Raw genomic sequence first — 52,610 nt, forward strand, 5'->3', positions numbered from 1 at the left:
CCTGTGGGTGCTGGCGGCCACCGGCTACGGGCGATTCTGCGTCGAGACCGGGCGGCTTTCCGAGGCGGAACCCTGGCTGCGTCGTGCCGGTGCCCGGGCGCAGGCCAACGGCTGGGAACTCGCCAGCGCCAGAACACAACTCGAGCGCGCCGCGGCGTCGTGGGCGCTCGGTGACCACCACACCACCGAACAGTTGGTGTCCGACGCCTACCCGGTGATCGCGCGTTACGCGCGGGCCCACGACGTGTCTCGCTGCTGGCTCTACTTGGGTCTGACCCGGTTGGCCGGCGGCGCACTACAGGCCGCCGACGAGTGCTGGGAGCACGCCGAACGGCACTGGCGCGAACTGGGCAAACCGTTGCATCTGCACCGGATCCTGTTGCAGCGCAGCTGGATAGCGATCTTCTGCGGGCGCTTCGACACCGCCGTCGAGCTCATCGCCCAGGCGCGGGAGTTGCTGGACTCCGCACCGCGCAGCAGCTGGCTGCAGTACGCGCTGCTCGACAACCATCTCGGAACGGTGTGGCGCGCGGATGCTTTGGCGGACCTGGGTTTCGACGGATCGGGCGATCCCGGTGAGTCGTTGCAGCAGAACGAGGCCCGTCACGCCGCATCGCTCGGTGTGCTACGCGGCGAGGTCGGCACGCCGCAGTATCAGCGGGCGATGACCAAGCTCCAACAGGCGGCCGAACTCAAGATACCGGCGGCGCTGGCCGTGGACTCGGTGCGCTATTCGATCTCCGACGCCGCCGCGAGAGCACGCTGGGCGACGCATGTTTCGGCACCCGTCCTGGCCGGTGCCTTCGCAGTCGCCTGGGAATGGGAAAACACCGAGCTGCTCAGTGAGTTGGTCGAGTATCACAGTGCGCGAGGCACTCTGAACACCGAACAACCGGTCCGGCAAGTCGTCGAATGGGAGTCGACCGCCGTCTCGCCGGCGTTCGTCGACGACGAATTGGCAACCACTGCATCGGGACCGTCGCCGCGAGAAGTCCGGTCGCTGAACAGGATCGGCCCGTTGCCTCCATTGCGGATGCACCCCGACGACGAGCCGATCATGAGTCACTATCGTGCACTGGCATTGCATCGGTACGGCCGTGAAGTCACCGCGGCCGAGCCGGCCTGGTCGACGTGGCCGTGACCGTCCCGACACTGGTCCTGCGGTATGCCGACATCGGCATCGCCACCTACGCCAGCCTGCGGGTGGTGGGCGAGCCGTCCAGAACGGTCAACTGGGTGGTCGAAGATCCAATCCTGTTGGCGGCGTTGGCGGAACTGGCCGATGCGCTTCCGGAACCGGTGGGTGCCGAGAGCCGGCGTGAGGCGATCGAGCGGGCACTGACACGCGGTCCGTTCGCGACACAAGAGGCCGAGCTGACAACCTCCTACATTCTGGGTGTGCTGCTGATCGGCGCTGCCGGCTGGCAGTTGCTCGCCGAGTGCATGGGCCAGTCTTCGGGCACGCGGCCGAGATTGTTCGTCTCGCCCAGTGCGCGGCTGGCCCGCGTCCCGTGGGGGCAACTCGCGCTGCCGAAGTCGGGTCCGAGCAACGAAGAGCTGGCTCGCGCGCGACACGACGCGATCACCGCCAGCGGCAGGCACGCCGCCCGAATCCCTTGGCAATTGGCTGATATCAGGGAACACACCGACGGTTACCGGTTGATGGAGCTGGTTGACGTGCTGCTGGCGGCGCCGCAGCACATAGTGCACGCACACCGCGCACCGGCCAGCTGGACTGCCCGGCAGGCCGGCCCGGTACTGCTGGTCCTGGACCCTCGGGTGCCGGGGCAGCGACCGGACTCGGCGCTGGGTTCGGTGCTGGGCAGACCATCCGAACAGACCCCGCTGGCTCGCCATTTCGCTGGGTTGATGCAGCGCCGCGCGGTGTTGCCGGAAGTGGACTCCGTCGTCTCGCTGTTCCGGCGGCAGGACGCCGATCGCGGATGGTTGGCCAAATTGCTTGCACGACAACCAAGCCGGTTGCTTTACCTGGGGCACGCGAGTTCGGCCGACGGCGAAGTCGGTCACGCCGACCGGGCTTCACTGCACCTCGCGTGTACCGCCCGCATCCCCGGGGACGCCGCGGCAGTCGGCGATCACCGACCGCTGACCGCGTCGGACCTGATGGCACTGCGCTTGCCGATGCCGCCCCGGGTTGCGCTGTTGGCCTGTGCATCCGGCGGTGACTACCAGTTCGACGAGGCAACGGGTCTGGTGGCAGCGATGATCCTGGGTGGCGCCCAGTTGGTGACCGCAACCCTGTGGTCATTACCCACCACGGCGGCGTACCGCCAATTCGGCCCGCCCACAGCCGGTTCCGTCGACCCGATGGCCGAGCTGGTCACGGCGGTCGACGACGCGCACGAAGAGGCCGACGTGGGATGCGCGGTGAATCGTTGGCAACGCGCCCAGATGCGGCGCTGGCGGGACGGCGATGTCACCGCCAGCCCGCTGTACTGGGGCGCGCTGGTCACCTTCGCCGTCGACGGCGCCCGATGACGTTCAGGCAAGCGCCAATCCGCCGGCGCGGACGGCCAATACGTCATCGGGCAGCGTGAGTTGCTCGCGGGCCTCGGGGTCGAAGGCCACCAGCACCAGCAATCCCGGCCGCAAACTCGGCAAGTCCCCGTCCTCGCCATGCACCAGCCGGCCGATGAAGGTGTCGCCGTGCACACTGGACACCTCGATCAGGATCTGGCGTTCCTCGGCGGCGCGCACCGTGCCCACCCCGACGGCCAGACCCCGACCGGCGTGCGGAAGCAACAGCTTGCGGAGGGCGCGGTAGATGGTGGTTGCGATCAGGGCGATCTCGGCGCCCAGGGCCGACATTTTCGTCTTGTTCATGCCAGCAGCTTCACCGGGCCGGCCGGCTACCGAACCCAACTTTGCGGGTACCGGGATTTTCGGCACTGCCCCTATCCTGTGGTCATGAGCGCCGATCCGCAGCTGCCGACTGCCTTGACCGGGCATCCGCGCCGCGCGGTCATCGACCAGGCCTGGCGCGCAATCGGTCCCGGGGTCGAGGTGCTCAGCAGCGACGACGGCGGTCCGCTCAGCAGGACGGTCAAACGCATCCTTGATCCGCTGGTGCTGCGGCTGCGCTCCAACCCGCAGTATTCGGCGCCGGTGGTGGCTGCCGACACGGCCGCCGCCATGCACGGCCTGATCGTCGACAGTGCCGACCAATTGCGTTTCGCCGCAGCCTGGTTCGAGGTACTGAAGCTGGAGCGACGCCGGTTGCGGATCCGCAGCGGCAACGCTCAGGAGCTGTACTTTCCGGTGTGCTTCGAGCTCGCGGTCACCAAAGGCGCACCCGCACCGCAAGATCGCGAAACCGCGGCCGCGGTATTGCACGACGTGCACCAGGGCCGGGACCGTACCGCGATCGAGGTGCTCAACGACTACGTTGCCGATCCGCGGGTGGTCGCCTCGTTGTCGGCGCAGTTGCAACGGAGTTGGCGTGACGTGCGGGCCGAAGCCGCCGTGCTGGAGCCGTTTCTGGCCGAGCTGGCCACCGTGCTGGGCCCGGCCAACACTCACAACGCAACCATGACGCGCCAGCGGGTGTGGTCGGCCATGATCGAGGACCCGGCCCCGTACCAGCTGGGTGCCCTGGCCCGCGTGTCGGACGTCGAGCTGCCCTGGTCCGTCGTCGAATTGGGATTGAGTTCGGTTGCGCCCCAACGGATCCCGCAAGTCGTCGGCGGCCCGGACAGCGACCGGCCGCTGGACCGCACCGTGGTGGACCGCGTTCGCGCGACGTTGCGGCGTTCACTGGACCGCGACGCGCTGCCCGACATCCCGTTGCTGTGCGCCGAAGAAGTGGACCGGGCCAGCGCGCCCTGGGGTCTGCTGTCCGAGGACAAGCAGGCCACGATGGTGGCCGGCATCGAGGTCGCCGTCGAACTGAAACCGTTGGACCGCACGGTGACCAGCCGCTACGCGCTGGCCGCCCAGATTCAGGCCAGGCTGCGCAAGGAGGCGTACGTGCTGCACGCCCGGCGATACCTGGCCGCTGGCGGGCCGATCCATCCACGGCAACGACAGGTGGTCGACGACCTGGCCGCATTCGCGCAGCCGTACCTCAGCCGCTTGTGGGCCCGGTTGCACGGCCGCGACGTGTGGCAGGAACCGTGCGATGACGTCGACGAGGTGCGTGCGTTGCTGGACGGAGTCGCCAGGTCGGTGAGCCTGGATCACCGGCAACGGATCAAGTCGATGCTGGAATTGCAGGTGGCGGGATGAGACTGGTCGCCGAGCTCGGTCAGCACCCGTCGCCGCTACTGGCCGTGCTGGAAGTCAGCGGCGCGGTGTTGTCCTGGCTGGTGGACGAGCCGGCTGCGGATGCCGCGATCGCCGTGACCGACCCGATCCAAGCGGATTGGCTGTGGCGCATCGTAGGTCCGCACGGCCACGCCGCGCTGCTCGCGACCGACGAACCTGCCGATCTCTCCGGCGTAGCCGTCGTGCCGGGTTCGCTGGAACCGTTGCGCCGACTGGCGATCGGGCACTGGCTGCGGCGGTGGTGGCCGGCCAGCCAGCGCGACGGCATCCCCCACCTCGACCAAACCCTGCTCGACGTCGAGGTCGCGCTGCTCACAGCCGCCGCGCAGGACTACTTCACCGAAGACACCCTGGACTCCGACGCCACCGGTCTGCTCGTTCCGCACGCGGCGGCATTGACCGCCTACCTCGGTGTGGACGATCCGCGGGTACGCAAGCTGGTGCGGGCCGGCTCCGAACTCGCCGACGAGATCGGACTGGACGGCACCGGATGGTCGGAACTGGCTGCGGCACTGGATGATTCGAGTCCGGTGGCGAGTATGCAGACCGGCCGTCAGGATGACTACGCGCTGGCGGCCGGCTCCGAAGCGCCGAGCCGGACCGGCACAGCGATCGGCCGCGGAGTCGTGTCGATCAACTGGGCGGCGGTGCCGCCGGGAATCTTCGACGCGGCCGAGGACACGGTCGAGTGGAGCGTGCAGGCGAGCGGTCCGACCGTCGTCGCCGTCGTGCGTGCGGCCGTCATCGGCCCCGAACCGGCGACCGATGTCACGGTCCGCATCGAGTCGGGGGATGTCGGCGGCGCCGGCGCGCTCGATGCGGGTGGCCGGGCCACCGTGCCGCTGTCGGACGCGCAGCGACAGGCGATGACGGAATCGGCGGCCTGGAACCACGATTGGCCGGTGACGTCGGTGGTCGTCGGTGCGCCGGTCGACGAGTCGCGCGAGGTCCGGGACCGAGTCCGCCGCTGGGTGCGGGCACGACTGGACCAGCCGCCGGCCGACGCATTCCTCGCCGAGATCCTGGCGGCCGAATCCTCTTACTGAGCGCGACCCACGTGCCTATGCTGAGCGAGTGCCCAACAAATATCGCGTCGTGCAATGGACCACCGGCAATGTCGGCAAGAGCTCGCTGCAGTCACTTGCGACCAATCCCCTGTTCGAAGTGGTGGGTTGCTACGCCTGGTCGGCGGACAAGGCCGGCCGGGACGCCGGTGAGCTGGTCGGCATCGAGCCGCTGGGGATAAGCGCCACCAACGACGTCGAGGAGTTGCTGGCCCTCAAACCGGACTGTGTGGTCTACAACCCGATGTGGATCGACGTCGACGAGCTGGTGCGGATCCTGTCGGCGGGTGTGAACGTGGTGACGACGGCATCGTTCATCACCGGGCACAACCTGGGCGCCGGGCGCGACCGGATCCTCGAAGCGTGCGAGAAGGGCGGCTCGACGATGTTCGGGTCCGGAGTGAGCCCGGGTTTCGCCGAGCTGTTGGCCATCGTGTCGGCGATGGTGTGCAACCGGGTCGACAAGGTCACCGTCAACGAGGCCGCCGACACCACGTTCTACGACTCACCCGACACCGAGAAGCCGGTCGGGTTCGGCCAGCCGATCGACAACCCCGACCTGCCGCAGATGGCAGAGAAGGGCACGGCGATCTTCGGGGAGGCGGTCCGGTTGGTCGCCGACGCGCTCGGTGTCGAACTGGACGAGGTGCGCTGCGTGGCCGAATTCGCCCAGACCACAGAAGATCTCGCGATGGAGTCCTGGACCATCGACGCCGGCTGCGTGGCCGGGGTCTATATCAGTTGGCAGGGGATCGTCGGCGGCAACACCGTCGTAGACCTGAACGTGCGCTGGCGCAAAGGGCAGACCCTGGAACCAGACTGGAAGATCGACCAGGATGGTTGGGTCATCCAGGTCGACGGCCAGCCCACGGTGACCACCAAGGTCGGCTTCCTGCCGCCGCCATACTTCCAGGCCACCACGCTTGCCGAGTTCATGACGCTCGGCCACATCATGACGGCCATGCCGGCGATCCACGCGATCCCCGCCGTGGTGGCCGCCGCACCCGGCATCGCGACCTACGCCGACCTGCCCCTGACGCTGCCGCGCGGCACGGTTCCCACCGGATGACCCGTATGAAGCGGTAGGCCAGCGGGTATGCCACACCCATGGCTAACAACAGGTTCAGCAACAGCGCCCAGTACTGGGGCGGCAGGGCCAAGGAAACCTTCGGCAGACTCAGCGGCAACAGACGCACCGAGTTCGAGGGAATCCTCGATCAAACGAAAGCGAACATCAAGGACACCGGGGTCCGGGTCAGGGACGCGTGGCGACAGCAACAGCGGCGAGGGTTTCGTCGGCACCCGCAGTCGGGTATTCGCTGAGGGTCCCCAACGCAAACCGACAGGAGTGAGGACGCGATGAGCGGCGAAGACAAGGTCAAGAACAAGATCGAAGACGTGGGCGGCAAGGCCAAGGAGGCCGTCGGTAGGGCTACCGGCGACCGGGACACCGAGAACGAGGGTCGATTCGACCAGGCCAAGTCGAGCCTCAAGGACGCCGGCGAGAAGATCAAGGACGCGTTCAAGAAGTAATCCTGCCGCTGAATTGTCCCGCGCGAGCGCCGGATCCGGTCCGTCTCGCGCGGGACAATTTTGTCCGAAACCCATTGCGGCGCCGAAATTCCCGCGGTTGAGTCACCGAATTCTGGTTATCCCTAGCGGATCGTCGAGAGAGGTTTGCACATGACTGTCATCGAATCAACTCGCCGCTTCGGGGCGGGCACCGCAGTGGCCGCGTTCCTCGGCGCCGCCACGCTGCTGGGCACGCCCGCGCCTGCCGCGTCGGCGGCACCCTGCCCCGATGTCGAGGTGGTGTTTGCCCGGGGCAGCGGCGAAGCGCCCGGCGTGGGCGGTGTCGGGCAATCGTTCGTCAACGCATTGCAGTCGGCGATCGGCGCCAGGTCGCTGGCCGTGTACGCGGTCAACTACCCGGCGAGCACCGACTTCAACAGCAGCGAGTTCTCGCTCGGCGTCATCGACGGGATCCGCGACGCGGGCGGGCACATCGAGTCGATGGCGTCGAACTGTCCCAACACCAGGGAAGTCCTGGGCGGATACTCTCAAGGCGCGGCAGTGGCGGGCTACGTCACTTCCCCGGCCGTGCCGGAGGGCGTGCCGGCGTCGGCGGTGCCACAGCCACTGGCGCCGGAGATCGCGAACCACGTCGCCGCGGTCACCCTGTTCGGTACGCCGTCGCCGCAATTCCTCAGTCAGTATGGGGCGCCGCAGATCACGATCGGTCCGCTGTATCAGCCCAAGACCATCCAGCAGTGCGCCCAGGGCGACAACATCTGCTCGGGTCCACCCGGGGGTCCTGGGATCGAGCACATTTCGTACTCGGTGAATGGGATGGCAAACCAGGCCGCGGAATTCGCCGCGAGCCGTCTGTAGCAGAATCGCAGCATGCGCGTTCTGATAACCGGTGGCACTGGATTCGTCGGCGGTTGGACCGCCAAAGCTATTGCGGACGCGGGCCATTCGGTCCGCTTCCTGGTTCGGACCCCGGCAAAGCTGGAGACCTCCGTCGGCAAGCTGGGCGTCGACATCTCCGATTACGTCCAGGGCGACATCAAGGACCGCGAATCGGTGCGCGAAGCGCTGACCGGTTGCGACGCCGTCGTGCACGGTGCGGCCCTGGTCGCCACCGACCCGCGGCAGACCCCGGAGATGCTCAGCACCAACATGGACGGCGCCCGCAATGTCCTTGGTCAGGCCGTCCAGCTCGGGCTTGACCCGGTGATTCACGTCTCGAGCTTCACCGCGCTTTTCCACCCCGGTTTGGAGACGTTGAGCGCGGACCTGCCGGTGGTCGGCGGCAGGGACGGTTACGGCACATCCAAGGCGCAGGTCGAGATCTATGCCCGCGGTCTCCAGGACGCCGGCGCCCCGGTGAACATCACCTATCCCGGCATGGTGCTCGGCCCGCCGGTCGGCGACCAATACGGTGAAGCCGGCGAGGGTGTGCGGGTGGCGCTGCAGATGCACACGATCCCGGGACGCAGCGCGGCCTGGCTGGTGATCGATGCGCGCGATGTCGCGGCGGTGCACGCCGCGCTGCTGGAGCCCGGACGAGGGCCGCGACGGTACATGGTGGGTGGGCACCGGGTCCCGGTCGCCGATCTCGCGGACATGCTGGGTCAGGCCGCAGATACCCGGATGGTCACCGTCCCGGTGCCTGACACGGCGCTGCGAGTCGCCGGGACGCTGCTGGACCTGGCGGGACCGTATCTTCCGTTCGAGAACCCGTTCACCGGGGCGGGCATGCAGTACTACACGCAGATGCCCAGGTCCGACGACTCGCCGAGCGAGCAGGAACTGGGCGTCACCTATCGGGATCCACGCACCACGATCTTCGATACGGTCGCGGCACTGCGCGGGTGACGATCAGTCGTCCTCGTCGTCCGGCTCGATCAGCGGCGGCAGGGGCGGCGAATTCTTGAGCCAATCCTTCAGCCGCAGCAGTCCGTTGATCACGATGGCGAGGCCCAGCAGCACCAGCGTCACCACGATGATGGTGGTGGTCACCGTTCTATGGTGACAGGCTACGAGGCGGGTGCGACCTCCAGCCCGACGTGCACCTTGTCGATGCCGCCCCGCACGATCGAGTGCACGTAGAACCACGGCGCGTGATACCAGTACCGCTTGAGCACGGCGTTGTACACCCGGCGCGTCTCCGACTTGGGCAACACCCGCGCGACGCCCTCGACCGGCTCGCTCTTGGACTTGCCCAGCGACCCGCTCTTGGCGATGGTCACCCTCGGTGTGTTGCGGATGCGCTTCACCTTCCACGAATCGTCGTCGGTGATGATCAGCAGCTTGTCACCGTCCGGGACGCCCCAGATCGCGGTCGGCTTCGCGCGGCCGTCTTTGGTGAACGTCGTCAACAGCAGGTACTTGGACTTGATCACGTCCTGAAAGGTGGGAGCCACGCCCAAACCATTCCCCGTCGCGGCCGGACCCAACCGTGGTTCGGCCCACAGCGGGTCTACTGGATCGGTTCGTCGCCCAGGACGGTGGTGCGCAGCATGTGGCGTGGCGAGTCCGGGTCGTACGGGGCGGCGCGGTGCAGGACGCCGCGGTTGTCCCAGATCACCGTGTCGCCGACCGACCAGTTGTGGCTGTACACCCGCTCGGGAACGGTGGCCCGTTCCAGCAACTCCGCCAACAGGTTCCGGCCCTCGTCGAGGTCCATGCCCACCACGTAGTCCGCAGAAGCGCCGAGTACCAACGACTTTCGTCCGCTGCGATGGGTCCACACCAACGGGTGTTCGTGGGTGCGCCGCGACCGCCACCGCGCCAGTTGCTCCGGGGTGGGGTCGGGGGTGATACGGCGTTGCGAGGCCTCCAACGAGTGCACCACCCGTAACGCGCCGTAGCGCTGCTTCTCCTCGTCGGTCAAAGCGTCATATGCCGCATAGGAATTGGCGAATTCGGTCTCGCCGCCCCACTCGGCGACCTGAATGGCCGAGAGCACGGTGGCCTTCTGTGGGCATTCGTCCCCGGTGGGGGTGCATCCGTCGATATGCCAGTCGAACGTCGCCTTGAGGTAGGCGGCCGAGGAGTTCTTGGACAGATCCAAGGTGATCGGGTAGATGCCGGCCACCGGGTGATGCCCGTCGGAGGAGTGGTCGATCTCGCCGAGCCGACGGCAGAATTCGACCTGCGCTTCAGGCTCGAGCCGCAGATCGCGGAATACCAGTACGCCGTTGTGCTCCAACGCATCCAGGATGGCGCTGCCGTCGTCGGACGCCAGCCGGCTGGGATCCAGGCCGGTGACTTCGGCGCCGACGGACTCGCTGAGTTTGGTGATGGTGAGCAGACTCATTTCGTTCCCTCGTCAGGGCACCGGCTCGCCGGTGCGGATCATCACCGCGTCGGCGGCGTCGGTCGGGGCGGGCTGGTGCATGATCTCCACCGCCATGGCCACCATGATCAGCGAATAGATCAGGTGCAGCAGGTTCAGCACGTCGTCGGGCAGGTCGTCGAGCGGGAACTTGTCGCAGTACTCGATGGCCTCTTCCAGGCGCGGGAAGAACGCATCGTAGAACTGCCGCATCTCGGCCATGCTGCTCGCCAGCCGTTGGTTCCAGCGTTCGGTCTCGGTTGCCAGACACCAGATGCGGGCGTGATCCTCCAGCTCGGCGAATGCGCTGGGCAGCAAGGAATCTGGCATGGTCAGGCTCCCACCGGCGCCGGATTGCGTTCGCGCTGGTACCCCTCGACCCAGTCGACCACGACCTTGTGCAGGTGGCGCACCAGGATCTCCTGGTCGTTGAGCGGGAAGTCGTCGACGATGCCGTATTCCAGTGCGGCCTGGGTGCCGCCGAGCATCCCGGCGTCCTGTAGCGCGAACTCCTTGAGCACCACCGCCGCGACCTCGTGCTCGATGCGTTCCCGCACGGTGCTTGCCGGTGAGAAGTACGTATAGGCCTCGAACCGGTGGGTGTTGTAGGAGGTCGGCCAGTACCGGTAGAGCAGGTACCAGCCACCGTAGATCAAGATCTCGGTGTTGGGGAAGATCTGGAAGTTGCTGATTCCCCACGGATCGATGCCGCCGGGATTCAGACCGGCCGGCAACTCACCGATGTCCGGGGTGCGCCACGGACCGACCAAGCCGCTTCGGGTGGCCCGCTCGATCGGGTACATGTAGTCGGCAGGCAGCAGCCAGCGGCGCCGTCCCGCCGTCGACACCAACCGGTGCGGACCGTCGAGTTGGAAATGGCCGCAAGTGAATCCGGCGTTGGGATCGCGCACCTCGGGCGGCACCTGCTGGGGGTGCAACGAGGGCACGTGGTAGTACTCCTGGAACGCGTCGGCGAAGATCTTCCAGTTGCTGTTGTTGTGCGCGACCCATGCGTAGCGTTCGGTCAGCTTCCCGAACGGATAGCCGTCCAGACCGGTGATCATCGGGCCCAGGAACTCCCGCAGAGTCTGACGGGGCTCGGGATCAAGGTTGATGAAGATGAAGCCGCTCCACACCTCGCAGTGCACGGGGGCCAAACCGTGGTCTGCCGGGTCGAGGTCGAAGAACTCCGAGGACTGCTGCACGAAGTTCAGCGTGCCGTCCAGGCCGTAGCGCCAGCCGTGGTACTTGCAGGTGAACTGGCGGCAGGTGCCGCGGGTCTCTTCGTTGGGAAAGTCGTTCCACACCAGCTTGTTTCCGCGGTGCCGGCACACGTTGTAGAACGCGCGGATGGTTTCGTCACGGCCTTTGACCAGGATGACCGAAACCCGGGCGACCTCGATCTCCTTGGTCAGATAACTGCCGACGCGGGGCAGTTCCTCGACGCGGGCCACGTTCAGCCACGCGCGTTTGAACACGGCCTCACGTTCGAGTTCGTAGAACTCCGGCGACGTGGAGTCGGCGAAAGAGATTGGGCCGGTGCCCAATTCGGGATAGTGCTCGGTCCAGGATCCCTCCGGGGGCCGACCGGGTCGCGTCATGACGAACCTCCTTGCCTCACATCACCGCTCCGCCGTTGACGCCGAGCACCTGGCCGGTGATGAAGCCGGCGGCCTCTGAGCACAGGAAGCCGACGGCGGCGGCGATGTCGGCGCCGGTACCCAGGCGGCCCATCGGGATGTTGGCGGCGATCTCCTCGTTGGACTTCAGGTGTCCCGCCGCCTGTGCCCGATGCTGCATCGGGGTTTCGATGCCCGACGGCGGGATGTTGTTGACGGTGATGCCGTGCGCCGCGTATTCGCGGGCAAGCGATTTGGTGAGCGTGATGACCGCGCCCTTCGAGGCCGCGTAATGCGCGGCGAACGGCGTGCCGCGCTGGGCGCTGGACGACGAGATCATCACGATGCGGCCCCAGTTGGCGGCCAGCATGTCGGGCAGCGCGACCTGGCAGCAGTGGAAGGTGCCGTTCAGGTTGACGTCGACGATCCGGTTCCAGGACTCGGGGTCGATCTCGATGAACGGGGCAATGCCGAACATGCCCGCGCTGGTCACCAACACCGACACGGGGCCGAGCTCGTGGCGTACCTGGCCGAAGGCCCGTTCGACGGCGGCGCGGTCGGTGACGTCGGCTTCGACGCCGATGGCCGTGACCCCTTGTGCGCGTAGGTCTTCGGTGACCCGCTTCGCCGCCTGTTCGTCGAGGTCGAGGACCGCGACCCGGTGACCGAGCCGACCCAGCTCGTGACAGGTCGCCTCGCCCATACCGGAGGCGCCGCCGGTCACCACGGCCACCCGACTCACTCGTAGACCACCCGTACCGTGGCAGTGGTCGGCAGGGACTGACACGTGAGCACCCAACCCTCGGCCACCTCGTCGTCGTCGAGCGCATCGTTGTTGATCATCCGCGCGCCGCCCTCGGTCAGCCGGGCCATACACGTTCCGCAGGAACCGATTTCGCACGACGACGGCGGCTGCAGACCGGCCATGCGGGCGGTCTGCAGCAACGTGTCGCCGGCAGTGTAGGACACGGTGGTGGTGCGGCGGTTCAGCTCGATGGTCACGTGTTCGGTGACCACGACCGGTGTGGGTTCAGGCATCGAGCACCACGGTATCAAGTACTTGTTATCCTTATCAAGTACTAGAGACATGGCTTACACGTGGTCCTTGAACAACTCGTGCCCGGTGCCCTTCTCGACGACCCGGCTCAGCAGGTCACGCAGGTTTACCTGCTCCTCGGCGGTGAGCACCCCGAACACCTTCTCGTGCGCCGCCACCGCGTCGCTGATCACCGTTGTCACCACGGTCCGGCCCTGCTCGGTCAGGCGGGCCCGCAGGATGCGCTTGTGCTGGGGGTCCGGTGTGCGTTCCACCAGGCCGCGGCGTTCCAGTGCGGTCAGCGCGAGTTGCACCCCTTGCGGGGTGATCAACAACCGCCGGGCCAGTTCGGCGCCGGACAGGTCGGGTTCGTTCAGCAGCTGTCGCAGCACCCCGATTTGGGCGGTGCTGACGCCGTGCCCGCTGACCGCGTCGTTCACTGTGGTCAGCGAGAAGTAGAACGCCTGCTTGAGCAGCCACAGCAGATTTTCGGTGAGTTCCATTGCGGGATCGGTCATGTCGGCGCCTTGACGATCTGGCCATCCTTCATCACGAATGAGACTTGCAGCGTGGTGGCGATGTCGTCCGACGGATCTCCGGGCACCGCGATGATGTCGGCGAGGTAACCCGGTGCCAGCCGGCCCAATTCGTGATCGGCTTCGATCAGTTCGGCCGCCACCACCGTGGCGGCTTTCAGCGCTTGCATGGGTGACATGCCGCGGGCGACCAGCGCTCCGAGTTCCTTGGCGTTCTGTCCGTGCGGGATCGCCGGTGCGTCGGTGCCGCAGGCGATGCGCACGCCGGCGGCGATCGCCTTGGGCAGCATGGTCTTTGCGCGGGGAAAGACCTCTTCGGCCTTCTTGCGCAACTCCGGTGCGATCCGGTCGATCGCCATCGCCTCCGTCAGATACGTGGTCGAGACCAGAAACGTGCCGTGGTCGGCCATCATCTGGATGGTGTCGTCGGAGGCCAGGAAGCCGTGTTCGATGCAGTCGATGCCGGCGCGGATGCAGGCCCGGATGGCGGTGTCGCCGACGGCGTGGGCGGCGACGCGCACCCCGGCGCGGTGTGCCTCGTCGGCGATGGCGGCGAACTCGGCGTCGGAGTACTGCTGCGCGCCCGGGGCGGTGCTGTGCGACATCACCCCGCCCGAGGCCGAGACCTTGATCAGCTTGGCGCCGTGGCGGATTTGATAACGGACACAGGCGATGACGTCGGGGACGCCGTTGGCGATGCCCTCGGCGATCGACAGCGGCATGATCCCCGGCGCCAGGCGCTGGAAGACGGTGGGATCGAGGTGTCCGCCGTAGGGGGTGACGGCATGTCCGGCCGGATAGATGCGCGGGCCGACGTGCCAGCCTTGCTCGATGGCGCGCTGCAACGCCACGTCGAGCAGGTAGCCGCCGGTCTTGACCATCAGACCGAGATTGCGCACGGTGGTGAAGCCGGCCTCCAGCGTGGTGCGGGCGTTGACCGCCGCGCGCAGCGTGCGATAGGCCGGGTCGTCCTGGACACCGTGCATGGGGGCCGGTAAGCCTTCGGGGCCACCGGGACCGCCGATGAACAGGTTGAGTTCCATGTCCATCAACCCGGGCAGCAGGGTCACATCACCCAGGTCGACAATGTTGGCCGAATCCGGCAGCGGCTCTTCGGGATTGACCGCGGTGATCCGATTTCCGTCGACCACCACCACGGCCGGCGAGCGCACCTGTCCGGCGTCCACGTCGGCCCAGCGGTCGGCCCGCAGGACGGTGATCACGGGAAGGGCTCGGACACGCAGTCCAGTGTGGACGCGCCTGAATCGGGGACGCGGGGCTGCTTCCAGCACTCCACCGGAAACGACACCATGATCATCGAATACAGCAGATGCATCAGGTTCAGGACGTCCTCGGGCAGGTCGTCGAGCGGGAATTTGTCGCAGTAGGACAGGGCTTCCTCGGCCCGTGGGGTGATCGCGTCGTAGAACGCCTTCATCTCGGTCATCGAGCTGGCCAGTCGCTTGGCGTAGCGCTGCGACTCGGTGGGCAGACACCACTCGGCGAACGACTCGAGATCGGCGAATTCGACTGGCAGAACCGAAGTCTCGGTCATCAGGCCGTCACCCCGGCGCGTTGCTGGTAGTCCTGAATCCAGGCCGCGGTTTCGGAATGCAGGTGCCGAATCAGGATCTCCTGATCGCAGAGCAGGAAGTCGTCGACCACGTTGGACTCGATCATCGACTGGGTGGCCTCCAGCGTGTTGGCGTCCTGCAGGCCGTACTCCTTGAACGACACCGCGGCCAACTCCTGGGCCACACGCTCCCGGGGGGTCCGGGGCTGCGGGAAATACAGTGTGCCCTCGAAGATGTGGCTGTTGTAGGAGGTCGGCCAGTAGTGGTAGGTCAGATACCAGCCCTGACCCCAGAACAGGATCACGAAATTGGGGAACAGCTGGAACGAATCCAGGCCCCACGGATCGCACTTCGCGGGGTTCAGCCCGGCCGGCATCTCGCCCAGATCCGGCTTGTCCCACGGTCCGAACAGCCCGCTCTGGCAGATGTCCTCCATCGGTTTGCGCATCTCCGCCGCCATCTCCCAGGCCCGCACGCCCGAGGTGCTCACCAGTCGGTGCGGGCCGTCCAAGCGGTAATGCGGCGCTTCGAATCCCGCCTCGGCGGCAGCCTTGGAATACGCCGTCGGCGACTGGTTCGCATGCAGTACCGGCGCGTGATAGAACTCCTGGAACGCGTCCATGTAGAGCTTCCAGTTCGCCTTGACCTCCGAGCGGTACTGCCAGCGCGAAGTCATCAGGTCGAACGGATAACCCTCCAACCCCGTCACCATCGGACCCAGGAATTCGCGCAGCGATTGCTCGGGCTGCTTGGCGAAGTTGACGAAGATGAAGCCTTCCCAGACTTCACAGTGCACCGGCACCAGTCCGTACCGGCTCTTGTCGAGGTCGAAGAACTCCTCCTCCTGCTGCACGAAGGTCAGGTTCCCGTCCAGGTCATATCGCCAGGCGTGGTACTTGCAGGTGAATTGCCGGCACACGCCACGGGTCTCTTCGAGCGGCATGTCGTTCCACACCAGCTTGTTACCGCGGTGCCGGCAGACGTTGTGGAAGGCGTTGATTTCGCCTGATCCGTTGCGCACCAGGATGATCGAGGTGTTGGCGACCTTCAGCTCTTTGGTGAAGTAGCTACCCTTGCGCGGAAGTTGTTGTACCCGGCCCACATTCAGCCAGGCGCGCTTGAAGATCGCCGCGCGCTCCAAGTCGTAGATCTCCGGGCTTATCGAGTCCCCGTACGACACCGGTCCGGTGCCCAACTCGGGATAGTGCTGGGTCCAGCTGCCCTCTGGCGGCTTGGGAAATCGGGGCATGACCGCTCCTGTCCGTACTGGTGGCCCGACGGTATATGCTCTACCGGGTAATCGCAAGTAGTTGATACTGCCTGGTGAAAGGGCGCGGATGGAGTCACAGATTTTCGAGGTCATCTCACCACACACCGAGCTACCGATCGCCGAGGTGTCTGCCGCCGGGGAGTCCGACGTCGACGCCGCCGTGCAGGCGGCACGAGCCGCCACCGACGCGTGGGGACGTACCGATCCGTCGGAACGTATTGCCGCGATCCGCCGACTCGCCGAGGTCTACCACGAACGGCGCGCGGAGATGGCGCAGACGATCACCGCCGAGATCGGCGCCCCCATCACCTTTGCCCAGCGCGCTCAGGTCGGCCTGCCGGCGATGATGATGCGCGCGTTCTGCGACCTCGCCGAGCGACACCCCTGGGAAGAGTCCCGGACCGGGTTCTTCGGTGCCGACGTACAGATCCGCAGGGAACCGGTGGGAGTGGTCGCCGCGATCGTGCCGTGGAACATGCCGCAGTTCCTCACCGTCACCAAGTTGGTGCCGGCGTTGCTGGCCGGATGTGCGGTGGTGCTCAAGCCCGCCCCCGAATCTCCTTTGGACGCTTTGCTTTTAGCCGAGATGCTCGGCACGCTAAATCTGTCGCCCGGTCTGGTCAGCGTGGTCCCCGGGGACCGCGCCGTCGGCGAAGCGCTGGTCTCGCACCCCGGCGTCGACAAGGTGTCCTTTACCGGGTCCACTGCGGCCGGTCGTGCCGTCGCGGCCGCATGCGGCGCGAACCTGACCAAGGTGAGCCTGGAACTCGGCGGCAAATCCGCGGCCGTGGTCCTCGACGATGCGGACCCAGCCAAGGTCGCCGCCGGGGTGCGGTCGGCCAGCTTGTCCAACAGCGGCCAGATCTGCAACGCGTTGACCCGGGTGCTGGTCCCCGAGCACCGTCACGACGAGTACGTCGACGCGCTGGCATCCGAGATGGCCGGCCTGCGCGTCGGCGACCCGGACGACCCCAAGACCCAACTCGGGCCGCTGGTCTCGCAACGTCAACAGAGCAGAGTCCGCGAGTACATCGAGATCGGTCAGCACGAAGGAGCGCGACTGGTCCTCGGCGGTGCCGACATGCCCGACGGCCTCGATGCCGGCTGGTACGTCAAACCCACCCTGTTCGCCGACGCCGACAACACCATGCGCATCGCGCGCGAAGAGATCTTCGGGCCGGTCATCACCGTCATCCCTTACCGCGACGAAGACGACGCGGTGGCTATCGCCAACGACTCCGACTACGGCCTGGCCGGTTCGGTGTGGACCGGTGACACCGACCGGGCGCTGGCGATCGCTGGGCGCATCCGCACCGGGACGCTGGGCATCAACCAGGGTTACACCATGGACCCGTTCGCGCCGTTCGGCGGCGTCAAAGGCAGTGGCTATGGGCGAGAGCTGGGACCCGAAGGGTTGGACGCGTACCTGGACATCAAGTCCATCGCGGTGTGAGGCGTTGCCGCGTGAACCCTGGGCCTTGCGCGTGAAGCCTTGGCGTTGAGTGTGAAACCTGGGCTTTCAGAGTGAAACCTGGGCGGGATTTCGCCGAGATTTCCACCCTACGTTCACCGCGAAAGCCGTGGATTCACAATTAAAGCCAACGTTTCACACTCATGTCGCTGCGCGACCCTAGTGCCAGTAAAAGTCCCGGGAAAACATCGGCGTAAACGCGCAGATCGCGGCCGCTTCGGCGCGGAGGATTTCGGTTGGTTATGAGATGCGTGCGGATCAGGCCGCCCGGTCGCAGCATGGAGTTATGCGCAGCATCCCCGCAGTGACGATCACCCTGACAGCAGCACTGATCACCCCAGCCCACGCGTCCGCTGCCGCGTGCCCGGACGTCGAGGTGACCTTCGCCCGCGGCACCAACGAGCCTCCCGGCGTCGGCGGCGTCGGGCAGGCTTTCATCGACTCGCTGCGCTCGCAGGTCGGCGGGCGGTCCGTCGGGGTCTACGCCGTGAACTATCCCGCCACCGACGCCTTCGCCAGCAGCTCCGCCGCGGGCGCCGCCGACGCCCGAGCACACGTGCAATCGACCGCCGCGGGTTGCCCCAACACCCGGATGGTGCTCGGCGGCTATTCGCAGGGCGCGGGCGTCATCGACATGGCCACCAACGACCTCGCTCCGCAAGTCGACCATGTCGCCGCCGTCGCCGTCTTCGGCAATCCGCAAAGCGCCTTGTCGAGGCGGCTGGGCGGTGGACGGCTGCCGGAGATCAGCCCGCTCTACCTGCCGAAGACGATCAACCTCTGCGTTCCCGACGACCCGATCTGCTCCGAGGGTAGGAGCGGCGCGGCGCACGTCGCCTACGTCCGGACCGGGATGACGGCGCAGGCCGCGACGTTCGCCGCCGGCCGGATCTAGTCTTCCTTCTTCCGATCCGTGTCCCGGCTCGGCTGCACCCGCTTCGGTTCCCCCGGCATCTTCGGGTAGTTCGGCGGGTACGGCATGTCGCCCAGGCCGCGTTCCTCGTCGGCGTCGACCATGTCCAGCAACCCAGTCAGCGACTGGGCAACCTCGTCGATGCCGGCCCACGGATCGTCGCGGGCCGCCACCATGTCCGGCACCGTCAACATCGTGTAGTCGTCCGGGTCCGCCGACGCGAGCTCGTCCCAGCTCAGCGGCATCGACACCGTCGCGATCGGGGTGCGCCGCACCGAATACGGCGACGCCATGGTGCGGTCGCGGGCGTTCTGGTTGAAGTCGATGAAGATGCGCTCGCCGCGTTCTTCCTTCCACCAGGACGTGGTCACCGCGTCGGGCGCCCGCCGCTCGATTTCGCGGGCCAGCGCGATGCCGGCCCGGCGCACCTGGATGAAGTCCCACTCGGTGGCTATCCGCAGGAACACATGGACGCCGCGACCACCCGACGTCTTCGGGTACCCCACCAGGCCGAGTTCGTCGAGCAGCGGCCGCAGCACCTCGACGGCGACCGTGCGGGCCTCGACGAAGCCGGTGCCCGGCTGCGGATCGAGGTCGATGCGCAACTCGTCGGGGTGCTCGGTATCGGGGCAGCGGACCTGCCAGGGATGCAGCGTGACGGTGCCCATCTGCGCCGCCCACACAATCGCGGCGGGATGGGTCACCTTCAGCGCGTCGGCGGTACGTCCCGACGGGAACGTGATCCGGCAGGTTTCCAGGTAGTCGGGGTGGTGCTGCGGCACCCGCTTCTGGTAGATCTCCTCGCCGTCGATGCCGTCGGGAAACCGTTGCAGATGGGTGGGACGGTCGCGCAATGCCGTCAGCATCGGGCCACGCGCCACCGCCTGGTAGTACTCGACCAGCCGGCCCTTGGTGCCGTCGGATCCGAGCTCGGGGAAATACACCTTGTCGCGGTTGGTCAACCGCACCGAGATGCCGTCGACGTCGAGTTCTTCAGCTGCAGCGGCCATATCTGAAGATTCCAGCACGCGCAGGCCAGAATGAAGCAATGGACTTACCCGTCATGCCGCCGGTGTCGCCGATGCTGGCCAAGTCGGTCAAGACGATCCCGCCGGACGCGTCGTACGAACCCAAGTGGGACGGCTTCCGGTCCATCTGCTTTCGGGACGGCGACGAAGTGGAGCTGGGCAGCCGCAACGAGAAGCCGATGACACGGTATTTCCCGGAACTGGTCGAGGCGGTCAAGGCCGAGCTGCCACAACGCTGCGTGATCGACGGAGAGATCGTGATCGCCACCGAGCACGGCCTGGATTTCGAAGCGCTGCAACAGCGCATCCACCCCGCCGACTCCCGTGTGCGCCTGCTGGCCGAGCAGACCCCGGCCTCGTTCATCGCGTTCGACCTGCTGGCGCTCGGCGACGACGACTACACCAGACGCCCGTTCAGCGAGCGGCGCGCGGCACTCGTCGACGCGCTGCAGGACTCGGGTTCGTCGATTCACGTCACCCCGGCCACCACCGACCAGACCACCGCGCAGCAATGGTTCGAGGAGTTCGAGGGCGCCGGACTGGACGGCGTCGTCGCCAAACCGCTGACCGTCACCTATCAGCCGGACAAGCGCGTCATGTTCAAGATCAAGCACGAGCGGACCGCAGACTGCGTGGTCGCCGGCTACCGAGTGCACAAATCCGGCAGCGACGCCATCGGGTCGCTGCTGCTCGGCCTGTACCAGGACGACGGGCAGCTCGCCTCGGTCGGCGTGATCGGCGCCTTCCCGATGGCCGAACGCAAGCGGCTGTTCGCCGAATTGCAGCCCCTGGTAACCAGCTTCGATCGGCACCCCTGGAACTGGGCGGCCCACGAAGCCGGCGAACGCACCCCGCGCAAGAACGAGTACTCACGGTGGAACGCCGGCAAGGACCTGTCGTTCGTGCCGCTGCGGCCCGAGCGGGTGGTCGAAGTGCGTTACGACCACATGGAAGGCGTGCGGTTCCGGCACACCGCGCAGTTCAACCGCTGGCGGCCCGACCGCGACCCGCGGTCCTGCACCTACGAGCAGCTCGACCAGCCGGTCACGTTCAGCCTCAGCGACATCGTGCCGGGCCTTGTTGCCGGAAACACCACCTGATCGACCGCAGGTGCGGTAGAAAGTCGGTTGCGGCGGCGTGATTCGGCGAAGGGGGCATGCATGCAGCCGTCTCGAATACCCGAACCGGCCCGGCCCGCGATACCGGCCGACATCCGGTCCCGGGTGATGCCAGCCGTGCTCGACGAGCTGGCACGCTGGGGGGTGGAGCGGTTCAGTGTCGAGGCACTCGCCGAGCGGTACCGGCTGGACACGGCGATGATCTACCACTATTGGGGCAGCCGGCAGCGTCTGATCGTCGACGCCGCCCTCGGTGACCTCGAGGTACTGCGTTCGGCGACGGACACCGGCTCGCTACGCGGCGACCTGCTCGCGCTGGCCCGCAGCGTTGCCGCACAGATCAACACCCCGATCGGCCGCACCTTCCTGCGCGCACTGGTCATGGACAGTCGCGGGCATCACGATCACGAGACGCGAATGTTGTTCTGGCAGGGTCGTTTCCATGCTGTACGTCCGGTGATCGATCGGGCACGGAAGCGCGGCGAACTGCGCGACGGGGTGAACACGCTTGCCGCAGTACAGATCGTGCTGGCGCCACTGAACATTCGCGCACTGTATTCGGAGGAACCCGTCGACGACGACTACTGCGTCGTGATCGCGGAACTGGCATGGCACGCGCTTAAGATGTCGTAGTGCTGCACGTCTGTTCACTGTTCGTCGCCCGCACGGCCGCGTTCGACGAGTACGGCGCGATCAATGCCACCTGCATTCCGATGGCGTGGTTCCAAGTCGACCAAATTCCTTTGCGGGCAAAGGTTCCGGTGGTCCTGGTGGTGCACGCCCCGGCCGGTGGCGACTACGACCCTGACCTTCATGTCGTGTGCAAAGACCCTGACGGGAAGCCGCTGGGATCCCTGCGGGCCGCGTGGCATTGGCCCGACGACGGAAAACTGCCGTCTAAGTATCGGTGCTTCACCCAGGAACTCGCGTTCGAGGTGGCGACCGAAGGCGAGTACACCATCGGCGCCTATTACGACGCGGAAGGCAAATTCGAGTTGTCCACACCGGTGCCGGTTTCGATCGTTTTGGCCGATGCGGGTTCCGTTGAAGACAACGCCGAATAAGCTGTCGCAATGCACGTAGCCGCATTGCTAGTGGCGGGCTCCGCCAACATCGATGATTCCGCGATTGATGCCACCCGCCTGCCCACGACAAGTTATGACGTCAACCAAGTTCCGTTGTGGCTGACGATCCCGTTGGTGCTGGTGGTCCACGCCGGGGCCGGTGAAGATTTTGACGCCGAACTGTTCGTCGTGTGCAAGGACCCTGCGGGGACCATCCGCGGGACCGTCCGCTCCGCCTGGCAATGGCCGGACGAACAAGACAAACGATCCAAGTACCGCTGCTTCACACCGCAGCTTTCCTTTGCGATCGAGACGACGGGCGAATACACCATCGGCGTCTACCACGACGCGGAAGCCGTTCGCCCCATTGCCACCCCGATCCCGCTGGCGATCAACCTGGCCGGTGGGCGTCCGGGTCGCAACAACGGAAATTAGACCGCCACCGTCAGCGTCGCCAGCCCCCGCAGGTTGACGTTCGGTTTGTACACCGGCTCGCCGGCCAGCCTGGCGTTCGGAAACCGGGCCGTCACCGCCGACAGCGCCGCACTGGCTTCCAACCGGGCCAGCGGGGCGCCCAGGCAGTAGTGAGCCCCGCGGCCAAAACCCAGATGCCGCAATGATTTACGATCCGGGTCGAAGAGGTCCGGTCGGTCGAACTCGGCGGGATCGCGATGCGCGGCGGCCAGCAACAGCAGCATCACATCGCCCTTGGCGACTTCGGTATCGCCAATCCGCATGTCGCCGAGCGCGATTCGGTTCAACTGTTGCACCGGGGGGTCGTAGCGCAGCGTCTCCTCGACGAGCGCCGCGGCGCGCGCGGGATCGGCACCCAGCGCGGCCCACTGCCGGCCGTCGCGCAGCATCGCCAGGATTGCATTCCCGATCAGGTTCACCGTGGTCTCGTGGCCGGCGACCAGCAGCAGCAGGCACGTCGAGACGATTTCTTCCTCGGTCAGTTGATCGCCGGACTCGTTGACCGCGACCAGCGCCGACATCAGGTCGCTGCCCGGCTGCGAGCGGCGCCGGTCGATCAGACCGCGCAGGTATTCCCGGAGAGCCGCGCCGGCATCGAGCGGATCGTCCCTGTCGTCGGCCGCGTCGCCGGTCGAGAACGGGTCCAGCGCCTTTGCCAGCACCGCCGAGGCACGGCTGAACTTCGGCTCATCCTCCAGGGGCACCCCAAGCAACCGGCAGATGACCGCGACCGGCAACGGGTAGGCGAAGTCTGCGACCACGTCGAAACTGCCCTGCTCGGCGATCCGGTCGAGCAGCCCGTTCACCAACGCGCTGATCTCGGGTTGCAACTCGCTGACCACCCGAGGGGCGAACGCCTTGCTGACCAGTTTGCGTAACCGGGTGTGGTCGGGCGGGTCGAGGAAGAGGAATCCCGGCGGGGTCTCCCGGCGCATCTCCTGGTCGGTGTCGATGAGCCGCTGCGCCGCGGTCGACTTGAGTTGGTCGCTGCTCGACAACGGGTGCCGCAGCACCTCGTCGCAATCCCGGTACCTCGAGAACAGGACGAAGTTGCCGCCGGGCAACTCGACGGGGCCCAGGTCCCGCAACTCGGCACAGATCGGATACGGGTCGGGCCGGTTTGCCTGGTCCAGCAGCCGCAACAACAACGTCTGCGAGTCGGCCTGGGTCGACGTCAAAGGCATGGTGCCCATTGTGCACGCGCGTAGCATCGGCCTGATGACGGTGCGTCGGGTATGCCGTTTGGTAATGGTCACCGTGTTCGTTGCCGCCGGGATTGCGCTGGCCCCGGCCGGCCACGCCTGCGCGTGCGGTGCCGCGGTCGCCCCGCCCGGCGCGAACGCGACGATGAATCGTGAAGTGGCGCTGATTCATTGGGACGGGACGACCGAGACGATCCTGATGCAACTCGCGATGGACGCCTCCACCGACAACGTCGCCCTGGTGGTGCCGACGCCGAGCCCGGCGACGGTCGCCGCCGCCGACAAGGCGACGTTCACCGAACTCGATCAGCTGACCGCGCCGCAGATCCAGCATCACCGGCACTGGAAACTGGGGGCGCTTGCGGGCGCCTCGCCGAGCAGCGAGGGCGCTTTGGCCGGTGCGAGGGCTCCGGACGTGCTGAGCCAGGTGCACCTCGGCCCGCTGGAGGCCACCACGCTGGCCGGCGGCGATCTGCGTGGTCTGCGAGAGTGGTTGGACGCCAACGGATATGCGGTCAAACCGGCGGTGTCGCAGGCACTGGAACCGTACGTCCGTGATGGCTGGGCATTCGTGGCGCTGCGGCTGACCAGCAGCGCGCCGATGGTGGGCGGGCTGGACCCGGTGCGATTGATCTTCCGGTCGCCGCAACTGGTCTACCCCATGCGCCTGTCGGTCGCCGCCGCGTCCCCGCAGCATGTCACCGTCTACACGTTGTCCGACCACCGCCAGCAGCGCACCGACGCCGACAGGTCGTGGCAGACCACCGAGGTCCGGTTCGCCGGAAGCGTCGCCGGTGCCGTGCATGATCCGACGCTGCTCGAACTCGTCGGCAATCACGGCGCGTTCCTGACCAAGACGTTCGTGGCCATTGCTCAAACCCCGCGCATCACTTCGGATTTCGCGTTCGGCAATGCTTCGGGCGACGATCCCTACCGGCAGGTGATCGTCGTCAACGACGACGTCGCGGTGCCGGTGGAGTTCGTGGTGCTGGGGGTGCTGCTGGTGGCGGGCTTCGGGTCGGCGCTGGCGTGGGTGATCCTGCGACGCCGGCGCTCAACTGTGCGCTGAGGGCGTTGAGCGTGAAGCTACGGCTTTGCGGGTGAACCCTGGGCGCAGATCTGCCGAAGATCCCGCCCTGAACGCACACCCAAAGCCGTCCTTTCACACTGAACGCCAACGATTCACCCGCCCACCGCCGCGCCGGAGCGCGAAGCTAGGAAAGTCCCGCCACGTCGGGATGTGAAACCAGCCGATCGAGGAACTCCCGCTGCCCTTTCAACAGCTTGCCGCGCGCCTGCGTCACCGCAAACCAGCCGACCCGATCGACCTCGGGGAACTCCCGGACCTTGCCCGAACCGCGCGGCCACTCCATTTCGAAGGTGTTGCTGCGTGCGTCGGTGACGTCCAGGTCAGCCCGGACGGCGAAGGCGGTGACCACCTTGCCGCCGGGTTGTTTGACGGCGCCCAAGTCGATCCGCGGACCGTCGGGCACCTCCAGCCCGAGCTCTTCGCCGAACTCGCGCCGCGCGGCCTGCCACGGGTCGTCCCCCTGCGCGTACTCGCCTTTCGGGATCGACCAGGCGCCGTCGTCCTTGCGGGCCCAGAACGGACCGCCCGGATGCGCGATCAGGACCTCGACCGCCCCGGCCCGCACCCGGTACAGCAGCACACCAGCGCTCAGCTTCGGCATCGGGTGTCACACTCCGGGGTCTTCAACGATGCCTGCGGGTGGCCGAGCAGCGCAGCATGAGTTCCACCCGGCTATTACACCCGAGATGCGGCGTGAGCGTAGCGGCCGTAATGCTTGACTGCCGGTATGCAACTACGCCCGGTCAACGTTCTGATCACCGTCGCCGCGCTGGGCAGCGCTGCGGTGGGCGGCCTGTTCTTCGCGTTCTCCACGTTCGTGATGCGCGGCCTGGATCGCGTCAGCGCGCCCGTCGCGATCACCGCAATCCGCGGCATAAACGCTGAGGCGCAGGCGAATACACCGTTCTTGCTGTTGTTCTTCGGGACAGCTGTCGCGGCGCTGGCGGTCGGCGTCGTCGCGGTGGTACAGCTGCGCCGATCCGGCAGCGGCTACCTCCTGGCCGGGGCGATCCTGGCCGCCGCCGCGGTCGTCGTCACAGCCGCCTTCAATGTGCCACTGAACAACCAGCTGGACAGTCTCGGCCCCACCACGGATGCCGCCCCAGCCTGGCGCGACTACGCCGGTCCGTGGACGGCGTGGAACCACGTCCGCACCGTCTGCCCGTTGCTGGGCGCGGCGTTGCTCGGCGTCGGCCTCTTCCGACGTAGTTAGGCAGACCTAACAACGTCGGCTACGCTCGCAGCGTGTCACATCAAACCGATTCTCTGACCGGCGAATCCCCGAGTGCCGGGTTCGACGCCCCGAAAAGTCTGCGCGAATACGCCTGGACCACGGTCGTCAACACCGTGCCGCCGGTGTTGGCGTACTACGGACTGCGCATCTTCGGCGTCACGCCCTACCTGGCGCTGGTCGGCGCGATCGTCGTAGCCACCCTGCAGGGCCTGTACACGCTGGTACGCAAACGCAAGGTCGAATTCGTCAACATCGCCGTGCTGGTCTGCGCCGCGGTTTCCCTGGCCGTCGCGTTCACCACCAAGAACCCGCGCATCGTCCAGGTCACCGAACTCATCCCGACCACTTTCATCGTGTGGTCGGTGGTGGTCAGCGGCGTGGCCCGGAAGCCCAGCTCGAAGATGATCACCGGCGCGATCATGCCCAGCCTCGCCGACGCGGCCCTGCCGCAACGGGGCTGGACCGAGCAGGACATCCGCGACTGGCACAGCTTGCACACCCGGCTGTGCGTGCAGCTGGGTCTGGTCTGCGCCGTGTTCCCGTTCGCCGCGGTCGCGTGCATCTTCACCCTGCCCGTCGACATCTCCCAGATCCTCATCGTCACGGTGGGCTCGGCCCTGCTCGTCGCCTGCATCACGGCAGCCACCACGTTGTTCCGCAAGTTCGTCCAGCAGCGCGACGCGGCGGCCGCCGCACGCGCCACTGCTTGACAGTGACTGCCATAACGGCATAGCTTGCCGCTGGTGACCAGACCAGCTCAATTGCGCGTCATCCAATGGGCCACCGGCGGCGTCGGCAAGGCCGCCATCGAATGCGTCCTGAACCATCCGGAGCTGGAACTGGCCGGATGCAAGGTGCACAGCGCGGCGAAGGACGGCGTGGACGTCGGGCAGATCCTGGGCATCCAGGACATCGGCGTCGCGGCGACCACCAGCATCGACGAGGTGCTCGCCGTCGAGGCCGACTGCGTGATGTACAGCCCGCTGGTTCCCAACGACGACGAGGTCATCGCGATCCTGCGTTCGGGCAAGAACGTGGTGACCCCGGTCGGCTGGGTGTATCCAGACCTGACCAACCCCCGGCACAGGGCCGTCGCCGACGCCGCAACCGAGGCCGGGGTGACGCTGCACGGTTCGGGCATCCACCCCGGCGGCATCACCGAGCGATTCCCGCTGATGGTGTCGTCGCTGTCCTCGGCGGTCACCCACGTGCGCGCCGAGGAATTCTCCGACATCCGCACCTACAACGCCCCCGATGTGGTGCGGCACATCATGGGTTTCGGCGGCAGTCCCGAGGAAGCGGTGCAGGGCCCGATGGCCGGACTGCTGGAAGCCGGCTTCAAACAGTCGGTGCGAATGATCGCCGATGTCATGGGTTTTCGTATCGATCCGGCGATCAGGACGACTCAGGACATCGCCGTCGCGACCGGCGACATCGACTACGACCCGGTTCCGATCGCACCGGGCACCGTGGCGGCGCGCCGGTTCCGCTGGCAGGCCCTGGTCGACGGGGAGCCGGTGATCACCGCCGCGGTGAATTGGCTGATGGGCGAGGAGAACCTGGACCCGGCCTGGGATTTCGGCGAGCAGGGCGAGCGCTTCGAGGTCGAGATCACCGGCGACCCCGACGTGAGCCTGACGTTCAAGGGATTGCAGCCGGAGTCGATCGCTGAAGGACTGGTCCGCAACCCGGGCATCGTGGTCACCGCCAACCATTGCGTCAATGCCATCCCCTACGTCTGTGCCGCCGAGCCCGGCATCAAGACCTATCTGGATCTGCCGCTGCTCGCCGGACGCGCAGCGGCGAAATTCGGCGGATGAGCGGTGTTCTCGGCGACGTGGCCTTCTGCCACCTCGCCGAAGGCTCGTTGCGATGACCGGCGAGTCGCTGCGGGATCGGCAGCGCGCCCAGATCCGCGCCGACATCAGGCGCGCGGCGTTCCGCTTGTTTGCCGAACGCGGCTACGACGCGGTGACGACGGAGGAAATCGCCGCCGCCGCAGGGGTTTCGCCGCGTACCTTCTTCCGTCACGTGCCGACGAAGGAGGAGTTGCTGCTGGCCCCGGTGCGCCACGGCGGCGCCGCGATCGTGAACCTGCTCGAACAACGACCCGCCGACGAGTCGCCGGATGTGGCCCTGGTCAACGCCATCACCATCCGGACCCGGTCGTTCGACCGGGCCGACTGCGACGAATGGCGGGCGGCGTTGCTGGTCGCCCCGGATCTGCTGGACAAGGTCACGCTGCACACACCGCAGGACCGGGAGCGCGCCACCAAGCTGATCGCCGAGCGCATGCGCGCCGACACCGATCGCGACATCCGGCCCGGGCTGTTGGTCGAACTCGGTTTCGCCGCAGGCGATTACGGGTTCCGGCAATGGGTGCGTACGACGTCGACTTCGCGGTCGCTCGACGAGTACGTCACCCGGTCCCTCGAAGCGGTCAAGAGTCCGCACTGGGGTTAGCGATCCGCACCGGTTTCCCGTCCAGCCACGCCATCACCGCCTCCACCGTGTCGGCGTAGAACGCGCCCAACATTTCCCGGGTGACGTACCCCAGATGGGGCGACAACGTCACGTTCGGCAGCAAGCGCAGCGGATGCCCGGCCGGCAACGGCTCGACGTCGAAGACGTCCAGACCCGCCCCCGCGATGCGGTTACCGGCCAGCGCGTCGATCAGCGCGGCCTCGTCGACCAGAGGTCCCCGAGAGGTGTTGACCAAAAACGCGTTTGGTTTCATCAGGCTCAATTCGTGCTCACCCACCACGCCCCGGGTCCGCTCCGAGAGCACCAGGTGCAGCGAAACCACGTCGGACTGCGCGAACAACGCCGCCTTCTCCACCCGGCGAACCCCGACCGCGGCAGCGACCTCCTCGGTCAAATTCTGGCTCCACGCGATGACTTCCATTCCGAACACCTGCGCGTATTCGGCCATGCGCTTGCCGACCCGCCCCAAACCCACCAAGCCAAGTGTCTTGCCGGACAGCGACATACCGACGGTGCTCTGCCAGCCGCCGTCGCGCATGCGTCGATGCTCTTCGGCCAGATTGCGGACCGTGGCGATCAGCAACCCCCAGGCCAATTCCGGGGTCGCGTCGCGCACGGCGCGGAACCGTGGATGCGCGAAATCGGTGTGGGCCACCAGAATGCCGTGCTCGGTAACGGCGGGCAGGTCCAGGTTGGGCAGATGGTGGCCGACGATGGTGATCAACTTCAGGTTCGGCAGTCGCTCGATCAGGGTGCGCGGCAATGCCATTCGCTCACGCAGCGTGCACAGTACCTCGAACGGCAGCAGCGCTTCGGCGGCCTCGGCTTCGGAGAGGTGCCGGTCGAAAACGGTGAGCTCGGCTCGGTTGCGGACCGGTGACCAATCGGCGAGATCCAGTGCAACGCCGGCGTAGTCGTCCAGGATCGCCACCCGGGGCGTGCGGTCTGCCATCAGCGTGCGGCCGCGGACGTGCGCTGGGGCCCGGCGTAATGCCGCCACGCCGCCCACGTCCGGCTGTACAGGCCGGGCACCACCTGCGGATCCGGACCGTCGATGACCACGGCGGCCCGGTCTTCGGAGTAGGCGGACCAGCCCGGCGAGCCGGAGCGGGCGAACTCGACCCAATGCTGTTGCAGCCAGTCGCTGACGGCGCGGTACTCGCGGCGCCCGCCGATCGCCAGCGCCTGAGTCCCGGCGCCCCCGAAGACCAATGGGACGTCGATGGCATGGATGGCGCCCATCCCGATCCGGCGCAGCACGGGCGGCGCGTAGTCGATGCGGTACAGATAGGTCGGAGCGTGACGAGCATGGCCGTCGGCGGCCGCGATCATCGGCCGGACGAAGAAGCAGTCGGTGGCCAGCCGCGTCAGCGCCGCGGCGCTGGGATAGTCCGGGTAGTGCGCAAGCACTGTGTCACGGGCGTCGGGGTCGGTGGCGGCGAACATGCGGTCCACCCGCGCCGGTGTCGTCGGGAACAAGTCCACGAACGGGCGCACCGGTATCCAGCCGGCGTGACCCATCTCGCTGCGCATCGAACCGGTGAGCAACGGGACGCGGTGAGCGCGCCCGGCGGCAATTGCCGTCGTCGGGTCCTCGGGCAGGAAGTCGCCGTCGACGACCGGCGCCAGCGACATCTGGCACGGCACGGCGCGCGCCGTGCGCAGCATCACCCGGATCGCGGCGCTGGTGATCGCGGCGGCGGGTGCGGTGCGCAGGACGTCAGCGGTGTCGTCTCCGCCGGCGCCGAGCGCCTCGGCCACCCGTCGTGCGGTCTCGGCGGCCTGGTCGGGCGTGCGCACCGCGTCCGGAATCGGACTCTGCGCGATCACCCGATGGAACAGCCCGCGCGCTGCGGGCACGGCGAGGTGCGTCATCACCGCGCTGGCGCCGGCGGACTGACCGCATACCGTGATGTTGTCCGGATCCCCACCGAACGCGGCGATGTTGCGCCGTACCCAGGCCAGCGCGGCGACCTGGTCGCGCAGACCGAGGTTGGCCTCGAAGTCCGGTGAGTACCGGGAGAAGTCGACGAAGCCCAAACCGCCCAGCCGGTAGTTGACCGTGACCAGCACAATGCCGAAGCGGCGCACCAGCGGCATCGGGTCGTGCACCGGCAACGCGGCACTGCCCTCGAAATAGCCGCCGCCATGGATGAACACCAGCACCGGCCGGGTCGTCGCTGCGCCGACCGGCGCGCAGACGTTGAGGGTCAGGCAGTCCTCGTGCTGGATCTGCCTCTTGATGACGCCCAGCGGCGAGCTGAACCGATGCGAGTGCGCGGCGTTGCCGAACCGGGTCGCGTCGCGCACGCCGGTCCATGGTGTGACGGGCTGGGGTGCTTTGAAGCGCAGCGGCCCGACCGGCGGAGCGGCGTACGGAAGGGAACGCCACACGGCGACATCGTCATACCGACGTCCACGGACAACGCCCGTCTCGACGAAAACCTCGGTCACCGACCCAGTGTGCCGCACGATGATGTCGCGGTTACCCGGCGTGGAGGAGCTTTGCGGCGTGCGACGTCCAGAACTGACGGCACCGTCCTTCCCGAGAGACGATCGGCTTGCTACAGCTGTAGCAACTGAGCTACGTTCGTTGCATGTCCGCCACTGTCCCCGCTCGCGAGCTGCGCAATCACACCGCCGAAATCCTGCGGCGAGTCGAGGCGGGCGAGGAGATCGAAGTATTGCGAGAGAATCGGCCCGTTGCCAAGATTGTTCCGCTACCTCGGCGGCGACCGTGGCTTCCCGCGGCCGAGGTCATCCGCGAGTTGGAGCGGCTCGGTCCCGACTCCACCGGTCTTCGCGACGAGTTGAGGGACGCGCTGACGGACACGACCGACGATCTCTCGTGGTGACGGTCCGCCGCGCGCTGGCCGACACCTCGGTGTTCGTCGGTCTGGAAGCGGCGCGGTTGGGTGCGGATCGATTCGCCGGGTACGAATGGGGCGTCTCGGTGATCACGCTCGGTGAGCTGCGTCTCGGCGTACTGCAAGCCACTGGTCCCGAAGCGTCAGCACGACGCCTCTCGACTTATCAACTGGCCCAGCGGTTTGAACCTTTGAATATCGATGAGCGGGTCTCTGAGGCCTGGGCGCTGCTGGTCTCCCGTCTCCGCGCGGCCAATCGCCGGGTCCCCGTCAACGACAGCTGGATCGCGGCGACCGCAATCGCACACAACATTCCGGTCGTCACCCAGGATCGCGATTACGCCGATATGCCCGATGTCGAGGTCATTGCGATTTGATCAGCGCGGCGCGCGCCAACGTCTGTTCGGCCATCTTCACATGCGCCGCATCGACGAGCACCCCGTTGACCCCGACCGCGCCGCGCCCGTTGGCCTCGGCTTCCCGGTAGGCATCGACATTCCTTTGCGCCAAGGCGATTTCGTCGGCGGTCGGTGCGTACACCCGGTTGGCGACGGGCACCTGGTTCGGGTGGATCGCCCACTTCCCGGTGTAGCCCATCAGCGAAGCGCGCCGGGCGTCGCGTTCGTAGCCGTCCAGATCCTGGTAGTCTGGATAAGGCGCGTCGATCGCGTCGATGCCCGCAATGCGGGCCGCCACGATCACCTTGTTACGCGCGTAAGACCAGAAATCCCCAGGATATTCGCCGAGGGGGACGAAATTGGTGTCCACCCGCGCGCCCTGGGACAACGAAAAGTCGCCAACCCCGAAGATCAACGCGTCCAGGCGCGGGCTGGCCGCCGCGATGGCCTCGGCGTTGGCCAATCCCTCGACCTCTTCGATGAGCACCTCGAGACGAATCCGCCTGTCCAGCTGCAGTTTTGCCTCCAGCTGAGTCAGCAGCACGTCGACCCACCACACGTCGCGGGCGGTGCGGGGCTTGGGGATGATGACGGTGTCGAGATTGTGGCCGGCTTTGGTCACCACCTCGATCAGGTCGTCGTGGCACCACGGTGTGTCCAGCCCGTTGATGCGGATCGCGCGGGCGGTGCGGCCCCAGTCGATGTCGTTGAGCGCCTCGATCGCCTTGGCCCGCGCCGATTCCTTGAACGCCGCCGGTACCGCATCCTCGAGGTCGAGGAACACCAGGTCGGCACCGCAGCCGGCGGCCTTCTCGAACATGTTGTCGTTGCTCGCTGGCACCGCGAGCTCCGAACGCCGAAGCAAGCCAGTCATAAATCCGCCTCTCTTACAACACGCCTCGGGCGTGCAGTTCGTGGATGTCATCGTTGCTGAGGCCGAGTAGTTCGCCGTAGACCTCGGCGTTGTGCTGCCCGAGGCCGGGTCCGAGATGCTCGACCGTCCCGGAGGCCGACGAGAACCGCGGCACCGGCGCCTGCACCGTCATCGGACCGAGCTGGTCGTCGGCGACGGAGACGAACACGTTGCGGTGGGCGAGCTGGGCATCGCCGACCAGATCGGTGATGTCGTAGACGGGCGCGGCGGCCACCTCGTGCGCTTCGAAAACCTCCATTGCCTCCGAAAGCGTCTTGGCGGCAACCCAATCCGCGACCACGGCATCGACCTCCCCGGCGCGGGCGAGTCGGCGTTGTGGATCGGAGAAGTCGACGTCGTCCACCAGGTCGTGCCTGCCGATGGCCCGGAACACCCGTAGCGCCAACGCCGGCGAGCTGCCCGACATCGCCAGCCACCGGCCGTCGACGGTCCGGTAGGTGTTGCGCGGCGCCGAAATGTCCCAACGGTTGCCGGATCGCTCCGGCACCAGACCGAGCTGGTCATACCCGAGCAGCGTCTGTTCGAGCAATCGGGCAAGCGGGTCAATGAGATTCACGTCGATCAGCTGACCAGGCCCGCCGTGCATGTCGCGGTGATACAGCGCCATCATGACCGCGTACGCGGCATTCAGCGACGCCACGCCGTCGGCCAGCATGAACGGCGGCAGGGTCGGCGGTCCGCCTTCCTGGCCGGTGATGTGGGCGAATCCGCTCATCGCCTCACCGAGCGTGCCGAATCCGGGCCGTTCGCTTTTCGGGCCGGTCAACCCGTAGCCGGTGATGTGCAGCATGACGATGCGATCGTTGACGGCCCGCAGGCTTTCGTAGTCCAGGCCCCACGTGCGCAACGTCTGCGGCCTGGTGTTGAAGATGGCGACGTCGGCGTGCTCGACCAAGCGGCGCACCAGATCCTGTCCCTCGGCGCAGCGCAAATCCAAAGTGACGCAGCGTTTGTTGCGCGAGATGGACTTCCACATCAGCCCCACACCGTCGCGCTGGTTGCCCCATGCCCGGATCGGGTCGCCCAGCCCGGGCTGCTCGACCTTGATCACCTCGGCGCCGAACTCACCCAGATAGGTCGCGACCAGTGGGGCGGCGGCCAGGGTGGCCAGGTCGAGCACCCGCAGGCCGTCAAGCATGGGCGGCGACCGGGCGTTGCAGGCCCAGATGGCCACGCAACGTCGACGACTCGTAGGCGGTGCGGAACAGCCCTCGTCGCTGCAACTGAGGCACCACCATGCGCACCACGTCCTCGAAGGCACCCGGCAGATGCGTTGCCGCCAAGACGAATCCGTCACATGCATCGGTCTCGAACCAGTCCGCCATCTGATCGGCGACCTGCTCGCCGGTGCCCACGAACCGCGGCCCCTGCAACAAGGTCGCGCGGTGACCGGCCAGGTCGCGAACGGTCACGGTGTCCTTGCCGATATGGGTGCGCAGGTTCTGCACCAGCCCGCGGATGCCCGACACCGAGGCGATGAGTTCGTCGGTGACCGGGTCGTCCAGATCGTGTTGGGCGAAGTCGTAATTCATCAGCTCCGACAACAGTGTCAGCGATGCCATGGGATGCACCAGGTCGTCGAGGAACATCGCCTCACGTTCCTTGGCATGTGACTCCGATTCGCCCACCACGGCGTAGGCCATCGGGCAGATGCGCACCGCGCCGGGATCTCGTCCGGCCTCGGCGATGCGCTGCTTCTGATCGGCATAGTGGCTGCGGGCGATGTCGATGCCGGGGTCGCCGGTGAAGATCAATTCCGCCCAGCGCGAGGCGAATTCGCGGCCGCGGCCCGACGAGCCGGCCTGGATGATGACGGGTCGCCCCTGCGGTGTGCGCGGCACGGTCAGCGGCCCGCGCGCCGAGAAGTACTGCCCCACGTGACCGAGCTCGTGCACCTTGTCCGGATCGGCGTACCGGCCCGAATCACGGTCGTGGAGGATCGCGTCGTCCTCCCAGGTGTCCCACAACCCGGTGACCACGTCCATGAATTCGTCGGCCCGGTCGTAGCGTTCGTCGTGGCCCAGGTGCGCGTCGACCCCGAAGTTGTGCGCTTCGCTGTCGTTGACCGAGGTCACCACATTCCAGGCGGCGCGACCGCCGGACAGATGGTCCAGCGAGGCGAAGGTGCGCGCGACGTGGAACGGCGGGTAGTAGGTGGTGGAGTAGGTGGCGCCGAGCCCGATGCGCGAGGTGGCCTCGGCCAGCACCCCGAGCACCACACCCAGGTCGAGCTTGACCGGACGGGCGCCGTACCTGACGGCATCTGCCACCGATCCGCCGTAGACCCCGGGCATGGCCAGCCGGTCGTCGAAGAACATCAGGTCGAAGCAGCCCTCTTCAAGCTGACGGCCGATCTTCGCGTAGTAGGCCGCGTCGAGGTAGCGGTGCTCGGTGGCTGGGTGTCGCCACGATCCGGCGTACACGGAGGTGCTGCCGGCTTGCATGAAGGCAACGAGGGCCATCTTGTCTGCTCGCATGGTTGGCGAATCTAACATCTGATATATCAGATTTCAAATGTGGTGTTTGTTACGCTAGGCGGGTGGCCATCGACATCTCCGGCACCGTGCGCGAGCGGGCCGCGCGCGAACTGCGCGACCGCATCCTCACCGGCGCACTGCCTGCCGGCGCGCGTATCGACCTCGACGCGATCACCGAGGAATTCGCCACCAGCCGGACCCCGGTTCGTGAAGCGTTGTTGGAGCTGTCTTTCGAGGGCCTGGTTCGCGTCGCCCCGCGCAGCGGCGTGACGGTGATCGGCATCAGCCCGGACGACGTGCTGGACAGCTTCACCATCCTGGGCGTGCTGACCGGGCAGGCGGCGGCGTGGGCCGCGCAGCGGGTGGATTCCGACGAGCTTGCGATGCTGCGCGAACTCGCCGCCGACGTCGCTGCCCGTTCCGGCGAGGACAGCATCGGCGAGGCCAACTGGCACTTCCATCAGAAGATTCACCGCGCGGCGCACTCGCCACGGTTGATGGCCCAAATCAGGCAGGCCGCGCGAGTCGTGCCGACCAATTTCCTGACCCTGTTCCCAGACCACGAGAAGCATTCGCTCGACGAGCACCGGGAGCTGCTCGATGCATTGGCCGACAAGGACGTCGAGCGGGCCCGCACCATCGCCGAACGACACGTTTTGGACGCCGGACGCTCGCTGGCCGAGTGGTTGGAACGGCGCGACTAGGGTTCTAGCGTGCCCGACATTCCCCCGCAGTTTCGGCGGTCGGCTGACGCACCAAATCCGCGCACGCTCATCGACATCGTCCACGAGACGGCGGCCCGCTATCCGGACGCGGTGGCAATCGACGACGGTGAGGTGCAGCTGACCTACAGCGAGTTGCTGGAGGACATGGATGCCAGCGTCGCGTGGCTGGCCGCCCGCGGCATCGGCCGCGGCGACCGGATCGGCATCCGGATGCCGTCGGGCAGCTACTCGTTGTACGTCGCGATCCTGGCGGTGCTGGCCGCCGGTGCCGCCTACGTGCCCGTCGATGCCGACGATCCCGACGAACGGGCCGAGCTGGTCTTCGGCGAAGCCGACGTGGTTGCGGTGATCAGCGAAAAGGGCATTCAACGAACCCAGGGCGCGTCCCGCGGCTGGCGGGCACAGGCCCCGCTGGCCCGCGACGACGCATGGATCATCTTCACCTCCGGATCCACCGGTACCCCCAAGGGTGTCGCCGTGACTCATCGTAGCGCCGCGGCGTTCGTGGACGCCGAGGCGCGAATATTCGTGCAGGACAATCCGATCGGGCCGGGTGACCGGGTGCTGGCCGGACTGTCGGTGGCGTTCGACGCGTCATGCGAAGAGATGTGGCTGGCCTGGCGGCACGGCGCCTGCCTGGTTCCGGCGCCGCGGTCGCTGGTACGCAGCGGTACGGATCTGGGGCCCTGGCTGGTCACCCGGGATGTGACCGTGGTGTCGACGGTGCCGTCGCTGGCCGCGCTGTGGCCGGCCGAAGCGCTGGAAGCGGTGCGGCTGTTGATCTTCGGCGGCGAAGCGTGTCCTGCCGAGCTCGCGGAGCGGTTGGGGGTGGAGGGCCGCGAGGTATGGAACACCTACGGCCCCACCGAGGCCACGGTGGTCGCTTGCGCTGCCCCACTCGACGGTTCCGGGCCGATCAGCATCGGGCTGCCGCTGGCGGGTTGGGACTTGGCCGTCGTCGGTGCCGACGGAGAACCGGTGGGCTACGGCGACACCGGCGAGCTGGTGATCGGCGGGGTCGGTCTGGCACGGTATCTGGACGAAGCCAAAGACGCCGAAAAGTATGCGGCAATACCGACACTGGGCTGGAAGCGGGCCTACCGCAGCGGCGATCTCGTCCGCCTCGAGCGCGACGGGCTGTACTTCTGCGGTCGCGGCGACGATCAGGTCAAGATCGGGGGACGGCGCATCGAGCTGGGCGAGGTGGACACCGCCCTGGTCAGCCTGCCGGGGGTAAGTGGCGGGGCGGCAGCGGTCCGTCGCACCACCGCCGGCACGACGGTGCTGGTCGGGTATGTGGTGAGCGCCGACCCCGAATTCGATGTCGGCAAAGCTCGTCTCCAACTCGCCGAACACCTGCCCGCCGCGCTGGTACCGCGCCTGGTTCAGATCGACGAGTTACCCACCCGCACATCCGGCAAAGTCGATCGGGACGCCCTGCCGTGGCCGGCGAACGACGGCACCGACGCGCCCCCGGACCTGGCCGGCACGGCGGGAAGACTGGCCGAACTATGGCGAACCCTGCTGGGCAGCAACGCTACTGACGTTCAGTCCGACTTCTTCGAGCTCGGTGGCAATTCGTTGGCCGCCGCTCAACTGATCGCGACTTTGCGACAGCAGTACCCTCAGCTCACCGTGGCCGACCTGTACGACCATCCGCGGCTGGGTTCGCTGGCCGGATTTCTCGACGAACTCGAGGCGCCGCCGCGGCCCGCCGAGCGGGTGGTTCGACCGATCCCCCTGCGTGCCCAGCTGATCCAGACGCTGGCGGCGCTCCCGCTGGCGGGACTGACTGCGCTGCAATGGGTTACCTGGCTGGGATTGGGGAACAATCTCGCCCGTGCCCTGCATGTGGTGCCGTGGACGGTCGCGGTGAACTGGTGGCTGGTCGGGATCGCGTTCGTCGTGTTCGTCACGCCGTTGGGCCGGATGGGCATCGCGGTGTTGTGCGCGCGCATCCTGTTGTGGAACGTCAAGCCGGGCACCTACCCTCGCGGAGGTTCGGTGCACCTGCGGGTGTGGTTCGCCGAGCGGTTGACCGCGGCCAGTGGGGCCCAAAACCTCGCCGGCGCACCATGGCTCGTCTATTACGCCCGTGCGCTGGGTGCCGAAATCGGCAAGGGTGTCGACCTGCATTCGATGCCTCCGGTGACGGGCCTGCTGACGGTCGGTCCGCGCAGCGCGATCGAGCCCGAGGTGGACCTGTGCGGGCATTGGGTCGACGGGGACGCATTTCACCTCGGCGCCATCACGATCGGCAACGACGCAACCATCGGTGCGCGAACGACTTTGCTGCCCGGCGCGGTCGTCGGCAAGAACGCCGACGTGGCACCCGGTTCGAGCGTGGTCGGCAAGATCAAGAACGGCCAGTACTGGAAGGGTTCCCCGGCGGCGAAGTCCGGCCGGGTCAAGCATCCGTGGCCGGACGAACGACCAGCCCCGCGTCCGCACTGGGTGGCTGTCTACGGGTTGACGTCGCTGCTGCTGGCCGGCCTGCCGGTGCTGGCGGTGGCCGGCGGCCTGGCGGTCATCGCGCTGGCCGTTCACCACACCAGCAGCCTGTCGGACGCGGTGCTGCCGGCGTTGCTGTGGGCGCCGGCTGCGACAGTGGCCGCGGTCGCGGTCTACGCGGTGGTGACCGTGATTGCGGTGCGGGCGTTGTCAATCGGACTGCGCGAGGGCTACCACCCGGTGCGCAGCCGCGCCGGCTGGCAACTGTGGACCACCGAGCGGCTGATGGATGCGGCGCGCACCTATCTGTTCCCGGTGTACGCCAGCCTGTTGACGCCGATCTGGCTGCGGATCCTGGGCGCCCGGGTGGGCCGGGGCACAGAGATCTCCACGGTGTTGCTGACGCCCAAGTTCGCCGTCATCGAGGACGGCGCGTTCCTGGCCGACGACACCATGGTCGCGTCGTATGAGCTTGGCGGCGGCTGGATCTACGCGGCGGAGACGACCGTCGGGCGGCGCGCGTTCCTCGGCAACTCTGGTATCGCCCAGCCCGGCCGCCGGGTGCCCGAAGACGGGCTGGTCGCGGTGTTGTCCGCCGCGCCGCCGAAAGCCAAACGCGGTTCATCCTGGCTGGGCAGCCCGCCGATGCGACTGCGCCGGCGACCCACCGAAGCCGACGAGGAGACCACCTACCATCCACCGACCCGGGTGAAGGTCATGCGGGCCGCGGTGGAGGTCTGTCGGCTGCTGCCAATGGTGGCCACCGCGACGATCGGGTTGGCAGTGCTGGGCGGGTTGCAGGCTCTGGCAACGCGATTCGGATTCTGGTGGACCGCTCTTGGTGGCGGGCTGGTGCTGCTGGCCGCCGGCGTTGTGGCCGGGGTGGTGACCGTGGTGGCGAAGTGGCTGCTGGTCGGCCGGATCAAGGCGGGTGAATATCCGCTGTGGTCGTCGTTCGTGTGGCGCAACGAGCTTGCGGATACCTTCGTCGAAACCGTTGCGGCGCCGTGGTTTGCGCGTGCGGCTACCGGGACACCGGCGCTGAACCTGTGGCTGCGGGGGTTGGGGGCAGCGGTGGGACGCGGCACCTGGTGTGAAACCTACTGGCTGCCCGAAGCCGATCTCGTCGTGCTGGGCGCGGGCAGCACGGTCAACCGCGGTTGCGTGGTGCAGACCCATCTATTCCACGACCGGATCATGCGGATGGACAGCGTCGTGCTGGAATCCGGTGCAACTCTGGGTCCCCACTGTGTTGCCCTGCCGGCGGCACGGTTGGGTGCCGGAGCATCCGTCGGCCCAGCGTCGCTGGTGGTGCGCGGCGACGAAGTACCGGGATCGACCCGCTGGCAAGGCAATCCGGTGCGGCCCTGGAACTCCGGCCGGAAGAAGACCGGTCGTAAGAACAGGGGCCGGGTCGAAGACACGGCGGCCTGATGTCATCGGCGAAGAAGGGCGCCAAGAACGGCGCGATGGATCCATACCTGCCGCAGAACGGCAACGTCGGATATTCGGTGTCGCGTTACGAGCTGGATCTGGAGTACAAGGTCGGCATCAACCGACTTTCGGGTACCGCGACCATCACCGCGGTGACCACCACCGAATTGGAGTCGTTCACTCTCGATCTGTCCAGCGCGCTGTCCGTGTCGAAGGTGTGGGTGAACGGCAAGAGCGCAGACCGCTTCAGTTGCCGCAGCGGCAAATTGCGCATCGTTTTGGCATCAAAGTTGGCCTCCGGGGCCGCGATGTCGGTCGTAGTGCGTTACGGCGGCAGCCCGAAGCCGCTCCGAACACTGTGGGGCGATGTCGGTTTCGAGGAGTTGACGGACGGTGCCCTTGTCGCCGGACAACCCAATGGCGCCGCGTCCTGGTTTCCGTGCAACGACCACCCCAGCGCCAAAGCCGCATTCCGCATCCAGGTCAGCACCGAAAGCGCTTACACCGCAGTGGCCAACGGCAAGCTGGTCTCGCAACGCGCCCGCGCGTCCCAGACCGTCTGGACTTACGAACAACCCGAACCGACGTCGACCTACCTGATCACTTTGCAGATCGGTGTCTACGAACTGGCCCGGTTGACCAGGACACCGGTACCGATCCGCGCCGCGCTGCCCGAGCGACTGCGGCGAGAATTCGACCACGATTTCGCCCGCCAACCGCAGATGATGAAGCTGTTCGTCGACCTGTTCGGCCCGTACCCGCTGGCCAATGGTTACACGGTGGTGATCACCGACGACGTCCTCGAGATTCCCCTTGAGGCGCAGGGCATTTCGATATTCGGCGCCAACCATTGCGACGGCAGCCGGGACAGCGAGCGGCTGATCGCCCACGAACTGGCGCATCAGTGGTTCGGCAACTCGGTGACCGCGCGCCGGTGGCACGACATCTGGCTGCACGAAGGCTTCGCCTGCTACGCAGAATGGTTGTGGTCGGAGCACAGCGGCGGGCCCAGCGCCGACGAACTGGCCCGGCAGTACCACGCGGAGCTGCGGCACCAACCGCAGGATTTGTTGCTGACGGATCCGGGACCGCGCGACATGTTCGACGATCGGGTGTACAAGCGTGGTGCGTTGACGTTGCACGCGTTACGAGACCGGCTCGGTGACTCGAACTTCTTTGCGCTGCTCCAGGATTGGACCGCGCGATATCGGCACGCGACCGCCGCCACCGACGATTTCACCGGTTTGGCTGCCGGCTACACCGACGAGTCTCTCGAGCCGCTGTGGGAGGCCTGGTTGTATTCGACCGAGGTGCCGTGACTACAGGTTCGCCAGGTCGTCGGGCACGTCCACGGCGTGCTCTTGCAGCACTTCCAGCGGCACCACGTCGAGTGTGCGCTGGTGGGTGGATGCCAGCACCACCGGCGCGGCGCAGCCGTCCTGATGGGCGCGCAGCCAGTTGCGCGCGGTGACGCACCAGCGGTCACCCGGCAGCAGGCCGGGAAACCGGTATTCGGGGATCGGTGTCGAAAGGTCGTTGCCGATGGAGCGCTGGTGCTCGAGGAACTCGGCGGTGACGACGGCGCAGATGGTGTGCAAGCCGCGGTCCTCGTCCCCGGTGGAACAGCAGCCGTCCCGGTAGAAGCCAGTCACCGGCTCGTTGCCGCACGGTTCCAACGGGCCACCCAGCACGTTGCGATCAGGCAAGCGATCAAGCATGCGCTTAGTATCGCGCTTTGCGCCGGGAAAGTAAGCCTGGACCGTACAGATGGGCTAGGTTCAGCGGCGTGATACTTACGGGCGCTTTCCTGGCAGACGCGGCTGCCGTCGTCGACAACAAACTCAACGTCTCGGGCGGTGTGCTGTCCCGCTTCGGCCTGGGACCGGACCGGTCGGCCCGCTTCGTGTTGGTGGTGCTGACCCAGGCCGAGCCCGGCAACACCGACCGGCAGATCAAGATCGAGATGCGCCCGCCCACCGACGAGGATCCGATCAAGCTGGAATTCGAGGTGCCGGAGGCCGCGGTCGCCGAGTTCCCCGGCTTCGCGTTCTTCGAGCTGCAACTGCGCCTGCCGACCGATGGCCGCTGGGTGATGGTCGTGTCCGGCGGCACGGGGGCGATCTCGCTGCCCGTGCTGGTGATGGAGATGCCGCCGCCCACGACGTCGTTCGGTCTGTAGGGGCTTTTCTGCGCTCGCGGGCCGGATAAGACCTCAGCCCAGCGCAGGCAGCACCACGTCGGTGAGTAGTTGCACCGACTTCCACGCCTCTTCCACCGGCATGCCGCCGACCAGCGGGTGCAGCACTACCGGTCCGTAATAGTCGGTACCGCGGATCTCGGCGATCAACTGCTCGGGCGTCAGGAATCGGTACCGTCCCGAAGCCTTGACCTCGTCGAGCGTCTGCACGCCGGGTAGATGCATGAGAGAGCGTTCCTCGGCCGACCAGCCCCCGTAAGTGACCGCCTCCCAAAGGATGTGGTCGCCGAGCTTGGCCCACGCCTGCTCGGGATCCTCGTGCAGATAGATCATCCCGCGGTTGACCGGTCCCGGCATGATGACGAACGGCTTGATACCGGCCGCCGCGCACAACTCGCGGTAGAGGTCCGCGACCTCCGGCAGGTGATCGGCCAGACTCAGCGGTAATCCGAATCGCGCCGCCCGCCTCGCGGTGGCACGCGATCCGCCCCCGATGTACAGCGGCGGGTGCGGCCGGGTCCACGTTCCCGTGCAGACCGCCGGTTCGGCGCCGGACCAGATGGACAGCATCCGTTCGACCAAGCCGTCCATCAACGTGCCGCGCCGACTGAAATCGACGCCGAGCGTGTCGAATTCGACCGTGCGATAGCCCAGTCCCACCGTCGTGTGCAGCCTGCCGCGACTCATGTTGTCGACCAGGGCGATGTCCTCGGCCAGCCGCACCGGATCCCACAGCGGCCCGAGTGCGCAGTCCACGCTCGCGATCAGCTTCGACGTTCGAGCCAGAAACATCGACGCGGCCATGATCGGATTGCAACTCCAGCCGTGCCCGGTCACGTGATGCTCGTCGACGCTCACCGTGGTGATCCCCCGCGACTCGCCCCACTGCGCGAGTTCCAGTGCGGCATTGAGTAATTCGTTCTGTTTGCGTGGATCTCCTTGTGGCGAGGCGAAGTTGAAGCGCAGGACGGTCAGCAGCATCGCTACTGGGCCTGCGCTTGTACGAACGCGGGAAAGTCGGGGAACAGGGCACGATCGACGACCTCGATGCGGGTGCCGTCGGCGTCGACGAAGTAGGCGAACAGCGCCAGCTCCGAACCCGGTACATCGGCGGTCATCTCGAAGGTGAGGCCGTGGTCCTGAAGCAGTTGGGCGGTCTGTGTCAGGTCGTCGGTGAAGTAGCCGAGGTGGTGAACGGCGTTGCCGGGTGCGGCCGCCCACGGCGTGCCCGGCACCTCCTGGATGAGTTCCAGGTACGGCGCCTGCATCGAGTACACGATCGTCGACGTCAGTTCCCGGGTTTCACTGGCGGTCCGAAATGGCAGGGTGTAACTCATCGGGGTGATCCACCGGTAACCCGCCACCGCAGTCAACCGGGTCATCGCAGCGTCGAGGTCGGACACCACGACGCCGGTGTGATACAGGTCTTCGGGTCGAAGCGCGAAGGTCATGAGTTGCTCGCAATCTGTCGGGTGAGCCATGCGGTTTCCCAGAAATTCTCGCTGTCGGCCAACAGCTCTTCGTGTGCCGCTCTCAACACCTCACGCGCCCCGGGATGCGTCTCGGCGACCAACTCGGCCAGGTGGATGGCGTGCAATGGGCGCCCGTCCTGCAGATGCGCCCGAGCCCGGTCGACCAGCGCGTCGGCACCGGCGAGTTCGACGACTTCGGCGGCGACGGCATCGAACCGCACCGGATACAGCTCGGTAGTCGAGCGGTGGTGAAACCAGCCCGAGTAGTTCTCCCAGACGGCGCGCACGTCCCAGGTGACCTTCCCGTAGCCTTGCCCCACTTCGTATTCCGCTGGCAAAGCGATCTCGCGCATCAACGTCTCCACGTCCTTGCCGGCGTTCATTCCGGCCACGGTCTGGTCGTGGATGTAGGCGATCGCGTCGCGCAGCCGAGTCAGTTCGGCTCGGATCCGTTCCGCACCGGCGATCGGTTCGAAGTGGCCGGTGACGAGCAGCTCGGGTTGCAGCTCGCGCACCCGCTCGACCGAGGCGATCGCCGTCAGCGCGTCGCGATACCGGTCGCCGCGCATGGTCACCAGGTTCGGTATGTGGCCGAAGATCGGACCGAAGGTGTTCCCGCACAGGCAGATCCGCTCGTCGGGCAACCACACCACCAGCGAGTCCGTCGTTTCACCGCCGGGCACCGCGATCAGCTCCAGGCGTCGGCTCCCGACCTGCAACGTGAGGGTGTCCTCGAAGTCGAGGTCAACCGTCGGCACGCTTTGGGCGGGTAGCCGCGTGGTACCCAGCCGGCGCTGGATGTCCTGGATCCCGCTTGCCAGGGTGTCTTTGAAGGCGAACGCGCTGCGACTGGCCCGGTACGGGATGAGGCGTTCGTTGTCGTCGCGCCAGAGCCGCCAGTTGGCCTGTGCGACAACCGTTGTCTGCGGATCACGCAGGCTGTCCAGCCCGCCGACGTGGTCGACGTGGCCCTGAGTGAAGATGACGTAGCGCACCGGCGCGGAGTCGACGGCGTCGAAGTTGGCGCGATGCACCGGACCCTCGAATCCCATGCCGGTGTTGACGACGACCCGGCCCTCGTCGGTGGTCAGCAGGTAGGAGTTCGACAGTCCGGGCGAGCACCACAACCCGGAGGCGATCGGCTCTGCTCGCGGGGCGCTGGCCGGGCGCATGGCATCGGCGCCGGGTCTGCTGCGATACACCGGTTCGAAGCTCACTGCGTCTCCTTCACTCGGCACGGACGTCGAACCTGTCGAAATAGAAGTCGAAGCGTGCGCGCAAGTCGTCCGCCGAGATTCCGAAGTGCCGCTGCAGGTCGTAACGGATGCGGCCGTGCTTGCCGCGCGGATTACCGTCGAGATACTTCTGGAAACGACGACGCACCTGGTCGGTCAGTTCCACACTCCCCCGGCGATAAAGCTCTTCCAGCAAAGGCATTTCGTTGCCGTTGAGCTGGTGGAAGCTGATGTCGAGGCTGCGTTCTTCGGGGACCAGTCCCCGGTCCCGCACGCAGGCGCTGAGCAATCTGTGCACCCGGTCGCTCCAGTAGTCCAGGAGCCAGTCCGGGTCGATACTGTTGCGGCGCAGCCGATCCGAGTACGCCATCATGGTGACCGCGGACTGAATCACCGCGGCGGGATCTCGGTGAGTGAAGGCCACCGTCGCATCCGGAAAAGTCGCCATCAGCGGACCGAGCTGCTCGCAGTGCTGCGGGCTCTTGAGGATCCAGGTCCGGGGCCCACGCAGAAAGGTCAACGCCTGCAACACCTTACGCAGGTAGGCGTAGTGCCGGTGCTGGTCCAGCATCAGGTAGTGATCACGCCAATCCGGCACCCGGGCATGCCATTCCAGGACGTAGCTGGCCAAATCCAGGTCCAGCAGTTCGACCTCCTCCTCGATCGCCTCGGGGAAGCGGTCGTGCATGGCGGCCACCAGCGGTGCGCTGGCCATCAGGGCGTCGTGCTCGGCCTTGGTGCGCGTGTAGCGCGGATCCACACCATGCGCGTCTGGGCCCTGTCCGCGGGCCGGGATCGGATCCTGGCTTTCCCAATAGGGCAGCGCGCGCCGGCGCGGATCGGCGGCGATCAAATTGACCAGATGCGTAGTACCCGACCGCGGCATCCCGACGACGATGAAGGGCTGCTCGATCGGAATCGACTCGATTTCCGGGTAACGCCTGAGCAGGTCGGTCAGCGACAACCGGTTGCGCAACAGGCGAACCACCCGCTGCCGCAAGCTCGATCGGGTGAGCTGGCGCAGCCCGTCGTCGGCCTCGATCGCGGCCACATGCGCGAGCAGGCGATCGGCGAAACCGTCGGTGTCGTCGAGGTCGTCGAGGTCGGCCTGTTCCCGAGCCTCATCCAGCATCTTCTCGATGTCGAATCGGACCGGCCTGGCCTCGGTGAACTCCACGATCTGACGTTGGATATCGGTGAGCCGGGGCGACGTCAGATCGTCGAGGTCGACGTCCGGGCCCGCAGCATTCACCCTTGCCCTCCTCGGCCGGTCAGCCAGTCGAATATATCCACTGGCGGCGGTAGGTTCAGCCAGGTGATAGTGGGGTCGTTCCTGGCCGAGGCCGCTGCGGCTGTGGACAACAAACTCAACGTCTCCGGCGGAGTGTTGCTGCGCTTCGCCGTCGAGCAGGATCGGCTGGCCCAGTTCCTTCTGGTGGTGCTCACCCAGGCGGAGACCGGTAATCCGGACCGACGGGTAGAGGTCGAGATCAGGCCCCCGACCGACGACGAGCCGCTGAACATCGAATTCGAATTGCCCGAAGCCGCCACCACCGCCGAGCTCGGATTCGCCATCTTTCCCATCGAGGTGACGCTGCCCGTCAACGGCCGTTGGGTGTTGGTGGTGACGGGAGGGGCGGGAATGATCTCGCTTCCGCTGATCGTAAGTGGTTAGGTCTACCCATGGGGACGCCGTATCAGCCTGGCAATCCGGACGAGCCACGTTGGGAGCAACCACAGAGCTACCAGCCGCCGCAATACTTCCAGCAGCCGCCGGGTTACCCGAGTCAGCCGCCGGGATATCCGGCCCAACCCGGCTACCCGGCACAGCAGGGTTATCCCGGAGGCTACGCAGTCGATCCCCAGGCGCCCTACGGCCGCGACCCGGCGACCGGGCAGCCGCTGTCGGACAAGTCAGGCACCACCGCGGGACTGTTGCAGCTGTTCTTCGGCACGTTCGGGGTCGGCCGGTTTTATCTGGAGTCGACGCAGATCGCGACCATCCAGTTGTGCCTGGGTATGGGCGGACTCGTCTTCACCATCTTCTGCTTCATCGGGTTTCCGCTCCTGCTTGCCGCCAGCATCTGGGGCCTGGTCGACGCGATCATGATCTTCACCGGAAGCGTGCCCGACCAGTACGGCCGCAAACTGCACTAATCGCGGCCGTACCGGTCCCGCGAGGGTCCGCAAATGTACGGCGTAGCGTCAGTTTTCTGGCATTTTGGGGACCCTCGTGCGAGTCAGCCGACCGGCACAGACGCCATCGTCAGCCCCGGCTCCGGCTAGAGCGACCGCCTTTCGGATGACGGCCGGATAACAGTTTCTGACCCCAAAATGTCGCGGCTCGGCAAGTCGCGGTCGGCTTTTCGCGACGGCAATTTACCGTCGCCTCGTGCACCGTCGAACCGCCCTCAAGCTGCCGCTCGCGCTGGCCCTCGGGGCGGCGCTGACCCGCGCGCCGCGCGCCGCCGGGGAGGCGGGCCGCTGGCCGGCCGACCGCGCCCACAACTGGTATCAAGCGCAGGGTTGGCTCGTCGGAGTCAACTACATCACCTCGACCGCCATCAACCAGTTCGAGATGTTCCAAGCCGGGACTTTCGACGCCAGGCGCATCGACAACGAGTTGGGCGCGGCCCGATTCTTCGGGATGAACACGGTACGGGTTTTCCTGCACGACCAACTGTGGGCCCAGGACCGACAAGGCTTCCAGACCCGGCTGGCGCAGTTCGTCAGCATCGCGGCGCGCCACGGCATCAAACCGCTCTTCGTGTTCTTCGATTCCTGCTGGGACCCGTTCCCGCGGATCGGCCGCCAGCGGGCACCCACGCCCGGTGTGCACAACTCCGGTTGGGTGCAGAGTCCGGGCGCCGAGCGCCTCGACGACTCCCGCTACGCCACCGTGTTGTACGAGTACGTCACCGGAGTGTTGAGCCAGTTCCGCAACGACGACCGCGTGCTCGGGTGGGACCTGTGGAACGAGCCGGACAATCCAGCCCGCGAGTACCGCAAGGTGGAGCGCAAGGACAAAATCGAGAAGGTGGCGGCGCTGCTGCCCCAGGTGTTCCGCTGGGCACGTGCGGTGGATCCGGTCCAGCCGTTGACAAGCGGTGTGTGGCAAGGAAATTGGGGCGACGCCGGGCGTCGCAGCGCGATCGCCGATATTCAGCTGGACAACGCTGACGTGATCACGTTTCACAGCTATGCCCCGCCAGGCGAATTCGAGGGTCGCATCAACGAGCTCATGCCGTTCGGGCGGCCGATCATCTGCACCGAGTACCTGGCGCGCTCGCTGGGCAGCACGGTCGAAGGTGTGTTGCCGATCGCCAGGCGGCACAACGTCGGCGCGCTCAACTGGGGATTGGTGGCGGGCAAGACCCAGACGTACCTGCCGTGGAGCTCGTGGGACCGCCCGGTCACGACGCCGCCCAAGCAGTGGTTCGCCGACCTGCTGCAGCCGGATGGCCGGCCGTTCAAGGACGGGGAAATGCAGACGATCAAGAAGCTGGCCAGCGGGCAGGGTCAGGACTGATTCGGCCCGCCCCGGCGCTGCACAGCTTTCCGGGTGCCGCGATCAGTCGGCGGAATTACTTTGCCGCACCGGGCCTTTCGACCCATGTAGGTCCAGGTTTTGCACTCGATTCCGCCGTGCCCCAGGTCGCCCCGGTGTGATGCGTCTGGTTCCCACCGCGCCGCTTTGCGGTGTACATCGCTCTGTCGGCATCGGCGGCCATCTGGCGCAACATGTTGTCCACATTGTCACTGTCGGCACCGCGCAACGCGTTCGTGACAACCCCGACACTGGCGGTGACGGGGAAGGGGATGGCCGCTACCGACTCACAGAGGCACTGCCCCCACTTCTGTGACTTCCGAGTCTCGACGATGTCGGCGAGCAGAAATTCTTCACCGCCGACACGTCCAATCAACGCTTTGTCTCCCGAAGCGGCGCGCAACGCGTTGCCCACAGCCACCAGCGCGGCGTCCCCGCTGGCATGGCCCAGGCTGTCGTTGAGGTCTTTGAAGCGATCGAGGTCGACCATCGCCACTGCGAGTACCTCCGAGTCGGGCGCGGTGAGCATCCGGCCGATCACAGCGCGGGTGAAGGCACGCCGGTTGAGCAGACCAGTCAGCGGGTCACTGTCGGAACGCAGCAGGTCGGCTCCCAGTGCGCGCACCATCATCTGGATGGCCAACGGCACGATCACATTGAGCTCGAGCACCAGAAAATACCCGGAGATCGCCAACATGGCCTCACCGGCCGCCGCGACACGCACCGCTTCGAACGCGCCGACAGCCGACGCCAACGCGAAGTTCAACACCATGTAGGGCGCCGTATGAAAGAACGCGACGTAGCCGCCCGAAACAGCCAAGGCGGTACACGACAGGAGGCCGACCACCGCCTGGGATTGCCATAAGCAGCCACCGGCGATGGTCACACACCCGATGACGCCATACACCAACGACTGGCGCCGGGTCGGCCAACGAGTCAGCCACAACACCGCCATGCCTATCCCCGCCGCCGCCGCCAACAAAGCCGGTCCCAGGACGACGCGGCGATCGATCGGCGCCGGACCCCACAGCGCGTTGACGGGAACCAGCGCAAGAGAAACGGCGAACAGGGCCAGCACCCGTCGCGCGACGGTGCTCAGTTGTCGAGACTGCAAGTAGCCGCTGATCCAGTCAAAGTGGTCGGGCTGGCGCCACCACGTCCGTAGCCACCTCATCGAGAATCCCCTGATACCCCAGTCACGCGCGGCGATCGATCCGCCACATTCTCATGGATGCGCGATTAAGCGCACAGGAATACTCCTGACGCTATCGAACACCCCGTCAACCAATTAGCTTGTTAGCACATCATTGTGTCAACGGCTAATACACGTAGGGTTTTCGCTGTTGAACGCGATGCGCATCCATTTATCGGTTTCCCGGCAGTGCAATTTCCGGTTACGTGCCTGGGCGGGGAACAAACGTCGGTACTGCGTTTGGACGACGCTTCTGGCGTGAACACCCCTTGATGCGTGGGCGCCGATACATGGCGACCGGCGCAAGCCACCACAGGTCCGGAAATCCGGAATGAACGAGAAGGGATGAACATGGCACTTGACGATGACGACATCACGACAGCTGGCGGCGGCGGAGAAGGTACGGCCGACGGCGGCTCCAATCCCGAAGGTCACGACGGCGGCGCCGACGGAACCGCCGACGAACAGGACAGCGGCAGCGCGGGTGAGGGTCCGGCCGACGGCGGCTCGAACCCCGAAGGTCACGACGGCGGAGCCGACGGCACCGCCTGACCGCTGCTCAATGCTCAGCCGCTGCATAGCCACCGATGCTGGGTTGTTCGCAACCCAGCATTGGGGCCGCCGCCCCCTGCTCAGCCGTGCGCAGGAGTTGCCACGTGATTTCGGCGACCTCATGTCGCCGTCCGCGGTCGACGAACTGATCAGCGAGCGTGGGGTCCGGGCGCCGTTCATCCGGATGGCCAAGGACGGTGCCGTGCTCGCCCGAAGCTGCTACACCGGTTCGGCCGGCTTCGGCGCGGAGATGCCCGATCAGGTCGATTCGGCAAAAGTATTGGCGGAGTTCACATCTGGCTCGACGATCGTCCTGCAGGGATTGCACCGGCTGTGGCCGCCGCTGATCGACTTCGTGCGTTCCATGGTCGACGATCTGGGTCGTCCCGTGCAGGCGAACGCCTACGTGACCCCGCCCGGCAGTTGCGGATTCGACCCGCACTACGACGTCCACGACGTGTTCATCCTGCAGGCGTCGGGCCAGAAGCACTGGACGGTCCACGAGCCCGTCCATAGCCATCCGCTGCCGTCGCAACCGTGGACGGAGCACCGGGACGCGATCGCCACGCGAATCAACGACGAACCGGTCATCGACACGGTCCTGACGGCAGGCGACGCGCTCTACCTTCCCCGGGGTTGGGTGCATTCCGCCCGGTCCGTGGATGCCACGTCCATCCATTTGACCATCGGGGTGTCCGCCTTGACGCATCTGGACGTGGTGCGTGCCGTCGTCGACGCCCTTGCCGAGGACAGCGAGTTCAGGAGGTCGCTGCCGCTGGGTATCGACCCCACCAACAGCGACGAAATGACTGCGACGACAACCAAAGTCATGGCGCAGGTGGTCGATGCCGTGCGCGAGCGCGCCGGTGAACTCAGCGGTCAGGCGGCTGCGTTGCTGTCCGATCGTCACGCTTCCAGCACCAGACCCGCCGCGGTCCGGGTACTTGCCACCCAGCAGGCCGCCGAATCGGCCGGTTCGATCTCGGTCCGATGGCGCCACGGACTCATCGGCACACCGCGACGCGAAGGCGACCGCGTGGTGCTGCGACTGCCGGACCGGACCATGACGTTTCCTGACTCGTGTGCCGCGGCGCTTGAGGCACTGCACCGCGGGTTGGTGGCCGATGCCGATTCCCTGCCCGGTCTCGATCGTGCGGACTCGATCGTGCTGATCCGCCGGTTGTTGCGTGAGGCTGTATTGGTGCCGGCGTGAGCGCGGCGAAGCCGACTCCGTGCAGCGACCAATCGTTGCTGCGCGATGACCCCATCTACGGCACCGCGGGGGCGGGGCACTCGTGGGTGATGCTCGAATTGTCCGGCGGTTGGGGCAAATCGGCGTTCCTGGACTCACCTGCGATCATCGATCGCGCACTCGGACGCCAGATCTGTCGTCGTATCGAGTCGGAACGCATGCGCGTCACCGCGATACGTCGGCCGGGACGTCGTTCCGAGACACCCCGCTGGCGATGGTTCATCGCCCAGTGCGACGAGGGCAGCGAGAAGCTCTACCGCGGGGAGGTGAGCGAACCTGGTGAGTATCTGGACATCGCGCTGGACGGGTCGGAGGGCACCGTGACCACCGACCCGCTTGTCGCGGTGTGCGCGCACGGCAAGCACGACCAATGCTGCGCGGTGCGGGGGCGCGCCGCCGCGAAAGCCATCGCGGCGGAATATCCCGAGTTCGTCTGGGAATGTTCACATTTGGGCGGTGACCGGTTCGCGGCAACGATGCTGGTGTTGCCCGAGGGTCTGTGTTACGGCCGGGTCGATTCGACCGACTCCGCCCGTCTGGTCCGGTTGTACCTCGAGGGACGGCTGGACCACAGGTTTCTGCGCGGACGCACCTGCCTGCCGCATGTGGTGCAGGCCGCGCAGTACTTCGCCCGGGAAGCTTTCGGCGACGACCGGATCGAGGCTCTGTCGCCGCTGAACATCGAACACCGGGACGACGGCATCCACGTCCGGCTCGCCGCTGATACCGGCGCGATCGAAGTCGTTGTCGCAGAACAGATGTCCGAACCGCTGCAATCCATGTGCCGCGCATCGGTCCTCGGTTCGGTACGCACCTACGTGCTGGTATCGGTGAAGTCGCACTAGGCTTTCGGCATGGCGGACATCATCGACCTCGTATACGCAGATCACGACTGGCTTCGCAGGCAATTCTTCCGGCTCGACGACGCGAAATCTCACGAAGATCTCGCCGCGATCTGGAATGCCCTCGGTGCCCGCCTCGACGTCCATGCCGAGGCCGAGGAGGCGGTGTTTTACCCGGCACTGCTGAAGCACGGTGGCCGTGACCATCCCGGCAATCCCGAAGGGGATCCGGAGGACGAAACCGAAGACGCGATCACCGACCACAACGCAATTCGCGACGCGGTCCGTCGTTCGCGCCGGCACGAGCCAGGTAGCGATGAGTGGTTCGAGGCCGTCAACGAAGCCCGCGAACAGAACGGCAAACACCTCGACGAGGAAGAGCGCGAGGCGATGCCGGACTTCATCAAAAGCGCCTCTCTAGAGCTCCGGCATGAGCTGGCCATGCAGTGGGTGCAGTTCATCGCCGAACGCGAACGGATCAAAGGCGTCGACAACCGGGACAAGGACGCGGACGAGTACATCGAAAAGCATTCGTGAGGGCGCGCGGCGCTTGGGCGTGAAATAAGCAGCCGCAACTTCTCGGTGGGCGCTGCGGTGATGACGTCATGTCCGCAACTGTTGAGCCGGTGAGTCAGGTCAAGCGCATTGATGTGCTGTTTGAGGAGTTCGCGGAGTTGGGTTGCGTCCACCAAGGTGGTGTACGAGTCGGGCCTGATCAGGATGTCCGGCGT

General features: G+C 66.6%; 57 protein-coding genes and 2 pseudogenes. 33 read left to right on the plus strand and 26 right to left on the minus strand.

The genetic code is table 11. The annotated features are described in order from the left end of the window. Together AC5Y47_RS21055 and AC5Y47_RS21060 are read left to right on the plus strand one after the other, a co-directional pair. Positions 1–1,141, plus strand: a pseudogene (locus tag AC5Y47_RS21055) (hypothetical protein); the annotation flags it as partial. Then, on the plus strand, positions 1,132–2,499 hold the full coding sequence (locus AC5Y47_RS21060; RefSeq protein ID WP_499946192.1) for a CHAT domain-containing protein: 1,368 nt from the start codon (positions 1,132–1,134) through the stop codon (positions 2,497–2,499). The pseudogene AC5Y47_RS21055 and the gene AC5Y47_RS21060, both read left to right, overlap by 10 nt. Positions 2,500–2,502: 3 nt before the next feature. Here AC5Y47_RS21060 and AC5Y47_RS21065 read toward each other — a convergent pair whose 3' ends face one another. Next, positions 2,503–2,844 carry a hypothetical protein gene (locus tag AC5Y47_RS21065; protein ID WP_499946193.1) on the minus strand — a complete coding sequence of 114 codons (342 nt, stop codon included), beginning with the start codon at positions 2,842–2,844 and terminating at the stop codon, positions 2,503–2,505. An 84-nt stretch (positions 2,845–2,928) separates the two neighbouring features. On the opposite strand from AC5Y47_RS21065, the gene AC5Y47_RS21070 reads away from it, so the two are divergent. From AC5Y47_RS21070 to AC5Y47_RS21100, 7 genes are all read left to right on the plus strand, one after another. Then, the gene (locus AC5Y47_RS21070; protein WP_499946194.1) at positions 2,929–4,245 is read left to right on the plus strand and encodes a hypothetical protein; all 1,317 of its coding nucleotides are present in this window, start codon (positions 2,929–2,931) and stop codon (positions 4,243–4,245) included. Further along, the gene (locus AC5Y47_RS21075) at positions 4,242–5,330 is read left to right on the plus strand and encodes a hypothetical protein (protein WP_499946195.1); all 1,089 of its coding nucleotides are present in this window, start codon (positions 4,242–4,244) and stop codon (positions 5,328–5,330) included. The genes AC5Y47_RS21070 and AC5Y47_RS21075 overlap by 4 nt, the downstream gene beginning before the upstream one ends. Positions 5,331–5,358: 28 nt before the next feature. Further along, complete coding sequence (locus AC5Y47_RS21080) at positions 5,359–6,417, plus strand: NAD(P)H-dependent amine dehydrogenase family protein (protein ID WP_499946196.1); 1,059 nt, start codon at positions 5,359–5,361, stop codon at positions 6,415–6,417. A gap of 38 nt (positions 6,418–6,455) precedes the next feature. Then, entirely contained in the window at positions 6,456–6,671 is a 216-nt protein-coding gene (locus AC5Y47_RS21085; RefSeq protein WP_499946197.1) for a CsbD family protein, read from the plus strand. A 36-nt stretch (positions 6,672–6,707) separates the two neighbouring features. Beyond that, the gene (locus AC5Y47_RS21090) at positions 6,708–6,881 is read left to right on the plus strand and encodes a CsbD family protein (RefSeq protein ID WP_499946198.1); all 174 of its coding nucleotides are present in this window, start codon (positions 6,708–6,710) and stop codon (positions 6,879–6,881) included. A gap of 150 nt (positions 6,882–7,031) precedes the next feature. After that, on the plus strand, positions 7,032–7,739 hold the full coding sequence (locus AC5Y47_RS21095; RefSeq protein ID WP_499946199.1) for a cutinase family protein: 708 nt from the start codon (positions 7,032–7,034) through the stop codon (positions 7,737–7,739). A 12-nt stretch (positions 7,740–7,751) separates the two neighbouring features. Further along, complete coding sequence (locus AC5Y47_RS21100; RefSeq protein WP_499946200.1) at positions 7,752–8,729, plus strand: NAD-dependent epimerase/dehydratase family protein; 978 nt, start codon at positions 7,752–7,754, stop codon at positions 8,727–8,729. Positions 8,730–8,732: 3 nt separating this feature from the next. On the opposite strand, the gene AC5Y47_RS21105 is transcribed toward AC5Y47_RS21100, so the two are convergent. From AC5Y47_RS21105 to AC5Y47_RS21155, 11 genes and pseudogenes are all read right to left on the minus strand, one after another. Continuing rightward, the gene (locus tag AC5Y47_RS21105; protein ID WP_499946201.1) at positions 8,733–8,873 is read right to left on the minus strand and encodes a hypothetical protein; all 141 of its coding nucleotides are present in this window, start codon (positions 8,871–8,873) and stop codon (positions 8,733–8,735) included. 17 nt (positions 8,874–8,890) lie between these two features. Continuing rightward, complete coding sequence (locus AC5Y47_RS21110; protein ID WP_499946202.1) at positions 8,891–9,277, minus strand: PPOX class F420-dependent oxidoreductase; 387 nt, start codon at positions 9,275–9,277, stop codon at positions 8,891–8,893. 56 nt (positions 9,278–9,333) lie between these two features. Next, the gene (locus AC5Y47_RS21115; protein ID WP_499946203.1) at positions 9,334–10,173 is read right to left on the minus strand and encodes a TauD/TfdA dioxygenase family protein; all 840 of its coding nucleotides are present in this window, start codon (positions 10,171–10,173) and stop codon (positions 9,334–9,336) included. Between the two features lie 12 nt (positions 10,174–10,185). Next, positions 10,186–10,521, minus strand: a complete 336-nt coding sequence (locus tag AC5Y47_RS21120) for a hypothetical protein (RefSeq protein ID WP_499946204.1) — start codon at positions 10,519–10,521, stop codon at positions 10,186–10,188. Between the two features lie 2 nt (positions 10,522–10,523). Further along, the gene (locus AC5Y47_RS21125; RefSeq protein WP_499946205.1) at positions 10,524–11,792 is read right to left on the minus strand and encodes an aromatic ring-hydroxylating oxygenase subunit alpha; all 1,269 of its coding nucleotides are present in this window, start codon (positions 11,790–11,792) and stop codon (positions 10,524–10,526) included. Between the two features lie 16 nt (positions 11,793–11,808). Continuing rightward, positions 11,809–12,552 (minus strand): SDR family NAD(P)-dependent oxidoreductase, encoded by a 744-nt coding sequence (locus tag AC5Y47_RS21130; RefSeq protein ID WP_499946206.1) that lies wholly within the window; start codon positions 12,550–12,552, stop codon positions 11,809–11,811. Further along, positions 12,549–12,839 (minus strand): annotated as a pseudogene (locus tag AC5Y47_RS21135) (2Fe-2S iron-sulfur cluster-binding protein); the annotation flags it as partial. The pseudogene AC5Y47_RS21135 and the gene AC5Y47_RS21130, both read right to left, overlap by 4 nt. Positions 12,840–12,902: 63 nt before the next feature. Beyond that, on the minus strand, positions 12,903–13,349 hold the full coding sequence (locus tag AC5Y47_RS21140; RefSeq protein ID WP_499946246.1) for a MarR family winged helix-turn-helix transcriptional regulator: 447 nt from the start codon (positions 13,347–13,349) through the stop codon (positions 12,903–12,905). Positions 13,350–13,360: 11 nt separating this feature from the next. Then, complete coding sequence (locus AC5Y47_RS21145; protein ID WP_499946207.1) at positions 13,361–14,605, minus strand: metal-dependent hydrolase family protein; 1,245 nt, start codon at positions 14,603–14,605, stop codon at positions 13,361–13,363. Beyond that, positions 14,602–14,937 carry a hypothetical protein gene (locus AC5Y47_RS21150; RefSeq protein WP_499946208.1) on the minus strand — a complete coding sequence of 112 codons (336 nt, stop codon included), beginning with the start codon at positions 14,935–14,937 and terminating at the stop codon, positions 14,602–14,604. Before AC5Y47_RS21150 ends, AC5Y47_RS21145 begins: the two co-directional genes overlap by 4 nt. Then, positions 14,937–16,205, minus strand: a complete 1,269-nt coding sequence (locus tag AC5Y47_RS21155) for an aromatic ring-hydroxylating oxygenase subunit alpha (protein WP_499946209.1) — start codon at positions 16,203–16,205, stop codon at positions 14,937–14,939. The genes AC5Y47_RS21150 and AC5Y47_RS21155 overlap by 1 nt, the downstream gene beginning before the upstream one ends. An 88-nt stretch (positions 16,206–16,293) precedes the next feature. On the opposite strand from AC5Y47_RS21155, the gene AC5Y47_RS21160 reads away from it, so the two are divergent. Then, complete coding sequence (locus tag AC5Y47_RS21160; RefSeq protein WP_499946210.1) at positions 16,294–17,679, plus strand: aldehyde dehydrogenase; 1,386 nt, start codon at positions 16,294–16,296, stop codon at positions 17,677–17,679. 265 nt (positions 17,680–17,944) lie between these two features. Then, complete coding sequence (locus AC5Y47_RS21165) at positions 17,945–18,592, plus strand: cutinase family protein (protein ID WP_499946211.1); 648 nt, start codon at positions 17,945–17,947, stop codon at positions 18,590–18,592. On the opposite strand, the gene ligD is transcribed toward AC5Y47_RS21165, so the two are convergent. Beyond that, on the minus strand, positions 18,589–19,620 hold the full coding sequence (gene ligD / locus AC5Y47_RS21170) for a non-homologous end-joining DNA ligase (protein WP_499946212.1): 1,032 nt from the start codon (positions 19,618–19,620) through the stop codon (positions 18,589–18,591). The genes AC5Y47_RS21165 and ligD overlap by 4 nt on opposite strands. A gap of 38 nt (positions 19,621–19,658) precedes the next feature. Here ligD and AC5Y47_RS21175 point away from each other — a divergent pair, with 38 nt between their 5' ends. Genes AC5Y47_RS21175 through AC5Y47_RS21190 form a run of 4 tightly spaced genes read left to right on the plus strand, consistent with a single transcriptional unit; the run spans position 19,659 to position 22,255 of the window. Continuing rightward, complete coding sequence (locus AC5Y47_RS21175; protein ID WP_499946213.1) at positions 19,659–20,738, plus strand: ATP-dependent DNA ligase; 1,080 nt, start codon at positions 19,659–19,661, stop codon at positions 20,736–20,738. A gap of 60 nt (positions 20,739–20,798) precedes the next feature. Continuing rightward, positions 20,799–21,389 carry a TetR-like C-terminal domain-containing protein gene (locus AC5Y47_RS21180; RefSeq protein WP_499946214.1) on the plus strand — a complete coding sequence of 197 codons (591 nt, stop codon included), beginning with the start codon at positions 20,799–20,801 and terminating at the stop codon, positions 21,387–21,389. Further along, complete coding sequence (locus AC5Y47_RS21185; RefSeq protein WP_499946215.1) at positions 21,389–21,820, plus strand: hypothetical protein; 432 nt, start codon at positions 21,389–21,391, stop codon at positions 21,818–21,820. Before AC5Y47_RS21180 ends, AC5Y47_RS21185 begins: the two co-directional genes overlap by 1 nt. A 30-nt stretch (positions 21,821–21,850) precedes the next feature. Next, complete coding sequence (locus tag AC5Y47_RS21190; RefSeq protein ID WP_499946216.1) at positions 21,851–22,255, plus strand: hypothetical protein; 405 nt, start codon at positions 21,851–21,853, stop codon at positions 22,253–22,255. On the opposite strand, the gene AC5Y47_RS21195 is transcribed toward AC5Y47_RS21190, so the two are convergent. Next, the gene (locus AC5Y47_RS21195; RefSeq protein ID WP_499946217.1) at positions 22,252–23,487 is read right to left on the minus strand and encodes a cytochrome P450; all 1,236 of its coding nucleotides are present in this window, start codon (positions 23,485–23,487) and stop codon (positions 22,252–22,254) included. The genes AC5Y47_RS21190 and AC5Y47_RS21195 overlap by 4 nt on opposite strands. Positions 23,488–23,512: 25 nt before the next feature. Here AC5Y47_RS21195 and AC5Y47_RS21200 point away from each other — a divergent pair, with 25 nt between their 5' ends. Then, a complete protein-coding gene (locus AC5Y47_RS21200; RefSeq protein WP_499946218.1) occupies positions 23,513–24,565 on the plus strand; it encodes a DUF2330 domain-containing protein in 1,053 nt (350 codons plus the stop codon). A 145-nt stretch (positions 24,566–24,710) separates the two neighbouring features. Here the strand turns inward: AC5Y47_RS21200 and AC5Y47_RS21205 are convergent, their stop codons facing one another. Beyond that, positions 24,711–25,187 carry an NUDIX hydrolase gene (locus AC5Y47_RS21205; RefSeq protein WP_499946219.1) on the minus strand — a complete coding sequence of 159 codons (477 nt, stop codon included), beginning with the start codon at positions 25,185–25,187 and terminating at the stop codon, positions 24,711–24,713. Between the two features lie 126 nt (positions 25,188–25,313). Here AC5Y47_RS21205 and AC5Y47_RS21210 point away from each other — a divergent pair, with 126 nt between their 5' ends. Genes AC5Y47_RS21210 through AC5Y47_RS21225 form a run of 4 tightly spaced genes read left to right on the plus strand, consistent with a single transcriptional unit; the run spans position 25,314 to position 28,283 of the window. Beyond that, positions 25,314–25,799 (plus strand): anthrone oxygenase family protein, encoded by a 486-nt coding sequence (locus AC5Y47_RS21210; RefSeq protein ID WP_499946220.1) that lies wholly within the window; start codon positions 25,314–25,316, stop codon positions 25,797–25,799. A 32-nt stretch (positions 25,800–25,831) separates the two neighbouring features. Continuing rightward, entirely contained in the window at positions 25,832–26,530 is a 699-nt protein-coding gene (locus tag AC5Y47_RS21215; RefSeq protein ID WP_499946221.1) for a VC0807 family protein, read from the plus strand. Between the two features lie 33 nt (positions 26,531–26,563). Beyond that, positions 26,564–27,640: an NAD(P)H-dependent amine dehydrogenase family protein gene (locus tag AC5Y47_RS21220; protein ID WP_499946222.1), complete on the plus strand. Its 1,077-nt coding sequence runs from the start codon at positions 26,564–26,566 to the stop codon at positions 27,638–27,640. 52 nt (positions 27,641–27,692) lie between these two features. Then, the gene (locus tag AC5Y47_RS21225; RefSeq protein ID WP_499946223.1) at positions 27,693–28,283 is read left to right on the plus strand and encodes a TetR/AcrR family transcriptional regulator; all 591 of its coding nucleotides are present in this window, start codon (positions 27,693–27,695) and stop codon (positions 28,281–28,283) included. Here AC5Y47_RS21225 and AC5Y47_RS21230 read toward each other — a convergent pair. Then, positions 28,261–29,256, minus strand: a complete 996-nt coding sequence (locus tag AC5Y47_RS21230) for a D-2-hydroxyacid dehydrogenase family protein (RefSeq protein WP_499946224.1) — start codon at positions 29,254–29,256, stop codon at positions 28,261–28,263. The two genes, AC5Y47_RS21225 and AC5Y47_RS21230, sit on opposite strands and share 23 nt — an antisense overlap. Beyond that, positions 29,256–30,758, minus strand: coding sequence for a carboxylesterase/lipase family protein (locus AC5Y47_RS21235; RefSeq protein ID WP_499946225.1), 1,503 nt, complete (start codon positions 30,756–30,758; stop codon positions 29,256–29,258). The genes AC5Y47_RS21230 and AC5Y47_RS21235 overlap by 1 nt, the downstream gene beginning before the upstream one ends. Before the next feature lie 143 nt (positions 30,759–30,901). Between AC5Y47_RS21235 and AC5Y47_RS21240 the strand changes: the two genes are divergently transcribed. Both AC5Y47_RS21240 and AC5Y47_RS21245 read left to right on the plus strand, forming a co-directional pair. Next, positions 30,902–31,159 carry a type II toxin-antitoxin system Phd/YefM family antitoxin gene (locus AC5Y47_RS21240; RefSeq protein ID WP_499946226.1) on the plus strand — a complete coding sequence of 86 codons (258 nt, stop codon included), beginning with the start codon at positions 30,902–30,904 and terminating at the stop codon, positions 31,157–31,159. Next, positions 31,156–31,548, plus strand: a complete 393-nt coding sequence (locus tag AC5Y47_RS21245) for a type II toxin-antitoxin system VapC family toxin (protein WP_499946227.1) — start codon at positions 31,156–31,158, stop codon at positions 31,546–31,548. The genes AC5Y47_RS21240 and AC5Y47_RS21245 overlap by 4 nt, the downstream gene beginning before the upstream one ends. Here AC5Y47_RS21245 and AC5Y47_RS21250 read toward each other — a convergent pair. Genes AC5Y47_RS21250 through AC5Y47_RS21260 form a run of 3 tightly spaced genes read right to left on the minus strand, consistent with a single transcriptional unit; the run spans position 31,535 to position 34,980 of the window. Continuing rightward, entirely contained in the window at positions 31,535–32,443 is a 909-nt protein-coding gene (locus tag AC5Y47_RS21250; RefSeq protein ID WP_499946228.1) for an HpcH/HpaI aldolase/citrate lyase family protein, read from the minus strand. The two genes, AC5Y47_RS21245 and AC5Y47_RS21250, sit on opposite strands and share 14 nt — an antisense overlap. A gap of 13 nt (positions 32,444–32,456) precedes the next feature. Further along, positions 32,457–33,641: a CaiB/BaiF CoA transferase family protein gene (locus AC5Y47_RS21255; protein ID WP_499946229.1), complete on the minus strand. Its 1,185-nt coding sequence runs from the start codon at positions 33,639–33,641 to the stop codon at positions 32,457–32,459. Then, complete coding sequence (locus AC5Y47_RS21260) at positions 33,634–34,980, minus strand: LLM class flavin-dependent oxidoreductase (RefSeq protein ID WP_499946230.1); 1,347 nt, start codon at positions 34,978–34,980, stop codon at positions 33,634–33,636. The genes AC5Y47_RS21255 and AC5Y47_RS21260 overlap by 8 nt, the downstream gene beginning before the upstream one ends. A gap of 62 nt (positions 34,981–35,042) precedes the next feature. On the opposite strand from AC5Y47_RS21260, the gene AC5Y47_RS21265 reads away from it, so the two are divergent. From AC5Y47_RS21265 to AC5Y47_RS21275, 3 genes are read left to right on the plus strand one after another with little or no spacing between them, the layout of a single operon-like run. Beyond that, positions 35,043–35,684, plus strand: a complete 642-nt coding sequence (locus AC5Y47_RS21265; RefSeq protein WP_499946231.1) for a GntR family transcriptional regulator — start codon at positions 35,043–35,045, stop codon at positions 35,682–35,684. 9 nt (positions 35,685–35,693) lie between these two features. Continuing rightward, positions 35,694–39,590 carry a Pls/PosA family non-ribosomal peptide synthetase gene (locus AC5Y47_RS21270; protein WP_499946232.1) on the plus strand — a complete coding sequence of 1,299 codons (3,897 nt, stop codon included), beginning with the start codon at positions 35,694–35,696 and terminating at the stop codon, positions 39,588–39,590. Then, entirely contained in the window at positions 39,590–40,909 is a 1,320-nt protein-coding gene (locus AC5Y47_RS21275) for a M1 family metallopeptidase (RefSeq protein WP_499946233.1), read from the plus strand. The genes AC5Y47_RS21270 and AC5Y47_RS21275 overlap by 1 nt, the downstream gene beginning before the upstream one ends. On the opposite strand, the gene AC5Y47_RS21280 is transcribed toward AC5Y47_RS21275, so the two are convergent. Next, positions 40,910–41,296: a DUF2237 family protein gene (locus AC5Y47_RS21280; RefSeq protein WP_499946247.1), complete on the minus strand. Its 387-nt coding sequence runs from the start codon at positions 41,294–41,296 to the stop codon at positions 40,910–40,912. Positions 41,297–41,376: 80 nt separating this feature from the next. On the opposite strand from AC5Y47_RS21280, the gene AC5Y47_RS21285 reads away from it, so the two are divergent. After that, a complete protein-coding gene (locus tag AC5Y47_RS21285) occupies positions 41,377–41,769 on the plus strand; it encodes a hypothetical protein (protein WP_499946234.1) in 393 nt (130 codons plus the stop codon). A 33-nt stretch (positions 41,770–41,802) separates the two neighbouring features. Here AC5Y47_RS21285 and AC5Y47_RS21290 read toward each other — a convergent pair whose 3' ends face one another. The 4 genes from AC5Y47_RS21290 to AC5Y47_RS21305 are packed head-to-tail and all read right to left on the minus strand — an operon-like array spanning position 41,803 to position 45,746. Further along, complete coding sequence (locus AC5Y47_RS21290) at positions 41,803–42,768, minus strand: LLM class flavin-dependent oxidoreductase (RefSeq protein WP_499946235.1); 966 nt, start codon at positions 42,766–42,768, stop codon at positions 41,803–41,805. A 2-nt stretch (positions 42,769–42,770) separates the two neighbouring features. Continuing rightward, positions 42,771–43,238: a VOC family protein gene (locus tag AC5Y47_RS21295; RefSeq protein ID WP_499946236.1), complete on the minus strand. Its 468-nt coding sequence runs from the start codon at positions 43,236–43,238 to the stop codon at positions 42,771–42,773. Next, positions 43,235–44,431: an MBL fold metallo-hydrolase gene (locus AC5Y47_RS21300; protein ID WP_499946248.1), complete on the minus strand. Its 1,197-nt coding sequence runs from the start codon at positions 44,429–44,431 to the stop codon at positions 43,235–43,237. The genes AC5Y47_RS21295 and AC5Y47_RS21300 overlap by 4 nt, the downstream gene beginning before the upstream one ends. A gap of 55 nt (positions 44,432–44,486) precedes the next feature. Further along, positions 44,487–45,746: a sulfotransferase family protein gene (locus tag AC5Y47_RS21305; RefSeq protein WP_499946237.1), complete on the minus strand. Its 1,260-nt coding sequence runs from the start codon at positions 45,744–45,746 to the stop codon at positions 44,487–44,489. A gap of 63 nt (positions 45,747–45,809) precedes the next feature. Here AC5Y47_RS21305 and AC5Y47_RS21310 point away from each other — a divergent pair, with 63 nt between their 5' ends. From AC5Y47_RS21310 to AC5Y47_RS21320, 3 genes are all read left to right on the plus strand, one after another. Beyond that, positions 45,810–46,169, plus strand: coding sequence for a hypothetical protein (locus AC5Y47_RS21310; RefSeq protein WP_499946238.1), 360 nt, complete (start codon positions 45,810–45,812; stop codon positions 46,167–46,169). A gap of 8 nt (positions 46,170–46,177) precedes the next feature. Next, entirely contained in the window at positions 46,178–46,651 is a 474-nt protein-coding gene (locus tag AC5Y47_RS21315; RefSeq protein WP_499946239.1) for a TM2 domain-containing protein, read from the plus strand. A gap of 235 nt (positions 46,652–46,886) precedes the next feature. After that, positions 46,887–48,023, plus strand: a complete 1,137-nt coding sequence (locus AC5Y47_RS21320; protein ID WP_499946240.1) for a cellulase family glycosylhydrolase — start codon at positions 46,887–46,889, stop codon at positions 48,021–48,023. 55 nt (positions 48,024–48,078) lie between these two features. Here AC5Y47_RS21320 and AC5Y47_RS21325 read toward each other — a convergent pair whose 3' ends face one another. Next, on the minus strand, positions 48,079–49,215 hold the full coding sequence (locus AC5Y47_RS21325) for a GGDEF domain-containing protein (RefSeq protein ID WP_499946241.1): 1,137 nt from the start codon (positions 49,213–49,215) through the stop codon (positions 48,079–48,081). Positions 49,216–49,584: 369 nt separating this feature from the next. Between AC5Y47_RS21325 and AC5Y47_RS21330 the strand changes: the two genes are divergently transcribed. From AC5Y47_RS21330 to AC5Y47_RS21345, 4 genes are read left to right on the plus strand one after another with little or no spacing between them, the layout of a single operon-like run. After that, positions 49,585–49,785, plus strand: a complete 201-nt coding sequence (locus AC5Y47_RS21330) for a hypothetical protein (protein WP_499946242.1) — start codon at positions 49,585–49,587, stop codon at positions 49,783–49,785. A 10-nt stretch (positions 49,786–49,795) separates the two neighbouring features. Further along, positions 49,796–50,998, plus strand: coding sequence for a cupin domain-containing protein (locus AC5Y47_RS21335; protein WP_499946243.1), 1,203 nt, complete (start codon positions 49,796–49,798; stop codon positions 50,996–50,998). Further along, positions 50,995–51,882 (plus strand): ferredoxin family protein, encoded by an 888-nt coding sequence (locus tag AC5Y47_RS21340; RefSeq protein WP_499946244.1) that lies wholly within the window; start codon positions 50,995–50,997, stop codon positions 51,880–51,882. Before AC5Y47_RS21335 ends, AC5Y47_RS21340 begins: the two co-directional genes overlap by 4 nt. Positions 51,883–51,891: 9 nt before the next feature. Then, complete coding sequence (locus AC5Y47_RS21345) at positions 51,892–52,416, plus strand: hemerythrin domain-containing protein (RefSeq protein WP_499946245.1); 525 nt, start codon at positions 51,892–51,894, stop codon at positions 52,414–52,416. Positions 52,417–52,610: the final 194 nt, after the last annotated feature.

The sequence above is a fragment of the Mycobacterium sp. NGS22 genome, from assembly GCF_059813095.1.

What these genes read in the sequence shown, in the direction of transcription:
- AC5Y47_RS21065 (WP_499946193.1), bottom strand. Translation starts at nt 2,844, where the DNA reads ATGAACAAGACGAAAATGTCGGCCCTGGGCGCCGAGATCGCCCTGATC.
- AC5Y47_RS21070 (WP_499946194.1), top strand. Translation starts at nt 2,929, where the DNA reads ATGAGCGCCGATCCGCAGCTGCCGACTGCCTTGACCGGGCATCCGCGC.
- AC5Y47_RS21075 (WP_499946195.1), top strand. Translation starts at nt 4,242, where the DNA reads ATGAGACTGGTCGCCGAGCTCGGTCAGCACCCGTCGCCGCTACTGGCC.
- AC5Y47_RS21085 (WP_499946197.1), top strand. Translation starts at nt 6,456, where the DNA reads ATGGCTAACAACAGGTTCAGCAACAGCGCCCAGTACTGGGGCGGCAGG.
- AC5Y47_RS21090 (WP_499946198.1), top strand. Translation starts at nt 6,708, where the DNA reads ATGAGCGGCGAAGACAAGGTCAAGAACAAGATCGAAGACGTGGGCGGC.
- AC5Y47_RS21095 (WP_499946199.1), top strand. Translation starts at nt 7,032, where the DNA reads ATGACTGTCATCGAATCAACTCGCCGCTTCGGGGCGGGCACCGCAGTG.
- AC5Y47_RS21100 (WP_499946200.1), top strand. Translation starts at nt 7,752, where the DNA reads ATGCGCGTTCTGATAACCGGTGGCACTGGATTCGTCGGCGGTTGGACC.
- AC5Y47_RS21115 (WP_499946203.1), bottom strand. Translation starts at nt 10,173, where the DNA reads ATGAGTCTGCTCACCATCACCAAACTCAGCGAGTCCGTCGGCGCCGAA.
- AC5Y47_RS21120 (WP_499946204.1), bottom strand. Translation starts at nt 10,521, where the DNA reads ATGCCAGATTCCTTGCTGCCCAGCGCATTCGCCGAGCTGGAGGATCAC.
- AC5Y47_RS21125 (WP_499946205.1), bottom strand. Translation starts at nt 11,792, where the DNA reads ATGACGCGACCCGGTCGGCCCCCGGAGGGATCCTGGACCGAGCACTAT.
- AC5Y47_RS21140 (WP_499946246.1), bottom strand. Translation starts at nt 13,349, where the DNA reads ATGGAACTCACCGAAAATCTGCTGTGGCTGCTCAAGCAGGCGTTCTAC.
- AC5Y47_RS21150 (WP_499946208.1), bottom strand. Translation starts at nt 14,937, where the DNA reads ATGACCGAGACTTCGGTTCTGCCAGTCGAATTCGCCGATCTCGAGTCG.
- AC5Y47_RS21155 (WP_499946209.1), bottom strand. Translation starts at nt 16,205, where the DNA reads ATGCCCCGATTTCCCAAGCCGCCAGAGGGCAGCTGGACCCAGCACTAT.
- AC5Y47_RS21160 (WP_499946210.1), top strand. Translation starts at nt 16,294, where the DNA reads ATGGAGTCACAGATTTTCGAGGTCATCTCACCACACACCGAGCTACCG.
- AC5Y47_RS21165 (WP_499946211.1), top strand. Translation starts at nt 17,945, where the DNA reads ATGCGTGCGGATCAGGCCGCCCGGTCGCAGCATGGAGTTATGCGCAGC.
- ligD (WP_499946212.1), bottom strand. Translation starts at nt 19,620, where the DNA reads ATGGCCGCTGCAGCTGAAGAACTCGACGTCGACGGCATCTCGGTGCGG.
- AC5Y47_RS21175 (WP_499946213.1), top strand. Translation starts at nt 19,659, where the DNA reads ATGGACTTACCCGTCATGCCGCCGGTGTCGCCGATGCTGGCCAAGTCG.
- AC5Y47_RS21180 (WP_499946214.1), top strand. Translation starts at nt 20,799, where the DNA reads ATGCAGCCGTCTCGAATACCCGAACCGGCCCGGCCCGCGATACCGGCC.
- AC5Y47_RS21195 (WP_499946217.1), bottom strand. Translation starts at nt 23,487, where the DNA reads ATGGGCACCATGCCTTTGACGTCGACCCAGGCCGACTCGCAGACGTTG.
- AC5Y47_RS21200 (WP_499946218.1), top strand. Translation starts at nt 23,513, where the DNA reads ATGACGGTGCGTCGGGTATGCCGTTTGGTAATGGTCACCGTGTTCGTT.
- AC5Y47_RS21205 (WP_499946219.1), bottom strand. Translation starts at nt 25,187, where the DNA reads ATGCCGAAGCTGAGCGCTGGTGTGCTGCTGTACCGGGTGCGGGCCGGG.
- AC5Y47_RS21210 (WP_499946220.1), top strand. Translation starts at nt 25,314, where the DNA reads ATGCAACTACGCCCGGTCAACGTTCTGATCACCGTCGCCGCGCTGGGC.
- AC5Y47_RS21225 (WP_499946223.1), top strand. Translation starts at nt 27,693, where the DNA reads ATGACCGGCGAGTCGCTGCGGGATCGGCAGCGCGCCCAGATCCGCGCC.
- AC5Y47_RS21230 (WP_499946224.1), bottom strand. Translation starts at nt 29,256, where the DNA reads ATGGCAGACCGCACGCCCCGGGTGGCGATCCTGGACGACTACGCCGGC.
- AC5Y47_RS21240 (WP_499946226.1), top strand. Translation starts at nt 30,902, where the DNA reads ATGTCCGCCACTGTCCCCGCTCGCGAGCTGCGCAATCACACCGCCGAA.
- AC5Y47_RS21250 (WP_499946228.1), bottom strand. Translation starts at nt 32,443, where the DNA reads ATGACTGGCTTGCTTCGGCGTTCGGAGCTCGCGGTGCCAGCGAGCAAC.
- AC5Y47_RS21255 (WP_499946229.1), bottom strand. Translation starts at nt 33,641, where the DNA reads ATGCTTGACGGCCTGCGGGTGCTCGACCTGGCCACCCTGGCCGCCGCC.
- AC5Y47_RS21260 (WP_499946230.1), bottom strand. Translation starts at nt 34,980, where the DNA reads ATGCGAGCAGACAAGATGGCCCTCGTTGCCTTCATGCAAGCCGGCAGC.
- AC5Y47_RS21275 (WP_499946233.1), top strand. Translation starts at nt 39,590, where the DNA reads ATGTCATCGGCGAAGAAGGGCGCCAAGAACGGCGCGATGGATCCATAC.
- AC5Y47_RS21290 (WP_499946235.1), bottom strand. Translation starts at nt 42,768, where the DNA reads ATGCTGCTGACCGTCCTGCGCTTCAACTTCGCCTCGCCACAAGGAGAT.
- AC5Y47_RS21295 (WP_499946236.1), bottom strand. Translation starts at nt 43,238, where the DNA reads ATGACCTTCGCGCTTCGACCCGAAGACCTGTATCACACCGGCGTCGTG.
- AC5Y47_RS21300 (WP_499946248.1), bottom strand. Translation starts at nt 44,431, where the DNA reads ATGCGCCCGGCCAGCGCCCCGCGAGCAGAGCCGATCGCCTCCGGGTTG.
- AC5Y47_RS21315 (WP_499946239.1), top strand. Translation starts at nt 46,178, where the DNA reads ATGGGGACGCCGTATCAGCCTGGCAATCCGGACGAGCCACGTTGGGAG.
- AC5Y47_RS21325 (WP_499946241.1), bottom strand. Translation starts at nt 49,215, where the DNA reads ATGAGGTGGCTACGGACGTGGTGGCGCCAGCCCGACCACTTTGACTGG.
- AC5Y47_RS21330 (WP_499946242.1), top strand. Translation starts at nt 49,585, where the DNA reads ATGGCACTTGACGATGACGACATCACGACAGCTGGCGGCGGCGGAGAA.
- AC5Y47_RS21335 (WP_499946243.1), top strand. Translation starts at nt 49,796, where the DNA reads ATGCTCAGCCGCTGCATAGCCACCGATGCTGGGTTGTTCGCAACCCAG.
- AC5Y47_RS21345 (WP_499946245.1), top strand. Translation starts at nt 51,892, where the DNA reads ATGGCGGACATCATCGACCTCGTATACGCAGATCACGACTGGCTTCGC.